Consider the following 57,168-nt stretch of genomic DNA (forward strand, 5'->3'; position numbering starts at 1 on the left):
CTTTTTTGCTGCGCGTGGGCTGGGTTAAAGGTCAATGATAAGCGCAACGTACCGGTATTCAGCAACGCATCCATCCGCGCAGGCGTGGGAGGAAAATCTTTGCCTTCACGCCATAGTGAAGGGTGTAGAGCGTCAAGATAATGCCATAACGGAGCGGTAACGTTGGCGAATGTGGCGGCATCGGGCGCAACTTTCAATGCTTGCGGTTCCGTGGTGAGCATAATCAATAACTGCTCGAGAAAAGCCGTGCCGGTAAAGTCTGGCGGGCGCGGGTAGGTAACTGTGCCAGGGTGTGCCTGCGCAAATTCAAGCAACGCCTGCGGGGATTGCGGCGGCTGGGCGGTGAGATCGCGCCGGGCAATGAAGGTTAGCTGTGCGCCGCCCCATGGCGATTCTGCCCCTTCCGTGGGGATGGCAAAGTCTTCACTGACCGGTTTCCGGGTATCAACATAGCGCCAGTTAGGTAACGCCTGCGCCCACTGGGTTTGCAGCAGACCCGCTTCTTTTAATGTGCGGAAGTTTTCACCGTTTACCCACAATAAGTCGACAGATCCGCCGGTTGTTCGCCCGGACGCCGCCTCGGTCTGGATGCGTTTCACAGCGTCGGCGGCATCCGCCAGCCGCACAATTTTCAGGTTAATGGCATAGTGCGTTTTCATCTCGCCGCTAACCCAGTCGAGATACTGATTAACGGCGTTATCGCCACCCCAGGCGTTGAACCATACCGTCTGACCGCGGGCGTCATTTTTGATTTGCTGCCCGCTGGCGTCCTGGGAAAAAGCCGCCAGCGGGCAGAGCAGCAAACTCAGGCACAATAAGCAGTAACGCATAATATCTCCATTGCTAAAAATGGCGTATGTCTCAGGTTTTCTTCCGTTGACGCTCAAGGTAAAGGCTTCTTGCTCCTGAAATCACCACGCTCAGGGCAAACAGGATGAACAGGCCGGTAACAAACCAAAATGTACCGCCGGTTAACAGGCTACCGGCCCACGAATAGACAATCGTGGCGGGTAACTGACCGAGGCCGGTGGCGAGGAGAAAGTGGCGAAAACGAATCGAGGTCAGGCCCGCGGCATAGCTTACCGGGTCGAAGGGCACAAAAGGCAACAGGCGACAGATGAGAATAGTGTGCTTGCCATAACGTTCGAAAAAAGCGTCCATGTTGTTCAGCGCCGTTTTCCCGGTCAGCTTTTCCACCGCACTGCGACCCAAAACGCGGGCAATAAAAAAACACAGCGCTGCGCCGACCATCGCGCTGCTCCAGGACAGTACACCGCCCCAAAACGCGCCAAACAGCGAGGCATTGGCAAACGTAATCACAAAGGCGGGAAGCGGCGCGACGATGGCCTGTAAGATCATCAGGAAGAACGATACAACCGCCGCCAGAGTTCCGTACGAACGAATGAAGTTCTCGAGCGCGTGTTGATCCAGCGTAGTAAACGCCGCCAGGCTGCCCCGGAGAAAATCACTGACGCCAGGTATCCACGCCCATGCCATCAGCGCGAGCAGCAGCACAGCTATCAATCCTGCCCGGTAATAGTGGGTTAATCGCGCTTTGTTCAGCTTTGTCATTTACCTGCACACTCGGGGCTGGACGACGGATCGATATGTTTATATCTGGCCCAGGCTTTTGCCGCCTGAATAAGAATGAATAACGCCAGGCCCGCAACGCTGAGTTTGCCGATAAATGCCAGAGTCATGCCTTCGCTGGCCAGTTCGTGCGACATCAGCGTATAGATAAAGATGCCGGGCAAGGTGGTTACCGCAGATATCACCGTAAATGACCAGAACGGAATCGCCGTCAGTCCATAGGCGTAATTTTGAATATTATAGGGGAACAATGGTACGAGTCGGGTCAGGATCAGAAAGTCCAATCCGCTATGGGCAATGCCTTTCTCGATTGCCTGAAAAGTCGCCGTGTGCCCAACGTATTTAAGCACTAGTTCCCGACCAAGCCAGCGAGCCAGCAAAAACGACAGCGCAGAGGCGACGGTTGCCGCCACTAACGAGACAAGCGTCCCTGCCACAGGGCCAAACAGCACACCGCCGACGATCACCAGAATACTGCCGGGGATCAGACACAGCGCCGCGATGATGAACAGCAATATATAAAGCGTATAGCCGAACATGCCGCTTTGGCGGATGACGGCTTGTAAATGATGGAAATTGGTTATCAGGTCGGTCAGACCGAAATAATGGAAAACTCCCGCCAGAATGCAGAACAGGACCGCGACGATCAGCAGTCGATATTCTGCGTTATGCGAACTTCTTTTTCATGGGGGTTCTCCTGTAAAACCGAGTGTAACGCAGCGTTTTCGTCAGCGAAAAGTGCGCGCGAAGATATAATAAATTCCCGGACACAACAATGTATTACCGTCGATTTATTGATTTTACACAGAATAAACAGACTCTCCAGGCGAGGCCCGGAGAGTGACAAATCGCAGGAGGTCAGACGCGGAATTTAGCCCATACCGGCGCATGATCGGACGGTTTTTCCATGCTGCGGATCTCATAGTCGATGCCGGTTTCTTCGCAGCGCTCCGCCAGTGGGTTGCTCGCTAACAGCAGATCGATACGCAGGCCACGGTTATCATCAAAGCCTTTGGAGCGGTAATCAAACCACGAGAACTGGTCATTTTTTTCAGGATAAGCATGACGATAGGTGTCCACCAGGCCCCAGCCCAGCAGGCGCTCCATCCACTCACGCTCTTCCGGCAGGAAGGAACATTTACCGGTACGCAGCCAGCGTTTACGGTTTTCTTCGCCAATGCCGATATCGAGATCGGTTGGGCTGATGTTCATATCGCCCATGATCAAGACCGGATTGTCGCGTTTCAGTTCAGTCTCCAGATAGTTTTGTAGATTCTGGTAAAACGCGGCCTTGGCCGGAAATTTGGTTTCGTGGTCACGGCTTTCGCCCTGCGGGAAATAGCCGTTGATCACGGTAATGCTGCCGAGAGGAGAGGGAATTTCCGCCATGATGATACGACGCTGCGCTTCTTCGCCATCGCCCGGGAAGCCACGACGCACTGCGATTGGCGTTTCTTTCGTTAACAGCGCCACGCCGTAATGACCTTTCTGACCGTGATAAAAGACGTTGTAACCCAGCTTTGCAACCTCTTCGAGAGGGAACATGTCATCGTGGACTTTTGTCTCCTGTAAGCCAATCACATCCGGTTGGTGTTTTTCGACAATGGCTGCCAGTTGATGAGGACGGGCACGCAGGCCGTTGATATTAAAAGAGACAAATTTCATAGTCGCTGCCGTTTTGCAAGATGAATAGTGCAAGGATGGTAGCAGAATTTCCGCTGGCTGACTGCTTCTTGTCACCTGATTCCAACAATGATTGCCAATGGTGTTAACGATGGAGCAAAAACTGCACCGTTTTGGCGCGAAGCGCGTCAGAACAGAGCAATAATTTCCGATAAATTTCGTATACGATCACAATTCCAGAATTATATTTGGCAACTGAATAAAACTGCGGTTTTTCCTCTATTTAGTCGCCTGATGCGCAAACATATTCACTTTATATGCACATTAAGTGAATATCGCCACGTTGTAACCTATTGATATTCCGTCACCGACCTTTGTTTATGCACTTTTTTTGCTGGCTGGCACGAACCCTGCAATCTACATTTACACCGCAAACACTATATTTATTAACATATAAATAACCTTTTATTTACCGTTGAGGTCGCTATGTCTCTGTCAATTACGCGTGAAAATTTTGATGAATGGATGATGCCCGTATATGCCCCGGCTCCTTTTATTCCGGTGCGTGGTGAAGGTTCACGTCTGTGGGATCAGCAGGGTAAAGAGTATATCGATTTCGCGGGAGGCATTGCGGTTAACGCGCTGGGGCACTCCCATCCGGCATTGCGCGAGGCATTAAACGACCAGGCGAGCAAATTCTGGCACACGGGAAATGGCTACACCAACGAGCCGGTGCTGCGTCTGGCGAAAAAGCTGATTGATGCCACCTTCGCCGAGCGTGTTTTCTTCTGTAACTCCGGCGCGGAGGCTAACGAAGCGGCATTAAAGCTGGCGCGTAAATATGCTCACGATCGTTTTGGCAGCCAGAAGAGCGGCATCGTGGCGTTTAAAAATGCTTTCCATGGCCGCACACTGTTCACCGTCAGCGCCGGAGGGCAGCCCGCTTATTCACAAGATTTCGCGCCGCTGCCGCCGGATATCCGCCATGCCGTCTATAACGATCTCGACTCCGCCCGCCAACTGATTGATGACACCACCTGTGCGGTCATCGTTGAACCGGTGCAGGGGGAAGGCGGCGTCGTACCGGCAACAAATGATTTCTTACAGGGGCTGCGTGAATTATGCGATCGCCACAATGCGCTGCTGATTTTTGACGAAGTCCAGACCGGTGTGGGTCGTACCGGCGAACTGTATGCCTATATGCACTATGGCGTTACGCCAGACCTGCTGACGACAGCCAAAGCGTTGGGCGGCGGTTTCCCCATCGGCGCGTTATTGGCGACAGCAGACTGTGCCAGCGTGATGACGGTTGGTACGCACGGTACAACATACGGCGGAAACCCGCTGGCCACGGCGGTGGCGGGCAAACTGCTGGAGATTGTTAACACCCCGGATATGCTCAACGGTGTTAAGCAGCGTCACGACTGGTTTGTGGAGCGTATTAACGCTATTAACGAACGTTTTGGACTGTTTAGTGAAATTCGTGGGCTCGGCCTGCTGATCGGCTGCGTACTGAGCGCAGAATTTGCCGGGAAAGCGAAACTCATCTCGCAAGAGGCGGCCAATGCCGGAGTGATGGTGCTGATCGCTGGCGCTAACGTGGTGCGCTTTGCGCCAGCGTTAAACGTCAGCGAAGAAGAGGTTGCTAGCGGACTGGATCGCTTTGCGCTGGCCTGCGAACGCATTAAAGCAGGAGGTTCATCATGATGGTGATTCGTCCTATTGAACGTGCTGATATCACCGCGCTGATGCAACTGGCCGGTAAGACCGGCGGTGGGTTGACTTCGCTACCGGCCAATGAAGCCACGCTGATGGCGCGTATCGAACGCTCGCTACAAACCTGGCGCGGTGAGTTGCCGAAAAGTGAGCAAGGCTATGTTTTTGTGCTTGAAGACAGCGCCAGCGGAACCGTGGCAGGGATTTGCGCCATCGAGGTGGCGGTGGGGCTTAACGATCCCTGGTACAACTATCGGGTTGGCACGCTGGTGCACGCCTCGAAAGAGCTGAACGTATATAACGCGCTGCCGACGCTGTTTCTGAGTAACGATCACACGGGCAGCAGCGAGCTTTGCTCTCTGTTTCTCGATCCCGACTGGCGTAAAGAGGGCAACGGCTATTTGTTGTCTAAATCGCGCTTTATGTTTATGGCGGCATTTCGTGACCGGTTTAATGAAAAGGTCGTGGCCGAGATGCGCGGCGTAATTGATGAGCACGGTTACTCTCCCTTCTGGGAAAGCCTCGGCAAACGCTTTTTCTCCATGGAATTCAGCCGGGCGGATTTTCTCTGCGGCACCGGACAAAAAGCCTTTATTGCTGAACTGATGCCCAAGCATCCTATTTATACCCATTTCCTGTCTGAGGAAGCGCAAAGCGTAATTGGTCAGGTACATCCGCAAACCGCTCCGGCGCGGGCGGTGCTGGAGAAAGAAGGATTTCGCTACCGTAACTATGTCGACATTTTCGATGGCGGGCCGACGCTGGAATGCGATATCGACCGCGTTCGCGCTATCCGTAAAAGCAGACTGGTAGAAGTGGCGGAAGGTCAGCCAGCGATCGGCGATTACCCGGCCTGTCTGGTCGCTAATGAAAACTATCAAAACTTCCGCGTCATGTTGGTTCGCGCTGACCCGGATACCCAACGTCTGGTACTGACGGCGGCGCAACTGGACGCCCTGAAATGCCACGCGGGCGACCATGTACGTTTTGTGCGTCTTTGTGCAGAGGAGAAAACAGCATGACATTATGGATAAACGGCGACTGGGTGACGGGGCTTGGCGAGCGTCGGGTGAAAACGAATCCGGTAAGCGGTGATGTGCTGTGGCAAGGTAATGATGCCGACGCGACTCAGGTGATGCAGGCTTGCCGTGCTGCGCGCACCGCCTTTGCCGGTTGGGCTAAACACCCCTTTAGCGCGCGTCAGGCTATTGTCGAAAAATTTGCTTCATTGCTGGAAAGCAATAAAGCCGAGCTAACGCAGATTATCGCCCGGGAAACCGGCAAGCCGCGCTGGGAAGCCGCCACTGAACTGACGGCGATGATCAATAAAATTGCTATTTCCGTGAAAGCTTACCATGCCCGTACCGGAGAGCAGCACAGCGAACTACCGGATGGCGCGGCGACGTTGCGCCATCGGCCGCACGGCGTGCTGGCGGTATTTGGCCCGTATAACTTCCCTGGCCATTTGCCCAATGGCCATATTGTTCCGGCTCTGCTGGCGGGCAACACGTTGATTTTCAAGCCCAGCGAGCTGACGCCGTGGACCGGTGAAGCCGTGACAAAGCTGTGGGAACAGGCGGGATTGCCGCCGGGCGTGCTGAATCTGGTGCAGGGCGGACGCGAAACGGGGCAGGCGCTGAGCGCGTTGGATGATCTGGATGGTCTGCTGTTTACCGGCAGTGCCAATACCGGTTATCAGCTGCATCGACAGTTATCCGGCCAGCCGGAAAAAATCCTTGCGCTGGAGATGGGCGGCAACAACCCGCTGATCATTGAGAACCCGGAAGATATTGATGCGGCAGTACATCTGACCATTCAATCCGCATTTGTTACCGCCGGGCAGCGTTGTACCTGCGCCCGTCGCCTGTTGGTTAAAAACGGCGCGCAGGGGGATGCGTTCCTCGCGCGTCTGGTGGAAGTCAGCCAACGACTAATGCCAGCTCACTGGGATGCGGAACCGCAGCCGTTTTTAGGTGGGCTGATTTCTGAACAGGCCGCACAGCACGTTTGTGATGCCTGGCAACGTCTGGCGTCGTTGGGGGGGCGCACGCTGCTGGCGCCACGCATGGTGAAAGCCGGAACGTCGCTGCTGACCCCCGGTATTATTGAACTGACCGACGTGGCAAACGTACCCGATGAAGAGGTTTTTGGTCCTCTGCTCGGCGTCTGGCGCTATGACAGCTTTGATGACGCGATTCGTATGGCGAACAACACCCGCTTTGGGTTGTCATGCGGGCTGGTTTCACCCGATCGCAGCCAGTTTGATCAGCTCCTGCTGGAGGCGCGGGCCGGGATTGTTAACTGGAATAAACCGTTAACCGGCGCGGCAAGCACCGCACCGTTTGGTGGTGTGGGCGCGTCCGGTAACCATCGCGCCAGCGCGTGGTATGCCGCAGATTATTGCGCCTGGCCGATGGCGAGCCTGGAATCTCCGGCCTTAACCCTGCCGTCGGCGCTCAGCCCCGGTCTGGATTTCTCTTGCGGGGATAAACGATGAAAGCGCGTGAGGTCAATTTCGATGGTCTGGTGGGACTCACCCACCACTATGCGGGACTGTCATTTGGTAATGAGGCTTCGACCAGCCACCGTTTTCAGGTGTCGAACCCTCGTCTGGCGGCAAAGCAGGGTTTGTTAAAAATGAAAGCGCTGGCGGATGCGGGATTCCCTCAGGCGGTGATCCCGCCTCATGAACGTCCCTATATCCCGGCGCTGCGTCAGTTGGGCTTTTGCGGCAGTGATGAGCAGATTCTGGACAAGGTGGCGCGTCAGGCGCCGCACTGGCTCTCCAGCGCCAGCTCCGCATCTCCTATGTGGGTGGCGAATGCGGCAACGGTCTGTCCTTCGGCAGATTCACTGGACGGGAAAGTGCATTTAACGGTGGCGAATCTGAATAATAAGTTCCACCGTTCGCTGGAAGCGCCGACGACCGAAGCGCTGTTACGCTCGATTTTTCGTGATGAAAATACCTTTGCGATTCATGGCGCATTGCCTCAGGTTGCGTTGTTCGGTGATGAAGGGGCGGCAAACCATAACCGCCTTGGTGGGGATTATGGCGATCCCGGCTTACAACTGTTTATTTACGGTCGTGAAGAGGGGAATGCGTCACAGCCGAGGCGCTATCCGGCGAGACAATCTCGTGAAGCCAGCGTGGCCGTAGCCCGGCTGAATCAGGTCAATCCACATCAGCTTGTTTTTGCTCAGCAAAACCCGGACGTTATCGATCTTGGCGTGTTTCATAACGATGTGATTGCGGTGTCGAATCGTCAGGTGCTGTTTTGTCATCAGCAGGCGTTTGTCAGACAGCAAACGTTGTTAGAGCAACTACGCCGTCAGGTGGACGGTTTTACCGCGCTGGAAGTCCCGGCCGCGGAGGTGTCGGTGCAGGATGCGGTAACAACCTATTTGTTTAACAGCCAATTACTGAGTCGTGACGACGGTTCGATGATGCTGGTTTTACCGCAGGAGTGTCGGGAGCATGCGGGCGTGTGGCGATATCTGAGCCGCTTGCTTGCAGATGACAATCCGATCGATGACCTGCGGGTCTTCGATTTGCGCGAAAGCATGTCCAACGGCGGCGGCCCGGCCTGTTTACGCCTGCGAGTGGTGCTTACCCCACAGGAGCTGCAGGCCGTGAATCCGGCGGTTATCATGAACGACACGCTGTTCAATACGCTGAATAACTGGGTTGACCGCTACTATCGCGATCGCCTTGTCGCAACGGACCTCGCGGATCCGCAGTTGTTGCGCGAAGGGCGTGAAGCGTTGGATACGCTGACGCAATTGCTCAATCTCGGCTCTGTTTATCCCTTCCAGCAGGAGAGAACGAGCCATGGATAATTTTCTGGCCCTGACGCTCGCAGGTAGCGCACCTGCGAAAACGCAGGGCACAATTCACGGTTTTGTCTGGCAATGGCTTGGTCACGGGGTACTGGAACTGACACCAACTGCGCCGGTTGAACAGTCGCTGGTGCTTTCTGCGGGAATTCATGGCAATGAAACCGCGCCGGTAGAAATACTTGATTCATTGCTGACCAGGCTGTTTAACGGTGAGCTGGCGCTAACATGGCGGCTGCTGGTCATTCTCGGTAACCCCCAGGCGCTGGCCGCGGGAAAACGTTATTGTCATAGCGATCTGAACCGGATGTTTGGTGGCCGGTGGCAGAGTTTTGCCGAGAGTGAAGAAATGCACAGAGCCCATGAGCTTGAACTGTGTCTGGCAGATTTTTACTCGCGCGCGAAAGAGCCTGTGCGCTGGCATCTGGATCTTCACACCGCCATTCGCGGCTCACAGCATTTGCGCTTTGGCGTGTTGCCACAACGCAATGTTGCCTGGGACGAAAACTTTCTGGGTTGGCTGGGGGATGCGGGGCTGGAGGCGTTGGTTTTCCATCAGACCCCAGGCGGTACGTTCACCCATTTTAGCGCTGAACATTTTGGCGCGCTGGCCTGTACGCTGGAACTGGGTAAAGCGCTGCCGTTCGGGCAAAACGATCTGACCCAGTTTGCACGCACAGCAGATGCGATGGCGCAGCTGCTGCGGGGCGAGCGAGTGTCTACGGTAGAAACATCTCCGTTGCGCTACCGTGTGGTCTCGCAGATTACGCGGCGTAGCGACGATTTTATTCTCCACATGGATAACCAGACGCTCAATTTTACCCCCTTTACCGAGGGAACGTTACTGGCGCAGGACGGAAATGAACGTTTTATCGTCACCCATGACGTTGAATACGTTCTTTTTCCGAACCCAAATGTGGCCTGTGGTTTACGTGCCGGATTGATGCTCGAAAGATTTTGATAAATATAACCGCCCTCAGATTGATTTCTGAGGGCTTATTTTTACGTGCGCTTTAGATTTATTACAGATTATTCCTGGTAAGTTGCTTTCTTAATAATCACAGTTCAGGTATAGTTCTTCATAATCCTTTCAAAATCATCTTGTTGTAATTTTTCATTTCAACTCTGCGCAATTTATTCTTTTTTTCTCCATAATTGATGAATGTTTGTTTTTTACACTTTCATTGTTTTACCGTTGCTCTGATTAATTGACGCTTAAGCCGGTAAAGTTAATCTCGTCAACACGACATCACATTGCATAAGAATCGCATGAATGTCGTAAAAATAACTGAAAGAAAGGATAGAAATTATGCGTAAACTGACTGCTCTGTTTGTTGCCTCTACCCTGGCGCTGGGCGCTGCAAACCTGGCCCATGCTGCTGACACCACAACAACTGCGCCAGCGGATGCCAAACCAATGATGCATCACAACGGGAAGTTCGCCCCGCATCACGACATGATGTTCAAAGACCTGAACCTGACCGACGCGCAGAAACAGCAGATTCGCGAAATTATGAAAGGCCAGCGCGATCAGATGAAGCGTCCGCCGCTGGAAGAACGCCGCGCCATGCACGATATCATCGCCAGCGATAGCTTCGATAAAGCGAAAGCCGAAGCGCAAATTGCGAAGATGGAAGAACAGCGTAAAGCCAACATGCTGGCGCACATGGAAACGCAGAACAAGATTTACAACATTCTGACGCCGGAACAGAAAAAGCAGTTTAATGCCAATTTTGAGAAGCGTCTGACAGAACGTCCGGCGCAGAAAGGTAAAATGCCAGAAGCTGCCGAGTAATCGCCAGTCGTCTACACTAAATCAGTCATGCTGTGTCGGCGTTCAGCGCCGCACAGTGTGCAACAAACTCAAGACCGCCGCTCTTGTCCACAACACGTTTAACGATGTGGGCAGGATCGGCGGTTTTTTCTTTCCCGCCAGGAGGAGCGTTAATTTTTTTGCAAAATACCCTATTCAGCACTAAGGCAAATCAACCCTGTTGCCGATAACGATACTCTGCAGGGTAAATATCACAATGATGATTTATGGCTGGCTGTTCACGGCAGGTTGCCGTGCTACGCCTTTCTGGAGGGGTGATGGAATATTTCGATATCCGCAAAATGCCGGTCAGTCTGTGGCGCAATGGGGCGGGAGAAACGCGAGAGATTTGCTGTTTTCCGCCAGCAACACGCGATTTTCACTGGCGGGCGAGTATCGCCTCTCTTGCAGCAAACGGAGAGTTTTCTCTTTTCCCGGGCGTAGAACGCGTTATTACCTTGCTGGAAGGAGGTGAAGTGACCCTGGAAGAGGCGAACATCTTCACTCACACCCTGAAGCAGCATCAACCTTTTACTTTTGCTGGTGACAAGGTAGTAAAAGCAAAGCTGACGGAAGGGCAGATGTCGATGGATTTTAATATCATGACCCGACGAGATGTTTGCCAGGCGAAAGTCAGAGTTGCCGAGCGCACTTTTACGACCTTTGGTTCTCGTGGCGGCGTCGTGTTTGTTATCAGTGGCGCCTGGCAATTGGGTGAGAAGCTGCTGACGGCCGATCAGGGCGCGAGCTGGCACGACGGTAAACACACCCTGCGCCTGTTGGAGCGCGAGGGAAAACTGCTGTTCAGCGAGATTAACTGGATGCCGGGATACTCTCCGGATTCAGTTCAATAATGTCGTATTTGCCAGACAAAACAGGCCTACAGAGAATTTTGTAGCCATCATGGTCAAAGCCAGCCGGCATTCTCGCCAGGCTTGTCGCCTCATCCAGCGTTGCAACGGCGCCCAGCCAAAACCAGTTATTGATGATATGGTACTGAGTCATTTCAGCGCGGGTTTCTTGCAGCGCAATGGCATTGTTCCACGGCCAGCAGATGACGCGCACTCTTTCCAGCGCCTCAAGCAGGCGCGAATGATGCGCCTGCGGGCTCTCTTTCCCACAGCACGCTCCGGCGCAGCGCTTTAGCGCTGAGCGAAAGCAGGCGCGCCCGCGACTCAGGGGTTCCAGCCCCAACAGGCCGTAGCACAGTTGCTGTTCATCGGCGATGCTTTGCAATGTTTGTAGCGCGGCACGGCGATTGGCAAACAAACCAAACAGATTGGGGGCATGGGAGAAATCAATATCTCGTGCGTAAACAACCTGAACAGTCTGGTCGGTAAGCTGCAGGGCGCAAAGCTGACGATTGCGTCGCAACCGTTTATTAAACAGAGGCTGCTGCTCTTTGATAAGCCGCGCTTCTAACAGTAGGGCGCCAATTTCTCCAGCCGTACAAATCCAGCTAATGCGTTTGGACTGGCGCAGCATTGCCGCTTCGTCCGTGGTACGCAGGTGTGACAACACGCGGCTGCGAATATTGACGCTTTTGCCTATATAAAGCGGCAGGGTGTCGCTTTCGCTATGAAACAGATAGACGCCGGGCACCGCGGGAAGCGCACTCAAAAATGGGCGCAGATGCTCGGGGTATTCATAAATTGCTGCTGCCTCTAATGTCAGGCGAGGGGCTGATTGACGCCGTACCACTTTTCACTCCGCTGCTGGTTATCCATCCAGTATAACAGCTGAGGGGCGATTAAAAAAGCGGCATGATCAGGCTGCTAAGGCCGGAGAGCAGCAATAGGGGTGCTACCCGGCCTTAGGCAGAAAAAATTATGCTTTTTTCCAGAAATCATCAAACACGGTGATGGGTGGGCGACGTTTGTGCTCAGTCTTCAGATACCAACCTTCGATTTTTTTAGCTATTTCAGCATCCAGCGTTTTTCCTTCCAGATAATCGTCGATGTTGTCATAGCTCACGCCCAATGCGGCTTCATCTGGCAGAGAAGGGCGATCGTCTTCAAGGTCGGCGGTGGGAGCTTTCTTATATAAATGCTCCGGGCAACCCAGCGCAGCAAGCAGCTGTTTACCCTGGCGCTTGTTCAGACGGAATATTGGGTTGATGTCAGTACCGCCATCGCCATATTTAGTGAAGAAACCGGTGATCGCTTCTGCTGCATGATCGGTACCCACGACAACGCCGCTGGTCATGCCCGCGATACTGTATTGCGCCTTCATACGTTCACGGGCTTTTTCGTTGCCGCGCACAAAATCACTCAGCTCAATTCCCGCCTCACGCAAAGCCTGCTCGCTGGCCAGCACTGCGCCTTTAATATTGACGGTGAGTACGCGGTCCGGTTGTATAAAGGCGATGGCATCCTGGCAGTCCTGCTCGTCAGCCTGAACGCCATACGGTAAACGCACCGCAATAAATTGTAGCGCGTCATTCCCCGTTTCCTGGCGGAGCTCGGAAACGGCCATTTGGCAGAGTTTTCCGGCGAGGGTAGAGTCTTGTCCGCCGCTAATGCCCAACACCAGTGATTTCAGAAAGGGGTAGGTTTGCAGGTATGATTTCAGGAAATCTACGCTGCGACGAATTTCCTCTTCTGCATTAATGTGCGGTTTTGCGCCAAGCGCTTTGATTATCTCTTGCTGCAGAGTCATGCAACCCCCTGTGAAAAATAAAATGATATGTTAAAGCTAACGCGTTGAGGCCCAAACGACAAGGGATGCAGGCCTGATATAACATCATTTTGTTTTAATAGAATTTTCCGAAACGGCCTAAGTATCATCTGATTGCTTGAAAAATGCGTTGTTGTGCTCCAGGCTTACATAACACGCTGAAAAAAAAGAGGACGAAAAAATGAACAAGAATCTAACAGGAATTCTGGGTGCAGCGGCTGTTTTGACTATGCTGGCGGGGTGTACGGCCTATGATCGTACCAAAGACCAATTTGTTCAGCCCGTAGTGAAAGATGTGAAGAAAGGGATGAGCAGGGCGCAGGTCGCGCAGATTGCCGGTAAGCCTTCTTCAGAAGTGAGCATGATCCATGCGCGCGGGACCTGTCAGACCTACATCCTGGGTCAACGAGATGGTAAAGCTGAAACCTATTTCGTTGCTTTAGACGATACCGGTCATGTGATTAACTCTGGCTACCAGACCTGCGCAGAGTACGACACCGACCCGCAGGCAGCGAAGTAGTAACAACTGTTTATTGCCTGAGCACTCTGAACAACCGGCCATCGCGCCGGTTTTTTTGTGCCGCACGATCTTATTTATTGCCGCGAATTATTTGCATAAAATGTGAGGGGGGTCATAACGACAGGTCAAGGAGAGACAATTTAGTTGGTCAAGGAAATACCATCCACCGGTACAATCCCGTATACTCGTTTCAGCCACCTAAAAAAGTAATTTAGCTGACGCAGGTTACCCAGAGCATGGATGCAGGTTATGGCTTGCGGAGTGTCTGGTTGACAGATAATCGCACATGAGGATCGTTTTAATGGAAAAGAAACACATTTATCTGTTTTGTTCTGCGGGCATGTCGACTTCATTGTTGGTATCGAAGATGCGTGCTCAGGCCGAAAAATACGAAGTGCCGGTTATTATTGAAGCGTTTCCTGAAACGCTGGCCGGAGAAAAAGGCCCAGCGGCCGATGTTGTGTTATTAGGTCCGCAAATTGCTTATATGTTGCCCGAAATTCAGCGTTTGTTACCCAACAAGCCTGTGGAAGTGATTGACTCGCTGCTGTATGGCAAAGTCGATGGTTTAGGCGTGCTTAAGGCTGCTGTTGCAGCAATTAAAAAAGCCGCAGCAAATTAATTATTTTATTTTAATTTTTCCCGTCAAAGAGTTATTTCATTAACATTCACCGCAATTATTAATTGCGGTATTTAAGGGTATTTTTCTATGAGTAACGCTATTGCTTCACTTGAAAAGGTACTCCTTCCTTTTGCTGTAAAAATTGGAAAGCAGCCGCACGTTAATGCAATCAAAAACGGTTTTATTCGTTTAATGCCGTTAACCCTCGCAGGGGCAATGTTTGTATTAATTAATAACGTTTTCCTGAGCTTTGGGGAGGGGTCGTTTTTTTATTCGATGGGCATTCGACTTGATGCTTCAACTATTGAAACGCTGAATAGCTTGAAAGGCATTGGTGGAAACGTCTATAACGGTACGCTGGGTATCATGTCATTGATGGCGCCGTTCTTTATCGGCATGGCGCTGGCAGAAGAACGCAAGGTCGACTCACTGGCTGCCGGGTTGTTATCTGTCGCCGCATTTATGACCGTCACACCGTACAGCGTGGGTGAAGCCTATGCGGTTGGCGCTAACTGGCTGGGCGGCGCGAATATTATTTCCGGTATTATTATCGGCCTGGTGGTCGCGGAAATGTTCACTTTTGTGGTCCATCGTAATTGGGTGATCAAATTACCTGATAGCGTACCGACATCCGTATCGCGTTCCTTCTCTGCGCTGATTCCTGGCTTTCTTATTCTCTCCATTATGGGGATCATCGCCTGGGCGCTGAACACCTGGGGTACCAACTTCCATCAGATCATTATGGATTCCATTTCAACGCCGCTGGCATCACTGGGTAGCGTAGTGGGTTGGGCCTATGTGATTTTTGTTCCGCTGCTGTGGTTCTTTGGTATTCACGGTTCTTTGGCGCTGACCGCGCTGGACAGCGGAATCATGACGCCATGGGCACTGGAAAATATCTCTATCTACCAACAGTTTGGTTCCGTAGACGCTGCGCTGGAAGCCGGTAAGACGTTCCACGTCTGGGCGAAACCAATGCTCGACTCCTATATTTTCCTTGGGGGGAGCGGGGCAACGCTGGGTCTGATTATCGCTATTTTCCTGGCATCGCGTCGTCCTGACTATCGTCAGGTTGCTAAGCTGGCACTGCCGTCAGGTCTCTTCCAGATTAACGAACCTATCCTGTTCGGTCTGCCGATCATCATGAACCCGGTTATGTTTATTCCGTTCATTCTGGTTCAGCCGATTCTGGCGGCGATTACGCTGGCAGCTTACTACTCAGGCATTATTCCACCGATTACCAACATCGCGCCGTGGACTATGCCAACCGGTTTGGGCGCGTTCTTTAACACCAACGGTAGCGTCGCCGCTCTGCTGGTCGCGCTGTTCAACCTCGGTATTGCAACGCTGGTTTACCTGCCGTTCGTGGTAGTAGCCAACAAAGCTCAGAACGTTATTGATCAAGAAGAAAGTGAAGAAGATATCGCTAACGCATTGAAATTCTAAATTTAATCCGGCGTGGCTTCGCGGTCATGCCGGACTGAACCAGAGGAAAAAAGTATGTTGGATATCGAGAATATCGTCGACACGCAGTCAGAAGCAGAAGAACTTGAAGAAGTGGTGATGGGGCTCATCATTAATTCTGGTCAGGCGCGTAGCCTGGCATACGGCGCACTCAAAATGGCCAAGCAGGGGGATTTTGAAGCAGCGAAGACCATGATGGATCAGTCTCGCCTGGCGCTGAACGAAGCGCACCTCGTGCAAACAAAACTGATTGAAGGCGATCAGGGCGAAGGTAAAATGAAAGTCAGCCTGGTGCTGGTCCACGCACAGGATCATCTGATGACCTCGATGCTGGCGCGTGAGCTGGTCACTGAACTGATTGAACTTCACGAGAAGCTGAAATAGCGAGGAGTGCAAAATGCAGCTACAGATTAACGCACCGGAAATCAAAACCGTCTATGAACAGCAGCTGTTTAATGGCAAAAATTTCCATGTGTTCATCTATAACAAAACTGAGAGCATCAGTGGGCTGCATCAACATGACTACTATGAATTTACGCTGGTTTTAACCGGACGCTATTATCAGGAAATCAACGGTAAACGCGTATTGCTTGAGCGCGGGGACTTTGTTTTTATCCCGTTGGGATCGCATCACCAGAGTTTCTATGATTTCGGTGCGACAAGGATCCTCAACGTCGGTATCAGTAAACGTTTTTTTGAACAGCACTACCACCCGCTGCTGCCGTTTTGTTTCGTTGCATCGCAGGTCTATCGGGCGAATAACTCGTTTCTTACCTACATTGAAACGGTTATTGCATCACTGAACTTTCGTGAGAGCGGACTCGATGAATTTGTAGAAGTGGTCACCTTCTATATTATTAATCGGCTGCGCCATCATCGCGAAGAGCAGGTGCTGGATGATATTCCTCAGTGGCTCAAAACCACCGTCGAGACCATGCATGATAAACGGCAGTTTAGCGAGAATGCGCTGGAAAATATGGTACACCTGTCCGCGAAATCCCAGGAGTATCTGACCCGCGCGACCCAGCGTTATTACAGCAAAACGCCGATGCAGATCATTAATGAAATTCGCATTAATTTTGCTAAAAAACAGCTGGAAATGACTAACTATTCTGTAACGGATATTGCTTATGAGTCTGGTTACAGTAGTCCAAGCCTGTTTATTAAAACATTTAAAAAGCTGACGTCGTTTACGCCAAATAGCTATCGTAAGAAATTAACTGAATTTAATCAGTAGATATTATTTTCCAATAACTCATTTTTTATAGCTTGCCCTAAATAGCGTCGGGACAGCCACGCTATACCTGACAAACGGGTTGAGCATAATACATGTCAGTGTTTTGACACTGAAGGGAGAACGTATGAGCCAGAAATTAAAAGTCGTCACTATCGGTGGCGGGAGCAGCTACACCCCTGAGTTACTTGAAGGCTTTATTAAGCGCTATCATGAATTACCGGTTTCTGAATTGTGGCTGGTTGATGTAGAGGGTGGTAAAGAGAAGCTGGACATTATTTTTGACCTTTGCCAGCGGATGATCGACAAAGCTGGCGTTCCGATGAAGTTGTATAAAACGCTGGATCGCCGCGAAGCGTTGAAAGATGCTGATTTCGTTACCACCCAACTGCGTGTAGGACAACTTAAAGCCCGTGAGAAGGATGAGCGTATCCCGCTGAGCCACGGTTATCTGGGACAGGAAACAAACGGTGCGGGCGGTCTGTTCAAAGGTTTGCGTACCATTCCGGTTATTTTTGACATTGTAAAAGATGTGGAAGAACTGTGCCCGAATGCGTGGGTGATTAACTTTACTAACCCGGCAGGGATGGTGACTGAAGCGGTCTATCGCCATACGAATTTTAAGAAATTCATCGGCGTGTGTAATATTCCCGTCGGCATGAAAATGTTCATTAGCGATGTGCTGGCGCTGAAAGAGAGCGATGATTTATCTATCGATCTGTTCGGTCTGAACCATATGGTCTTTATCAAAGATGTGCTGGTGAATGGCGTGTCACGTTTTGATGAACTGCTGGACGGCGTCGCATCGGGCGAGTTGAAAGCGTCTACCGTGAAGAACATCTTTGACCTGCCGTTTAGTGAAGGACTGATTCGTTCGCTGAAACTACTGCCGTGCTCTTACTTGCTCTACTACTTCAAGCCAAAAGAGATGCTGGCGATTGAGATGGGCGAATACTATAAGGGCGGGGCACGCGCTCAGGTGGTACAGAAAGTTGAGAAACAACTTTTTGATCTCTATAAAAATCCTGAGCTGAACGTTAAGCCGAAGGAGCTGGAGCAGCGCGGTGGCGCTTATTACTCCGACGCGGCCTGTGAAGTGATCAACGCTATCTACAACGATAAGCAGACCGAACATTATGTCAACATTCCGCACCATGGGCATGTCGATAACATTCCTGCGGACTGGGCGGTAGAAATGACCTGTACGTTGGGACGCAACGGCGCCACGCCACACCCACGTATTACTCATTTTGATGAGAAAGTCCTCGGTCTTATCTATACCATTAAAGGCTTTGAAGTGGCGGCGAGCAATGCGGCATTGAGCGGAGAGCTAAATGATGTGCTGCTGGCGCTGAACCTTAGCCCGCTGGTGCATTCTGACCGCGACGCTGAAGTCCTGGCGCGTGAATTGATTCTGGCGCATGAACAATGGCTGCCAAATTTCGCCGGGTGCATCGAGAAACTGAAAAGCGAACAACACTAACTGAGGTCGGCTATGGAACGCGTACTGATTGTGAATGCGGATGATTTTGGCCTGAGTAAAGGCCAAAACTACGGCATTGTTGAAGCCTGCCGCAATGGCGTGGTCACCTCGACGACGGCGTTGGTAAATGGCGCGGCGATTGACCATGCGGTACAACTGAGTCGTGACATACCTGCACTTGCCGTCGGGATGCACTTTGTTCTGACGCTGGGCAGACCGTTGACACCAATGCCAGGCCTTACGCGTGACGGATTGCTGGGGAAATGGATCTGGCAAATGGCAGAAGAAGATGCTTTGCCGCTGGATGAAATTTCGCAAGAGCTGGCCGCGCAGTATCAGCGTTTTATAGACCTGTTTGGGCGGGAACCGACGCATCTGGATAGCCATCACCATGTGCATATGTTCCCGCAGATTTTCCCCATTGTCGCGAGCTTTGCAGCCGAACGAGGGATTGCGTTACGTATCGATCGTCAGGCGGTGTGCCAGTCGTCTGATTTACCCGACACGTTGCGTTCTTCCCAGGGATTCAGCAGCGAGTTTTATGGCGAAGCGATTTCTGAGGCGCTGTTTTTACAAACGCTGGATGCCTCAGCAGACCGGGGAGAGTCCTCACTGGAAGTCATGTGCCATCCAGCCTTTATCGATGACACTATTCGTCAAAGTGCCTACTGTTACCCCCGCTTAACTGAGCTTGACGTACTGACGTCTTCGTCACTGAAATATGCTATTGCGGAGCGCGGTTATCGTCTTGGCAGTTTTCTGAACGTGTAATTCCTGAGTTTGCGGCGCAATTATGCGCCGCATTTTTTTAGGCAGGGATCGCGTCGATTTTTCCGGCTCGCGACCAGACACGATGCGCAGTCATCAGTGTCAGTAAGGTATCCATAAACTGTGCGTCTGCACTGTCCGCTTCTACCACGCCTTCCTCACTCTGATTTGTGATATTCAATGCAGCTTTAAGCTGGCGAGCATCTCCTGCCAGGGCGATAGGTTTCAGGTGCTTATACGCTTCCAGTAAGTAATATTTCGCATCGCCATTCATGGCGATATCCGCGATATTCCCACCCGGAACGATAACCGCATCGACCGTCAGCGACGGCGAGCCGGCAAAGGTACCCGCGATCGTCAGGACGGAGCCATCGTCGGCAACCACATTACCCATTCTGGAATAGAGCAACCTGGCATGAACGCCTTTCGACTGCAGGGCCTGCATAATGGTGAGCAGATCGTCTGCCTTTACCTGATCATTGAGCAGAATGGCGACCACGCGGCCTTTGATATCACCTTTTGATCCCGCATATAAACTAAGCGAAGGCGCATTGGTTAACCCGTTGACGTCCGGTGGAGGGGAGATCTGGGTTTGCTCTTCGGTCAGTTCAAAACCGAGGTTGCTGGCCACGGACTGCGCCAGAGTGGTATCAATATGCGCCAAATGATCGACCACTCTTTCGCGAATATAAGGCCGGGTCACTTTGCTGAGTTCGAAACTGAATCCGCCAATAATATGCTGTTGCTCTATTGGTGTCTGGCTTAGCCAGAACAGGCGAGGGTGGGCATAGTATTCGCCGAAAGAGGGGCTACGCTCACGAATTTTATTCCCGTCAATGCGCTCCTGATACGACTCAAATCCACCACGTTTTGGCCCCGGCGGCGTCTCTCGTGGCCAGTTGTCATTGATGGAATTAGGCTCATAGTTGGCGGGATTGGTATCAATATCCATGCGATGCATACCGTCGCGCTGGAAGTTATGGTACGGGCAGGTAGGGCGATTGATCGGGATTTCATGGAAGTTGGGCCCACCCAGGCGACTGATCTGTGTGTCCGTATAGGAGAACAGTCTGCCCTGTAACAGAGGGTCATTGGTAAAATCGATGCCCGGAACGATGTGACCGGGATGAAATGCCGCCTGTTCGTTTTCCGCGAAGAAATTGTCCGGGTTGCGGTTTAGTACCATTTTACCGACGCGCTGAACTGGAACCAGCTCTTCCGGGATGAGTTTTGTCGGGTCGAGCAGGTCAAAATCGAATTTAAACTCATCTTCCTCCGGAATTAACTGCAGGCCAAGTTCGTATTCCGGGTAATCGCCGGCTTCAATTGCCTCCCACAGATCGCGGCGATGGAAATCAGGATCGCGACCCGTCAGTTTCTGTGCTTCATCCCATACCAAAGAAGCTTTGCCAGCCAGCGGTTTCCAGTGGAAGCGGACGAAAGTGGCTTTCCCCTGCGCATTAATCAGCCGAAAAGTATGGATGCCAAAACCTTCCATCGTGCGATAACTGCGCGGGATCCCCCGGTCAGACATCGCCCACATCACGTTGTGCAGGGTTTCAGGCTGCAATGAGACATAATCCCAGAAGGTATCATGCGCGCTTTGGCCCTGTGGGATGGCCCAATGTGGCTCCGGTTTTACGGCGTGGACGAAATCCGGGAATTTATGTGCATCCTGAATAAAAAAGATCGGCGTGTTATTTCCTACCAGATCAAAGATGCCCTCTTCAGTATAAAATTTTGTCGCAAATCCCCGAATATCCCTGACCGTATCCGCTGAGCCTGCGCCGCCCTGGACTGTTGAGAAACGGACAAAAACGGGTGTTATCTTGTTTTCTTCGGACAAGAAATCGGCTTTTGTCGTTGCGCTTAAATCGGTATAGGACTGAAAGTAACCGTGCGCGGCTGACCCTCGAGCGTGAACGATACGTTCTGGTATACGTTCGTGATCAAAATGGGTGATTTTTTCTCGCAGGATAAAATCTTCCAGTAATGTTGGCCCGCGATTTCCGGCGCGCAGCGAGTTTTGATCGTCTGCAATGCGTACGCCCTGATTGGTGGTCAGGGCAAATTCTTCGCTTCCTTTGCGAAAACTGTCCAGCGCGTTGAGTTTGTCACTTCTGATGTCAGGCGCTTTTAAGCTGCCGGACGTGGTGGGTTGCATGCCCGGAGGCGTGGGTTCAGGCGTTGGACGATGTGAACCGTCTGCTGGCGCCAGGGAATCAAGACCGGGTTTGGACTCGCTGGCATCATGAACCGGCGCAGTGTGATGGAGCGGATGCTTATCTTTCTGTGACATTAAACTCGTCTCCTGTATTCATCGCTGAAAGGGTCGTTGTTGCTGTCAAAAGCTTTAACTATAGACCACTCACTCAGCCCTGCAGGAATATACCGGGGAAGTAAAGCGCGATGAGACAGGCAAACCGCGCACGCAAGGCAGGACGCGGGAGGGGAAAATCGGCTAAGATAGCGGTTTTCTGATTTTTAGAATTTGTCTTTAGTGAAACAACTGATTATGAAACCTCTTCGCCAACAAAATCGTCCGGTTATTAGCTACGTGCCCCGTGTGGAGCCTGCTCCGCCAGAGCATGCGGTTAAAATGGATGCGTTTCGTGACGTATGGATACTGCGCGGTAAATATGTCGCTTTTGTCTTAATGGGGGAGTCGTTTCAGCGTTCGCCTGCATTTACGGTTCCGGAATCAGCGCAACGCTGGGCTAATCAGATTCGCCAGGAAAATGAACTGAGCGATTAACTGGATATAAAAAAACCGCCGGAGCATGACACGCCGGCGGTTTTTTGTTTATCAGCAAACAGGCTTAGCGATGCGCCAGTTCGGCGTTATCGTCGCTGTCCAGAATCGTTTTGTCGGTCTGCTTCAGCCACTGGCTGGTCAGCGTACCGGCAGTCATGGAGCCGCTGACATTCAGCGCCGTACGACCCATATCAATCAGCGGTTCAACGGAGATCAGCAGCGCGACCAGCGTTACCGGCAGACCCATGGCAGGCAGAACGATCAGCGCGGCAAAGGTCGCGCCGCCGCCCACACCCGCAACGCCTGCGGAACTCACGGTCACGATACCTACCAGCGTGGCAATCCACATGGGATCCAGCGGGTTAATACCGACAGTTGGGGCGACCATCACCGCCAGCATAGCCGGGTACAGGCCGGCACAGCCGTTCTGACCAATCGTGGCGCCAAAAGAGGCGGCAAAACTGGCAATGGATTCAGGTACGCCCAGACGACGGGTTTGTGCTTCAACGTTCAGCGGGATGGACGCGGCGCTGGAACGGCTGGTGAAAGCGAAAGTCAGGACAGGCCAGACTTTGCGGAAGTATTTCAGCGGGCTAACGCCGTTAACTCCCAGCAGGATCCCGTGTACCACAAACATAATGCCCAGACCGAGATACGAAGCGACGACGAAGCTGCCAAGCTTGATGATGTCCTGCAGGTTGGAGCCTGCAACCACTTTAGTCATCAGCGCCAGAACACCGTACGGCGTTAACTGCATAACCAGACGAACCAGCTTCATCACCCAGCTTTGCAGGGTATCGATAGCGACCAGAACACGCTCGCCTTTTGGGGCGTCATCTTTCAGCAGTTTCAGTGCGGCTACACCGAGGAATGCTGCGAAGATAACCACGCTGATAATTGACGTCGGGTTCGCTCCGGTCAGATCGGCAAACGGGTTTTTCGGGATGAACGACAGCACCAGTTGCGGAACGCTGAGGTCGGCTACTTTGCCAACATAATTGGTTTCAATGGCATTCAGGCGCGCGGTTTCAGCCCCGCCTTGTACCAGACCTTCGGCGGTCAGGCCGAACAGGTTGGTCACCAGAACACCTACCAGCGCGGCAATCAGCGTGGTAAACAGCAGCGTGCCGATGGTCAGGAAGCTAATTTTACCTAACTGAGAGGCGTTGTGCAGACGCGCAACGGCACTGAGAATAGAGGCAAAGACCAGCGGCATAACAATCATTTGCAGCAACTGGACGTAACCGTTGCCGACAATGTTGAACCACTGTACGGAATCTTTAAGAACCTGGCTGTCGGAGCCATAAATGGTGTGCAGCGCGAGGCCGAACACCACACCCATGACCAGACCGACCAGTACTTTTTTTGCCAGACTCCACTGTTTGTGACGGGCTTGCGCCAGCACGAACAGCAGCACTACGAACACGATAATGTTCGCGATTAATGGAAAGTTCATCCCCGTTCTCCTGATCTTATTATGCGGATCACCGTACGATGGTGATTCAGTTGGCGCAAGATTAGCAGAACTGTGACATGCCTCTTATATTCAAATGGAATTGTTTATGCCAAAAATGACATTTCGGCTGATTTATTAGTCAACCTGGTGCGTTATGAATCGATTAAACTGCATTTGTAGCGTATTTATCATTTGCGATGACCAGCGTACTGCGCTGTTTTCTTGTACGGTCTGTGGCATCCAGATGGCCCAGGCAAACAGCGCCATACACAGGAATCGCTCCAGTTGATTCCCTTTTTGCGGCACAAGGATCGGCAGGCGAAAACGCCAGCGACAGGGCCAAAGCAGGGGGACGCCTGCCGGGGTCAGCATGTCGGCCAGAATGTGGCTGAGATAACCGAGAACCATGCCCTGTAAGGCATCAGCTGGAATTATCCAGGTATCAGGGACTTTCAGGTAAAACGTGGCCAGCAGGGCAAAGACTGCCAGCAGGCTATGCGTAAACCCGCGATGGCCAAATGCGCGGGCAATGGGTTTCGATATCCACTTCAGACGCTGTCCGAGCAGAGATTTTGGATGATCGATATCCGGTAGCAGACATGTCAAAATGGCTGAAGGAACAATATGCCACCAGTCACCCTGCGCAAGAACGGGCGTTAGCTCGGCATTTTTGGCAAATACCGCACAGGCAATAGAAAAAAGAAGGTGGCCTTCCGCCGTCATGATAAAACCCAATAAACTGTCGATTCATACAGTATAGGGGTTTTATACAGTAGGCGGAAGAGGTGACGTTGTAACCCTTTGTCACAAGTGCGACATTACCGCGCCAGCCAACCACCATCCACGGCCAGCGTATAACCATGAATATAGTCAGAGGCTGAACTTGCGAGGAAAACGACCGGGCCTTTCAGATCGTCTGGCTTTCCCCAGCGTCCGGCTGGAATACGATCGATAATCTCCTGATTGCGCTCGCTGTCTTCACGTAGTTGCTGCGTGTTATTGGTCGCCATATAGCCGGGCGCAATAGCGTTGACATTAATACCTTGTGCAGCCCATTCATTAGCCAGCAGGCGGGTGATACCCAGTACACCGCTTTTCGATGCGGTATAGGAAGGAACGCGGATCCCGCCCTGAAATGAGAGCATTGAGGCAATATTAATTATTTTCCCACCGTTACCCTGCGCCACAAACTGGCGCGCCACGGCCTGCGACAGAAAGAACACGGATTTGAGATTCAGGTTCATCACGTCATCCCAGTCTTTTTCGCTGAAGTCCAGCGCATCCTGGCGACGTATGGTGCCCGCATTATTGACCAGAATATCGATCCGACCAAATGCCTCCACCGTTTGTGTCACAATGCTGGCGAGTACGTCCTGTTGGCTGAGATCGGCCTGAATCGCCATAAAGCGTCGACCGAGCGCGTTAATTTTCTCTGCGGTATCATGCGGGGTTTTACGATTCACTCCGACTACATCACAGCCAGCTTCAGCCAGCGCCAGTGCCATACCTTGTCCAAGGCCGGTATCACATCCGGTGACGATGGCAACTTTACCTGCGAGACGAAAAGCATCCTGAATCATATTCACCTCAATTATTCATTCCATTCACACTTTACCATGCGGAAAGAATAGGAGAGGCTGAGCAGAAATACAATAAAAATGAAACGCTGTTTTAAAAACAATCTCACGGGCAATGCGAATCATTGCCCGTGAGAGGATTAGCCGCGCAGATGAACGGCTGTAAGTTCGGTGAGCGAGGACAGTTTTACGTCGGCCAGTACATAGCGAGGATCGTCCTGATTTTCATGTGCAGGCACCACGATAGAGCGCATGCGAGCCGCTTTCGAGGCGATCATGCCGTTGACTGAATCTTCCAGGGCAACGCAACTCAAAGGATCAATGCCCAGTTTCGCTGCGCAATCGAGATACACCTGCGGGTGCGGTTTGCTGTAGGGAAGTTTCTCTGCGGAGGCCAGTGCATCGAAGCTGTCGCGTAAACCAAACATGGTCAGCACTTTTTCCAGCATATGCAACGGTGATGCGGATGCCAGCCCGACCAAAAGTCCCTGCGATTTGCACAACGCCACGGCTTCACGTACGCCAGGCAGCAGCGGTCTTGTTTCTTCAACTAACGCAATAGCCCGCGTGATGATACGTTCAGTCACTTCCTGACGTGTGGGGCCATTCCACGGTTGCTGCGCAAACCACAAATCAACCACCATGTCGATGCGTAAGCCAAGGGTATCGGGAAGCTCATGGCGGCGAGTGATATCAACGCCTAAACTTGCCATCACATCCAGTTCGGCCTGATCCCAGAGCGGTTCTGAATCGACCAGTAATCCATCCATATCGAAAATTGCAGCAAGAATTTGACGCGGGGTTGACATCACAACCTCTCCTTTAGGGTGATAAAAGGGATTTCGAGCCAGTCATAACAGGCTCTGAGCGTTCATTATGGCTAATTCTCTATTATACCGCCTTTAAAGATCAGGCGAAAACGGTTATCAACGGGTAAACTTAGGCCAAAATGACACGTCTTTATCAAGGGGAACTCATGACGTATCAACAAGCTGGACGCATTGCCGTCTTGAAAAGGCTGGTGGGATGGGTGATTTTCATTCCCGCGCTGATTTCAACACTGGTTTCTGTACTGAAGTTTATGTATGCGCACAGCGAAAAGCAGGAGGGGATTAATGCGGTGATGCTCGATTTTGCCCATGTAATGATCGACATGATGCGGGTGAACACCCCCTTTCTTAACGTATTTTGGTATAACTCGCCGACACCCGATTTTCAAAGTGGACTCAATCTCGTTTTTTGGCTGATTTTCATCCTGATTTTTGTCGGCTTAGCGTTGCAGGATTCAGGTGCAAGAATGAGCCGTCAGGCGCGTTTTTTACGCGAAGGTGTTGAGGATCAACTGATTCTGGAACAGGCCAAAGGCAGTGAAGGGTTATCACGCGCACAAATTGAATCACGTATCGTGGTACCGCACCATACGATCTTTTTACAAATTTTTCCGCTGTATATATTGCCGGTGATCGTTATCGTCATCGGCTACTTCTTCTTCTCATTACTGGGCTTTTTGTAAGCGTTGAAATATCAGGCCTGCCGCATTGTGTAACGTCAGGCCTGATAAGCGCGTTGTTAAGCCGCCAGTAACCTATCCATCGCTTTCTGCGCCACAACCAGATGCTGCCCTCCGAACAGAATAGCCCGATTCAGCAGCGTATAGAGCTGGTAGACAGGCTGTCTGTCAAGAAAATCCAGGGGGAGCGGCGAGACGGACTGATAACCATCATAAATTTGCGGCGGCTGCTCGGTATGTAACGGCAGCATTGCCAGATCGCACTCTCTGTCTCCCCAGTAGCAGGCAGGGTCGAAGATGTAAGGACCGTTCGGGCCGAGGGCGCAGTTTCCCGACCACAAATCCCCATGCAGGAGAGACGGCTGCGGCTGATGGGACGAGAGGCGTTGCTGAACATGCTCGACAATGGCGTCAATATTGCCAAACGCAATACCTTTTTCAGCGGCGAGTTCCAGTTGCCAGCCAATGCGCTGCTCGGCAAAAAAAGTTGACCAGCGACGTTGCCAGGCATTGGGTTGCGGCGTGGTCGAGAGCGCATTGTCGAAGTCGAGTCCGAACTGCGGCTGATCGCTCCATTCATGCAAATGCGCAAGCTGTTGGCCGAGGATAAACGCATTGTGCGCGTCAAGCGGACGGGGAGGGAGGAAGTCCATCACCAGGAAACTGTAATCTCTGTCTGCGCCTACCGCCCAAACTTTCGGTACAGATACGGTTTGACTGCGGGAAAGTAGCTCCAGTTGATCGGCTTCCGCCGTAAAGCCGGTCAACAGCTCTCTTTCATCGCATTTGACGAAAAAATCGCGCCCCGCATAGCGTAAATGCCATGCGGCGTGGATCTCTCCGCCGGGCAGTTCATTACGCAGTTCGATTTCGCCTTCACCTAATTGCTCGCTTAAAAGACGACTGATAGCCTGCCACATGATGTCTCTCCCCATGTTGTCTGCCAGATCATAAGGTTAGCGCAAGAATGCGGTTAAAAAACACGAACTGACGCACACCACGGACGCGTCATCGCTGGAAAGGCACTTAATGTTTGTCGTTCTTCTTCATCTCGCACAGTTGTGGAGACGTCTGTTTGCACATGATTCACTTCTTTGTAATCACGTGATTTTTTATCATAGACGTATAACAACCATGCCGACAGTTTTACCGGAAAATCCCCCTTCCTGGTAAGAAGGGGGACGGTGCCATTACTGCGCAAGGTATGCATATATTTTTTGCGTATCGTCCAAAGCGCACAGACGCGTCCCCTGATTCAGGGTTGCTGCGCTACCGGCGGCAACCCCGAAACGAACAATATCGTCAAAAGGTGCGTTCTCAGCCAGTTTAAGCGTCATGGCGCCGACCATGCTGTCGCCTGCGCCTACGGTACTTTGACTTTTCACCGGTGGTGGAACCACCTGGACGCAGGTGTCGCGATCAACGCCCAGCGCCCCTTGTGGCCCAAGAGAGACCACGACGCGATGTGCTTTACCCGATTGCACAATCTCCTGCGCGGCTTTACGCACGTCATCAGGTTGGGTGAGTTCGCGGTTCACCAGCGCGCTCAGTTCTTTAAGGTTGGGTTTGACCAGTTCGATATTGCCGATGGCTAACGCCGCCGTTAGCGCCTCGCCTGAGCTATCGACGATGCAGCGAATACCCTGTTTTTGTGCTGAGGTAACGAGTCGGGTCAGCTTCTCAAGTTGTACGCCAGGCGGCAAACTGCCGCTAATCACCAGCAGCGCGCCGGACTCAATTTCCAGCACCTGATCCTGAAGTTGATAGAACTCATCATCGGTCAGCGCAGCCCCGGGCATAACGAAGCGATACTGCTCACCGCTGGACTCAACGTGGACGTGCAGATTTTGGCGGGTCCAGTCTTTGGCTTCGACTGTAGAGACGGGAACATTTTCGTCGGCGAGCAATGCAACAAGATGCTCACCCGTGGCCCCGCCCGCGGGGAAGATAGCCGTCGCAGTACCGCCAAGATGCGCTATTGCACGAGCGACGTTAATGCCGCCGCCACCGGGTTCAAAAACCGGCGAGGTACAGCGAAGTTTACCCTCAGGGTAGATTTGCGGAGTAATTGTTGCGCTATCGAGAGAGGGCGCAAGTGTTAACGTATAGATACGTACCATCTTTACCTCCTGTTAGGCTGCCTTCAGTCTGGCACTTAACATCCCGAAAGTGAAGTAATTAACAACATGATTTTTCATATCTTTATTTAAAATTATCGGGTCAAAGTTATATAAATAAAATATCGATTTAAGAACGCTCTTATTCAAAAAATGAAATAAGAATTTATTGCTATGTTATTCGAGTCTTTTTATAATTTGTTACCTTTCAAGGGTCTTTTGTCATTGATCCATATGAAAGTTTCCGAGACCGTTATGGTCTCTTTTTTTGTTGTACGGACTCTTAATAAATGAAGCTTTTGAAGACAGTGCCCACAGCATTCATGCTGATGGGAGGCCTGCTTGCGTCAATGCATGCTGCCGCCGATGATTCCGTTTTTACTGTCATGGATGATCCTTCCAGCGCGAAAAAACCCTTTGAAGGTAACCTGAACGCGGGATATCTCGCCCAGTCAGGCAACACAAAAAGTTCTTCTTTAACTGCAGACACCAACATGACCTGGTATGGTCAAACTACGGCGTGGTCTCTGTGGGGAAATGCCAGCAACACCTCCTCAAATGATGAGCGTTCATCAGAGAAATATGCCGTAGGGGGCCGTAGTCGTTACAACATGACCGACTATGACTATCTCTTTGGGCAGGCAAGCTGGTTGACCGACCGCTACAACGGTTATCGCGAGCGTGACGTACTGACCGCAGGTTACGGTCGTCAGTTTCTTAATGGGCCGGTGCACAGCTTCCGTTTTGAATTCGGTCCTGGTGTTCGTTATGACGAGCACACTGATGGCACCACCGAAACGCAGCCGTTGGGCTATGCGTCCGGGGCGTATGCGTGGCAGATGACGGATAACACCAAATTTACTCAGGGTGTATCGGTATTCGGTGCTGACGATACGACACTCAACTCTGAAACGGCTTTGAACGTTGCCATCAATGAACACTTCGGGTTAAAGGTGGCTTACAACGTGACCTGGAACTCTGAACCGCCGGCAACGGCGCCGGAGCATACCGATCGTCGAACGACTGTTTCGCTCGGTTATCGTATGTAATGACAAGCCGGGTCAAATAATTGGCCCGGTTTTCCCAATTAAAGTTAAGTTTATTTAATATTTACTCTACGTTTTATTTTTACCACGTACCAATAACGCGCTATTTTTCAGGTAAATTCTATTTAATAGATAAATAAACGGAACCGTACTGCCGGTGCCAATAATTTAACCCCAGATCATTGCGGCCCAACGCAGCATCAGCATGGCCGCACAAATAACAAGCAGAATCACAACTATTTTCCCGTGTTTTTTCGCAAAGCGATTTGTTGGCATAGTTCTTTCCCGCTCATATTCGATGACTTTCGGCAAGTGTAACAAAGACGTCAGGGTGTCAGTGAATTGATTTACATCATACAGTGCGCGTTGATTGCTGCTTTGATCGGCTCGTAACACCGTGTACACTGTCAACGGTGTTATCAAAAAAAGGGCGTAGGTCCAGCGTCGCCACCAAGGCGACCCGTGACATATTTCGCAGAGTGAAGCGGGAATCAGCCCACACCTTTTTGATAATTTTAAATATTGAATCTTTGTATGTGCTCTTACGTGTGGGGCACCACTGCAAATAAGGATATAACATGCCTGTTATTACTCTTCCTGATGGCAGCCAACGCCATTACGACCACGCTGTAAGCCCCATGGATGTTGCGCTGGACATCGGTCCAGGTCTGGCGAAAGCCACGATTGCTGGCCGTGTTAACGGTGAGCTGGTAGATGCTTCCGATCTGATTGAACATGATGCGAAGCTCTCCATCATCACCGCGAAGGATGAAGAAGGTCTGGAGATCATTCGTCACTCCTGTGCGCACCTGTTAGGGCACGCGATCAAACAACTCTGGCCGCACACCAAAATGGCGATCGGACCGGTTGTTGACAACGGTTTTTACTACGATATCGATCTTGACCGTACGTTAACCCAGGAAGACGTCGACGCGCTCGAGAAGCGGATGCACGAGCTCGCTGAGAAAAACTACGATGTCATTAAGAAGAAAGTCAGCTGGTACGAAGCGCGTGAAACCTTCGTGAAGCGTGGCGAGACCTATAAAGTCTCTATTCTTGATGAAAACATTGCCCATGATGACAAGCCTGGCTTGTACCATCATGAAGAATATGTCGATATGTGCCGTGGCCCGCACGTGCCGAACATGCGTTTCTGCCATCACTTCAAACTGATGAAGACCGCAGGGGCATACTGGCGTGGCGACAGCAATAATAAGATGCTGCAGCGTATTTATGGTACTGCATGGGCAGATAAAAAAGCCCTCAACGCCTACCTGCAACGTCTGGAAGAAGCCGCCAAACGCGATCACCGTAAAATCGGTAAACAGCTTGACCTGTACCATATGCAGGAAGAAGCGCCGGGTATGGTGTTCTGGCACAATGATGGCTGGACTATCTTCCGTGAACTGGAAGTCTTCGTTCGTTCGAAACTGAAAGAATATCAGTATCAGGAAGTTAAAGGTCCGTTCATGATGGACCGCGTGCTGTGGGAAAAAACAGGTCACTGGGATAACTACAAAGATGCGATGTTCACGACGTCTTCAGAGAACCGTGAATACTGCATTAAGCCCATGAACTGCCCGGGCCACGTACAGATCTTTAATCAGGGTCTGAAATCTTATCGCGATCTGCCGCTGCGTATGGCTGAGTTTGGTAGCTGCCACCGTAACGAGCCGTCAGGCGCGCTGCACGGTCTGATGCGCGTTCGTGGCTTCACTCAGGATGATGCGCATATCTTCTGTACTGAAGAACAGATCCGTGATGAAGTTAACGCTTGTATTCGTATGGTCTACGATATGTACAGCACCTTTGGCTTCGAGAAGATCGTCGTCAAACTGTCCACTCGCCCCGAAAAACGTATCGGTAGCGATGAAATGTGGGACCGTGCTGAAGCTGACCTGGCCGTTGCGTTGGAAGAAAACAACATCCCGTTTGAGTTCCAACTGGGTGAGGGCGCATTCTACGGTCCGAAAATTGAATTTACCCTGTATGACTGCCTCGATCGTGCATGGCAGTGCGGTACTGTACAGCTGGACTTCTCCCTGCCGTCCCGTTTAAGCGCCTCTTATGTTGGCGAAAACAACGAGCGTCAGGTGCCGGTTATGATTCACCGCGCAATTCTTGGGTCAATGGAACGTTTCATCGGTATTCTGACCGAAGAGTTTGCTGGCTTCTTCCCGACCTGGCTTGCGCCGGTTCAGGTTGTGGTCATGAACATTACCGATTCTCAGTCTGAATACGTTAACGAATTAACGCAGAAACTACAAAATGCGGGCATTCGTGTAAAAGCAGACTTGAGAAATGAGAAGATTGGCTTTAAAATCCGCGAGCACACTTTACGTCGTGTCCCTTACATGTTGGTCTGTGGCGACAAAGAGGTTGAAGCAGGCAAAGTTGCCGTGCGCACCCGTCGTGGCAAAGACTTGGGCAGCCTGGACGTAAATGAAGTGATTGAGAAGCTGCAACAAGAGATTCGCAGCCGCAGTCTTCAACAACTGGAGGAATAAGGTATTAAAGGCGGAAAACGAGTTCAAACGGCACGTCCGAATCGTATTAATGGCGAGATTCGCGCCCTGGAAGTTCGCTTAACAGGTCTGGAAGGCGAAGCTTTGGGTATTGTGAGTCTGAGAGAAGCAATCGAAAAAGCTGAAGAAGCTGGAGTAGATTTAGTTGAAATCAGCCCTAACGCCGAACCGCCAGTTTGTCGTATTATGGACTACGGCAAGTTCCTTTATGAAAAGAGTAAGTCTTCTAAGGAACAGAAGAAAAAGCAAAAAGTTATCCAGGTTAAGGAAATTAAATTCCGTCCTGGCACCGACGATGGCGATTACCAGGTAAAACTCCGCAGCCTGGTACGCTTTCTGGAAGATGGCGATAAGGCTAAGATCACGCTGCGTTTTCGCGGCCGTGAGATGGCCCACCAACAGATCGGTATGGAAGTGCTCAACCGCGTCCGTGACGATCTGAGTGAACTGGCAGTAGTCGAATCCTTCCCTACGAAGATCGAAGGCCGTCAGATGATCATGGTGCTCGCTCCTAAGAAGAAACAGTAAGGCCTTCAAGTAGCAATGTCTGTGGAGCCTGCGGGTTCCACAGCCGTTGTTCGCCTACGTTTCGTTTATTAACAATGCGAAGTGGAAGTTATTAAAATGCCAAAAATTAAGACCGTACGCGGTGCTGCTAAGCGCTTCAAAAAAACCGGTGGTGGTGGATTTAAGCGTAAGCACGCAAACCTGCGTCATATTCTGACCAAAAAATCTACTAAGCGTAAACGTCACCTGCGTCCAAAAGGCCTGGTTTCTAAAGGCGATCTGGGTCTGGTTATCGCGTGCCTGCCGTACGCATAAGCCGTTAACGTTTAATTAATTTTTTACTAAGAATATAGATACAGGAGAGCACATATGGCTCGCGTAAAACGTGGTGTAGTTGCCCGTGCACGTCACAAGAAAATTTTGAAACAAGCTAAAGGCTACTACGGTGCGCGTTCTCGCGTATACCGCGTTGCCTTCCAGGCTGTTATCAAAGCTGGTCAGTACGCTTATCGTGACCGTCGTCAGAAAAAGCGTCAGTTCCGTCAACTGTGGATTGCGCGTATCAACGCAGCAGCACGTCAGAACGGTATTTCTTACAGCAAATTCATCAACGGCCTGAAAAAAGCCTCTGTTGAAATCGACCGTAAGATCCTGGCTGACATCGCAGTATTCGACAAAGTAGCGTTCACCGCTCTGGTCGAAAAAGCGAAAGCAGCTCTGGCATAAGCCGGTGAAAAGAGGGAGCCTGGCTCCCTCTCTTTTATTGTAGCGCAATCAATTAGTTGACATTTTACCCGTAAGCCTTTTCAATAAAGGTTGTCCGGTTTTTACCACATAAGGTAATGCAAGCATGAATGCTGCTATTTTCCGCTTCTTCTTTTACTTTAGCACCTGAATCCAGGAGGCTTGCGCGTGAAAGAAGAAACGGAAAACAGCGCCTAAAAGCCTCCCTGGTGGAGGCTTTTTTTATACRCGTCATCMTTCAAGYTGYCTCTGYGTTGGCTGCAKTCGYTCACCYCAGTCACGTACTGATGTACGCTCCTGAGGATTYGCTCYYTTGCCGCCTTGATRCAWCYTGAATGATTTTGCGTATAGACGAGCGACTAGTGAATATCGCCACATAACGAGGAAAACCATGTCACATCTCGCAGAGCTGGTTGCCAGTGCAACGGCCGCCATTAACCAGGCTTCAGATGTTGCCGCGTTAGACAATGTCCGCGTCGAATATTTGGGCAAGAAAGGGCACTTGACCCTTCAAATGACAACCCTGCGCGAGCTGCCGCCAGAAGAGCGTCCGGCAGCAGGTGCGGTGATAAACGAAGCCAAAGAGCAGGTACAGCAAGCGCTGAACGCACGTAAAGCCGAATTAGAAAGTGCTGCGCTGAATGCCCGTCTGGCTGAAGAAACGATCGATATCTCTCTGCCGGGACGTCGTATCGAAAATGGCGGTCTGCATCCGGTAACACGTACTATCGATCGTATTGAAAGCTTCTTCGGTGAGCTGGGCTTTACCGTGGCGACCGGTCCGGAAATCGAAGATGACTATCATAACTTCGACGCACTGAATATTCCTGGCCATCACCCGGCGCGTGCTGATCACGACACTTTCTGGTTTGACGCGACCCGTCTGCTGCGTACGCAGACTTCCGGCGTGCAGATCCGCACCATGAAAGAAAAACAGCCGCCGATCCGTATCATCGCCCCTGGGCGCGTATACCGTAACGATTACGATCAGACGCACACCCCAATGTTCCATCAGATGGAAGGGCTGATTGTTGATACCAACATCAACTTCACCAACCTGAAAGGTACGCTGCACGATTTCCTGCGCAACTTCTTTGAAGAAGACCTGCAGGTTCGCTTCCGTCCTTCTTACTTCCCATTCACCGAACCTTCTGCGGAAGTTGATGTGATGGGCAAAAACGGCAAATGGCTGGAAGTGCTGGGCTGCGGGATGGTTCACCCGAACGTGCTGCGCAACGTGGGTATCGATCCGGAAATCTACTCCGGCTTTGCATTCGGTATGGGTATGGAACGTCTGACCATGCTGCGTTATGGCGTGACCGATCTGCGTTCTTTCTTCGAAAACGATCTGCGTTTCCTCAAACAGTTTAAATAAAGGCAGGATAAAACAATGAAATTCAGTGAACTGTGGTTACGCGAATGGGTAAACCCGGCGATTGATAGCGATGCGCTGTCAAACCAAATCACGATGGCGGGTCTGGAAGTTGACGGTGTGGAACCTGTTTCGGGCGCGTTCAACGGCGTTGTGGTGGGTGAAGTGGTTGAGTGCGCTCAGCACCCGAACGCTGACAAACTGCGCGTCACCAAAGTGAATGTAGGCGGTGACCGCCTGTTGGATATCGTCTGTGGCGCGCCGAACTGCCGTCAGGGCCTGAAAGTGGCGGTGGCAACCGTGGGCGCCGTACTGCCAGGCGACTTTAAAATTAAAGCAGCGAAACTGCGCGGTGAACCGTCTGAAGGCATGCTGTGCTCGTTCTCCGAGCTGGGTATTTCCGACGACCATAGCGGCATTATCGAACTGCCCGCCGATGCGCCAATTGGCACCGATATCCGCGAATACCTGAAGCTTGACGACAACACTATCGAAATCAGCGTTACGCCGAACCGCGCCGACTGCCTGGGTATCATCGGCGTGGCACGTGATGTTGCCGTACTGAACCAGGCTCCGCTGGTTGAACCGGAAATGGCGCCAGTAGCCGCAACCATTAGCGATGTCCTGCCGATTCAGGTCGACGCGGTGGAAGCCTGCCCACGCTATCTGGGGCGCGTGGTGAAAGGCATCAACGTTAAAGCGCCAACCCCGCTGTGGATGAAAGAAAAACTGCGTCGCTGCGGCATCCGCTCTATCGATGCCGTGGTTGACGTAACGAACTATGTGCTGCTCGAACTGGGTCAGCCGATGCACGCGTTCGACAAAGACCGCATTGAAGGCGGGATTGTTGTCCGGATGGCAAAAGAGGGGGAAACCCTGGTTCTGCTGGACGGCAGCGAAGCTAAACTGCATGCGGATACGCTGGTGATTGCCGACCATAACAAAGCGCTGGCCATGGGCGGCATCTTTGGTGGCGAACATTCCGGCGTGAATGATGAAACGCAAAACGTCCTGCTGGAATGCGCGTTCTTCAGTCCGCTGTCTATTACCGGTCGCGCACGTCGTCATGGCCTGCACACCGATGCTTCTCACCGCTATGAGCGTGGTGTCGATCCTGCGCTGCAGTACAAAGCGATGGAGCGTGCTACCCGTTTGCTGATTGATATCTGCGGCGGTGAAGCCGGTCCAATTATTGATGTAACCAACGAAGCGACGCTGCCAAAACGCGCGACCATTACGCTGCGCCGCAGCAAACTGGATCGTCTGATCGGACACCATATTGCTGATGACCAGGTGAGTGATATTCTGCGTCGTCTGGGTTGTGACGTCACGGAAGGTCAGGATGAGTGGAAAGCGGTAGCGCCGAGCTGGCGTTTCGATATGGAAATCGAAGAAGACCTGGTCGAAGAAGTTGCCCGCGTTTACGGTTATGACAATATCCCGAATACGCCAATTCAGGCAGGTCTGATCATGGGTACGCATCGTGAAGCGGATTTATCGCTGAAACGTGTAAAAACCATGCTGAATGACAAAGGCTACCAGGAAGTTATCACCTACAGCTTTGTCGACCCGAAAATTCAGGCATTGCTGCATCCGGGTGAAGAATCGCTGCTGCTGCCAAGCCCAATTTCTGTTGATATGTCGGCAATGCGCTTGTCGCTGTGGACCGGTTTGCTGTCAACGGTGGTGTATAACCAGAACCGTCAGCAGAACCGTGTGCGTATTTTTGAAACGGGTTTACGTTTCGTACCGGATACGCAGGCCAACCTCGGGATCCGTCAGGATCTGATGCTGGCAGGCGTGATCTGCGGTAATCGTCATGATGAACACTGGAATCTGGCAAAAGAGACCGTTGATTTCTATGATTTGAAAGGCGATCTGGAAGCGGTTCTCGACTTGACCGGCAAACTGGCGGACATTCAGTTCAAAGCTGAAGCGAATCCAGCACTGCATCCGGGTCAGTCTGCGGCGATTTATCTGAAAGGTGAACGTATTGGTTTCATTGGGGTTGTTCATCCTGAGCTGGAACGTAAACTGGATCTGAACGGTCGCACTCTGGTGTTTGAACTGGAGTGGAACAAGCTCGCAGACCGCGTGGTGCCTCAGGCGCGTGAAGTTTCTCGCTTCCCAGCGAACCGTCGCGACATCGCAGTCGTTGTGGCAGAAAACGTTCCCGCTGCGGATATTTTATCCGAGTGTAAGAAAGTTGGCGTAAATCAGGTAGTTGGCGTAAACTTATTTGACGTGTACCGCGGTAAGGGTGTTGCGGAGGGTTATAAGAGCCTCGCTATCAGCCTGATCCTTCAGGATACCAGCCGTACACTTGAAGAAGAGGAGATTGCCGCTACCGTCGCCAAATGTGTAGAGGCATTAAAAGAGCGATTCCAGGCATCATTGAGGGATTGAACCTATGGCGCTTACAAAAGCTGAAATGTCAGAATATCTGTTTGATAAGCTTGGGCTTAGCAAGCGGGATGCCAAAGAACTGGTCGAGCTGTTTTTCGAAGAGATTCGTCGTGCTCTGGAAAATGGTGAGCAGGTAAAACTCTCTGGTTTTGGTAACTTCGATCTGCGTGATAAGAATCAACGTCCGGGACGTAACCCGAAAACGGGCGAAGATATTCCCATTACAGCACGGCGCGTGGTGACCTTCAGACCCGGACAGAAGTTAAAAAGTCGGGTTGAAAACGCAACGCCCAAAGAAGAGTGATTTAACGATTCGTTAAACCACTTGCGTTGCCATCAAAGCGGCAGCGTAAAGCATGACGTATATATACCCTAAATAATTCGAGTTGCGGGAAGGCGGTAACGCAGAGAGTCCCCGGGAGCTTACATAAGTAAGTGACTGGGGCGAGCGAGTAAAGCCAACGCACATGCAACTTGAAGTATGACGTATATAACTAAAAAGGCCGCTCTGCGGCCTTTTTCCTTTTCACTACCGAAACAGCACCGTAGAATCACCCCCATCTCTTTTCAGCAGAATGGAAAACATGCTGACTTTCGCCCATCAACAGCAGCGACGAAACGTGCGCTGGATACTGTCACTGTCAGTGCTGATGTTACTGGCAACGATTTTAAGCCTGTGCGCAGGAGAACAGTGGATCGCTCCCGGCGACTGGTTCAGCGCCCGCGGCGATCTGTTCGTCTGGCAAATCCGCTTTCCTCGTACCCTCGCCGTTTTGCTGGTAGGCGCTGCGTTGGCTTTATCCGGTGCGGTAATGCAGGCCCTCTTTGAAAATCCACTCGCGGAACCGGGTCTACTGGGCGTGTCTAACGGCGCAGGTGTAGGACTCATTGCTGCTGTGCTGCTCGGGCAGGGGCAGCTTCCCGGCTGGGCGTTGGGCTTATGTGCCATCGCCGGGGCGCTGATTATTACTCTCATTCTGTTACGCTTTGCCCGTCGTCATTTGTCTACCAGTCGCTTGCTGCTGGCGGGAGTGGCGCTGGGCATTATCTGTAGCGCATTGATGACGTGGGCCATCTATTTTTCCACCTCTTTTGACTTACGACAGTTGATGTACTGGATGATGGGGGGCTTTGGCGGCGTCGACTGGCATCAGGCCTGGCTGATGGTGGCGTTGATCCCCGTACTGATATGGATCTGCTGTCAGTCTCAGCCGATGAATATGCTGGCGCTGGGGGAAACTTCTGCGCGCCAACTGGGGTTACCATTATGGTTCTGGCGCAATCTGCTGGTGGTCGCCACAGGATGGATGGTCGGCGTAAGCGTGGCTCTGGCGGGTGCGATTGGTTTTATTGGATTGGTTATCCCCCACATTTTGCGGTTGTGTGGTTTAACCGATCACCGTGTTCTCCTGCCTGGCTGCGCGTTGGCTGGCGCAATCGCATTATTGTTTGCTGATGTTGTCGCGCGTTTGGTGTTGGCTTCGGCTGAACTGCCCATCGGCGTGGTGACGGCTACCATGGGAGCACCGGTATTTATCTGGCTATTGTTGAAAGCCGCGCGCTAGAAAGCGTTGGTTCGGTCTATGATTAAAAAACTGAAAATCAACCTGTTGTTCTGGAGATGCTATGCAAGACACTATCCTCAATACCGAAGTGACGACCATTGACGGCGAGGCGACTACGCTGCAACCGTATTCTGGCAATGTACTGTTAATCGTCAACGTTGCTTCAAAATGTGGACTGACGCCGCAATACGAACAACTGGAGAACCTGCAGAAAGCCTGGCATCAACAGGGCTTCAATGTGCTTGGTTTTCCCTGCAATCAGTTTCTGGGCCAGGAACCGGGCAGCGAAGACGAAATCAAAACGTACTGCAGTATGACCTGGGGTGTTACTTTCCCGATGTTCAGCAAGATTGACGTCAACGGCGAGGGGCGTCATCCGCTGTATCAGAAGCTGATTGATGCCGCGCCAACGGCTGTGGCGCCAGCAGACAGTGGATTCTATGAACGTATGGCCAGTAAAGGCCGGGCGCCGCTCTACCCGGACGATATCCTGTGGAACTTTGAGAAGTTTTTAGTGGGACGGGATGGGCAAGTACTGCAACGATTCTCTCCGGATATGACGCCTGAGGATCCGATGCTGGTGCAAAGCATCAAGAAGGCGCTGGCAAACTAATGTCTCGATTGATGCAGCTACAGGATGTAGCGGAATCGACCCGGCTCGGCCCGCTTTCTGGTGAAATAAAAGCAGGGGAAATCCTGCATTTGGTGGGTCCTAACGGTGCGGGGAAAAGTACGCTGTTGGCGCGTATGGCGGGTTTGACGACCGGGGAGGGCAGCATCACCTTCGGCGACATGCCGCTTGAAGAGTGGCCGGCAGCAAAGCTGGCGCAATATCGTGCTTATCTTGCGCAACAGCAAAACCCGCCTTTTGCCATGCCGGTCTGGCATTTTCTGACGCTGCATCAACCCGACAAAGCGCGTGCCGATCTGTTACAGGAGCTCGCCGATGCGCTTGGTCTGGGGGATAAGCTGGGGCGTGGCGTCAATCAACTCTCCGGCGGTGAGTGGCAGCGTGTGCGCCTGGCGGCCGTTATTTTGCAAATTTGCCCGCAAGCTAATCCATTCGGTCAGCTTTTACTGTTGGATGAGCCGATGAACAGCCTGGACGTCGCGCAACAAAACGCCCTGGACAGGTTGTTGGGCCAGCTGTGTTTGCAGGGAATAGCGATTGTGATGAGCAGCCATGACCTCAATCATACCTTGCGCCATGCGCATAAGGCCTGGTTGCTCAAACGTGGGAAGCTGCTTGCCAGTGGCTCACGTGATACGGTCCTGACACCAGCTAATCTGTCTGCGGCTTACGGCGTGAACTTCCGTCGTTTGGATATCGAAGGCCACAGAATGCTCATATCAACCACTTAAGTTAAATGGGTTCTTGAAAATCCTGTAATTTCCACGCTAAATTGGCATAAAAATAAAATCCAGAGGATTCGTCCTGAATGCGCTTTTGGCTCCTTTTCATCACAGCATTGTTTTTGGCGGGCTGCAGCAGCCATCGTGCTCCTGCGCCAAATGCCCATTTGTCGGATTCTATCGCCGTTATCGCCGGTCTTAATGACCAGCTACAAACCTGGCATGGTACACCTTATCGTTATGGTGGTATGAGCCGTAGCGGGGTGGATTGCTCAGGGTTTGTTTTGATGACGATGCGGGATAAATTCGATCTACAGCTCCCGCGCGACACGCGCATGCAATCAAAGATTGGTACCGAAATCGATAAAGATGATTTGCTGCCAGGCGATCTGGTTTTCTTTAAAACCGGATCCGGAGAAAGTGGTCTGCATGTCGGCATTTACGACACCAATAATCAATTTATTCATGCCTCAACCAGCCGCGGAGTGATGCGCTCGTCACTGGATAATGTCTACTGGCGTAAAAACTTCTGGCAGGCTCGACGTATTTAATCCTCACAACTGACGAGGCTGCTAACGACTGTGCAGCCTCGACATTTTCATTTGAATGCTAACTGTTATTACTGCTTCCAGCCGATCAATAACCCTGTGTGTTAAGAGTGTATCTTGCTAAAAATATGATTTATGCCGGGATATTAAAAAGTGCAAAGCTGGATATTCGCTTATAATCACGATAAGCTAAAAAAAAGGATTCGATTTACTGGCTATAAAGGGACAAATGAAAGAGCCTCTACTTGCATCAGCAGTAACGTATTTCTCCATCCTTTGCTACAGGATGCCGGATAACACCTATGCAGAGGGGCTGGTACGATGATTGTTTCACTGGATAATCTTTATCAATCGGAGTTGTCTTTTCTTCCTGCGAGAAGTGAAAAAGGCGATCTTGAATTCGTGGATATCATCACCAGTTTTGCCAGCCTACAGGGGGATGTGCGTATACCAACCGAGCTGGTCTTACCTCGGATGTCGGACGATGAACAATGTCGTTTATTTGCAGAGAAACTAGAATTAATCGAAACGTGCCAACATTTTTTTATTCAGCGAAAAGTCTCAGTCTGGATTAATTTAACCCCGGCAATTGCTCATACTTTATTATCAGACGCTGAATATGCTTCACAAATTGAACGATTTTCATTTCTGGAACTGGCTATTAATGAAAGCTATCCAGAGTTAAACAAGGGTAAAGACAATCCAACGCTGGCTGCACTTGCGGCAAGATTTCCATTAATTCTGCAAAATTATGGCGCTGGCGGCATATCAACGCGGGCAATTTTTGATGGCCTGTTCAAACGTGTGGTGTTGGATAAAAACTTTGTTCAACAAAGGATTGCACATATTTCATTTGAACCATTTATGCGCGCTATCCAGGCGCAAATATCACCCTGCTGTGAGTCAATCATCATTAGCGGTATTGATACGCAAGAAATGTTGGCACGAGTACTTCCCCTCGGTTTCAGCGCCATGCAGGGAGGACTCTGGCCTGCGGTACCGCCCGCGCAGATAATTTCGTTATCGAGGATATAACCCTTTTATTTGCTGGTGTTTAACAGGCTATTAACAGTCTACACTAGAGACAGGAGGCCCTATGACCCTGTCTTTTACCACCCGCTGGCGTGATGAATTACCAGCAACCTATACAGCGCTCTCGCCTACGCCCCTGAAAAACGCGCATCTTATCTGGCATAACGATGCTCTGGCTGAGCAATTGGCTATTCCTGCGGCGCTGTTTACTATTCCAGAGGGTTCAGGCGTTTGGGGAGGTGAATCCTTGCTTCCCGGGATGTCGCCTTTAGCGCAAGTTTATAGCGGACATCAGTTCGGCGTTTGGGCCGGGCAGCTTGGTGACGGACGTGGGATCCTGCTGGGCGAACAACAGCTTGCTGATGGCTCGACGCTTGACTGGCACCTGAAGGGTGCCGGACTGACGCCTTATTCCCGCATGGGGGATGGGCGCGCCGTGCTGCGTTCAACCATTCGCGAAAGCCTGGCCAGCGAGGCGATGCACTATCTGGGAATACCCACCACGCGGGCATTGTCGATTGTCACCAGCGACACGCCGGTATATCGCGAAACGGTAGAGCATGGGGCGATGCTCATTCGCGTGGCGCAAAGCCATATGCGCTTTGGCCATTTTGAACACTTTTACTATCGTCGCGAGCCGGAGAAAGTCCGTCAACTTGCAGACTTCGCGATTCGTCATTACTGGCCGCATTGGCAGGAAGAAGCCGATAAATATCAGCTGTGGTTTAGCGATATTGTCACGCGTACCGCAAGCTTAATCGCCGACTGGCAGGCGGTAGGGTTTGCGCATGGCGTTATGAATACGGACAACATGTCTATTCTGGGGCTGACGATGGATTACGGTCCGTATGGTTTTCTTGATGACTACGTGCCGGATTTTATCTGTAACCACTCCGATCATCAGGGACGATACAGTTTCGATAATCAACCTGCAGCCGCGCTGTGGAACCTGCAACGTCTGGCACAAACCCTGTCGCCATTTATCCCGGTCGAGGCGCTCAATGATGCGCTGGACAATTACCAACTGGCACTGTTAACGCGTTACGGTCAACGGATGCGGCAAAAGCTCGGCTTCTTTAGCGAGCAGAAAAACGATAACGAGCTGCTGAGTGAACTATTTAGCCTGATGGCGCGAGAAAGAAGCGACTATACGCGAACGTTTCGCATGCTCAGTCTGACGGAACAACACAGTGCGCTATCTCCGCTACGCGATGAGTTTGTGGATCGTGCGGCGTTTGACGACTGGTTCACACGGTATCGCTCGCGCCTGGAACAGGACAGCGTTGCTGACGATGTCAGACAAACGCAGATGAAGGCGGCAAACCCGGCGATGGTTTTACGCAACTGGCTGGCGCAACGGGCGATTAGTCAGGCGGAGCAGGGAGATTACGCCGAGCTACATCGGCTGCACCAGGCGTTGCGTACTCCGTTTGTCGATCGCGATGATGACTATGTCAGTCGGCCGCCTGACTGGGGCAAACGGCTGGAAGTGAGCTGTTCAAGCTAAGGCGCCAGAAACACCTGGGGGGACACGTTGGCCGGATGATGGCCAACGTGAACCTCAGCACCGTACCAGCGCATCAGATCATCGGCCCGTAACACGGTCTCCGGCGTCCCTTGCGACGCCAGCCTGCCATTATGCAGTAACACTATTCTGTCAGCCCATAAAGCTGCCAGATTCAAATCGTGAAGCACAATACACACATGCAGCTCTCCTGAAGCGACAAGCGTTTTCAGTAACCGCAGCAGATGTTGCTGGTGGTAAAGATCCAGCGCCGAGGTGGGTTCATCAAGAAATAACCAGCCGCGAGGCGCTCCGTCGCACCAGAGTTGCGCCAGGGCGCGGGCTAACTGCACGCGCTGTTGCTCGCCGCCGGAAAGCGTGGCGTATTGCCGACCTGCCAACGGCGCGCATCCGGTCATCTCCATCACCTGCGCGATAAGGCGAGGTTCCGAACGCTGGGTCCAGGGCGCACGGCCCATCGCGATAACGGCCTCTACCGGCCAGTCAAATCCCAGTTGCGTTTGCTGACGCATCACCGCCCGATGGCGCGACAGCGTCTGCATATGCCACTCATCCAGCGCTTTGCCCGCCAGCATGCAGCGCCCGGCAACCGGTTTGAGAAAACCGGTCAACAGGCGCAGCAGGGTAGATTTCCCCGCACCATTTGGACCGATGAGCGCCACCAGTTCACCTTTTGCGAGGGCAAGCGATACATCAGCAATCACCGACCTGCCCGCCACGCGATAGTGAAGTCCTTCAGCAACGAAATGTTCAGCCATGCGATCCTCGCTGACGAAAAATAAGCCATAAAAACCACGGGGCGCCGAGCAGACTGGTTAACAGACCGACCGGCATTTCCGCTGGCGCAACTGAAGTGCGGGCCAGCGTGTCGGCAATCAGTAATAAAAACGCGCCCGCCAGCACGGAACCGGGGATAACGGCCCGATGGTCTGCGCCGAGCCACATACGCATTAAATGCGGGATAACCAGCCCGATAAAGCCAATTACGCCGCTTACTGCCACCGCTGCGGCTACCAGCAAGGCGCTGCAAAGCAGTAAAATACGCTGGATTGTACGCACATTCACGCCAAGATAATGCGCCTCTTCCTCGCCCAGTTGCAGCAGGTTCAGGGCCGAAGCCAGACGCCAGACGATCAGCACCGTCGGGATAGCCAGCGAGGTAACTGCCAGTAGTGTGGACCATTGCGCAGCGCCCAGACTTCCCATCCCCCACAGCGACAGCTGGCGCAGTTGCGCATCATTACTGACCCACGACAGAACGCCAACAGCCGCCCCGCAGAGCGCGTTGATCGCAATACCGACCAGCAGTAGCCGCGAGAGTGAACCGTCGCGCTGTTGGCTGAGGATAAAAATCACCACGGTTGCCGCCAGTGCACCGACAAATGCAGCCAACATTGGCGCATACAGCATCAGTAGCGCGGGCAAAGAGACAGGCAGTACCACCCACAGGGCGACGGCGCAGGCCGCACCGCTGCTAATTCCGAGTAATCCCGGGTCGGCAAGTGGGTTGCGAAACAGTCCCTGCATCACACAACCGGATAGCGCCAGAGAACCGCCAATCACCAGCGCCAGCAGAACACGGGGCAGGCGAATAGTGAGCCAGATTTGACGCAGAGTTTCATTGTCATCACGCCAGAGCAGACTTACCGGCAGGCGCAACGCGCCAAAACCGGTAGCCAAAATTGTCATTACGACCAGCATTAGCGCCATGACCCACAAAGAACAAGTGATTCGTCGGGACATCAGGGCAATTGCTCTGCTTTCGCGCGTAGTTGCAAAATGGCCTGCGGCGTGCGGATACTGAAGCCAAGCAGTGCCATATCATCAACCTGCAATACCTGTTTATTCCGTCCCGCAGGTGTTTGCGCCAGCCCCGGCAGCGCCCACAGGCTCGCCTCGCCACCCATTGCCTTAACACCTTCCCGTGAAATCACCACCAGGTCCGGCTGGCTGGCAATCACACCTTCTTGTGAAAGAGGTTGATAACGGTTAACCCCCTGCATCGCGTTGCGCAAACCGGCGGCGCGAATAGCGGCATCGGCTCCGGTTTGCTGGCCTGCGGCCATGGCGGTCATCCCACCATGATTAAGAATAAACAGGACGCGTTTGTTAAGTTCAGATGACGGGAGCGCCGCCAGCTCCTGACGTAAGGTTGCACGCAACGTTTCGCCGTCGGCCTCCCGGTGAGTCGCCTCGGCAATGACGCGAATTTTTCCATCAATCGCGTTAAGGTCGTTGTTTGCCGGGATCGTAACAACCCTGACGTTGCTCTGCTCGACCTGTTTTAGCGCCAGAGAAGGCTGCGCCTGCGCACTGGCAAGGACCAGCGTCGGACGGGTGGCAAGGATCCCTTCGGCGTTAAGCTGGCGTAAATAGCCGACGTCAGCCAGGGCGTTTGCGGCTTCAGGCCACTGGCTGGTACTGTCTCGCGCCACAAGCGTTGACTGGGCCCCCAGCGCGTACACAATTTCGGTGACGTCGCCCCCCAGAGTAACGACTCTGTCCTCGGGGACCGCCAGCGCAGTAACGGGCAGCAACGCAATCAGGAGCAGCAGTTTGTTCATGCGGCCAGCCCTTTCGGCGTCAGTGCGTCAATTTGCGCGCGCCATTGCGTTTGCTCCGGTTCGCCTTCCGTACGTTGACCATACAGTTGGGCAATCTGTGTGCCATCGGCCGCAAACAGTTCCAGACTGGTAACGTGTCCATCGGCGGTTGGTTTGCGCGTTACCCACGTTTCAGCCACGCTTTCTTCCAGCAGATGTAATGTAAATGCTGGATTGAATATATTCAGCCAGCCTTTCATCGGTACCAGTTTTTCTATCACGCCGGTAAAAATTTGTACGCAGCCGCGATTACCCACAAACACCATAATTTCATTGCCATCCTGACGCGCGGTATTGAGTAACTGCGCCAGTGCGCCATTGGTTACTTTACAGGCCAGGTCATCGCCTACCAGATTAAACGCCTGTTGGCGAGTGAGATCGTGGCGTTTCAGCAGACCGAAGAACTGGTGGACATCGGTCATGGCTCGCCACTCTTGATCCACGGCCTGTGCATCAACGGTGACGGTAGCAGGAGCAGGGTTTTTAGCGGATTGCAGCGCCAGTGACGGGTTTTCAGTGAAGATGAAACGGCTCAGTAACGCTGCCCATTCTTCAACGAGGGTATTTTGTGTGGCATAGACCTTCAGCAATGCATCACCCTGATGGTCGAAAAACTGAATGCTCTGACGCTCGCCGTGAGCGGTTGTTTCTCTGATATGAAAGGCGCTTGCCCACTGATTCAGGAACAGACGCAGATCGAGGGCGCGTGGATTGAGTACCAGCCCGGCATGCCCGCTCAGGTGCTGGTTGGTAAAGGTGCCGACCTGCTCATGCACCGCATATTCGTTGCGGCAAATACATTTGGTTTCGCCTACGGCTTCCAGCGCGCCGAGGATTTCGCGGACTTCGCCACGTAAACGCCAGGCGTCATGACCGACGCGCGCGAAGGTCAGTTCTGCCTCGCTGATGTGCATCATAGCCGCGATGTCACGTGCGTATTTGCCAGGGTTTTCTTTTTTCAGTTCCAGCCAGCGTGTGTGGTGATTCATTGTCTCTTCCTTCCAGATTGCTGCCCCGGCGAACCGGGGAAAAGTGATTACCACTGATAACTCACGAAAATTTTGCCATTGCGGCCATCCTGCGGAATGCCCTGCGGCGACCAGTACTCTTTGTCGAAGGCGTTGCCCAGGACCAGTGTGGTGGTCATGCCTTTTAGCGCCTGTTGCCCCTGATAGCTCACGTAGAAGTCGTTTACCGCATAGCCGGGTTGTTTGGCGTAGCTGCTGCTGATGTGCGTTGAGCGGTCAGCAAATGTACCTATCCAGCCAACGGAGAAACCGCTGTGCGCAACCGGCACGTTCAGTTTGCTGGTGACGGTGTCCGGGTTAATGCTGGAAATGTACTCGCCCGTGTCAGTATCTTTACCCCGCGTGCGGTTATAGGCCATATCGAGGCTGAACAGATCGGCGGTGTATTTCGCCATCACGTCCCAGCCCCAGATTTTGGCGTTGGGTACGTTATAGGACATGGTCGTCGCAGCGGCAAAATCGACGCTGGTGGAGATGTAATCTTTGGCTTTGGTGTCGAAATAGCTGGCTTTAAATTCGAGCGCATCACTCGCCATCAACAGATCGTCAAAGCGCAGGCCAAATCCGTATTCCTGTGTTTCGTTGGTTTCCGGACGCAGGTTCGGGTTTGGCACCCAGTAGTTGGTGTAAAAACGGCCAATCGAGAAGTGCTTCGCGTCGTTATACATCTCGCCCATGGTTGGAGCACGGAAGGCCTGAGCGTATGAACCGAAAAGCATCAGCCAGTCGGCAGGCGCAACGGTGAGTCCAGCGCGGGACGACCATTTGTCGGCATCGACATCTTCATAACCGTCGCTGCTACCGCGATAAGAATCATAACGGGTACCCCCCAGCAGCGTAACCGGCAGGTCGCGCAGGGTGATTTCATCCTGTAGCCAGCCGGAGCTAAAATCGATTTTTGCCTCCGGGAAACCGGTGGTTACGCCACCCGGTTGTTGTTCCTGACGATAGTATTCACCGCCGTAGGTCAGTAAGTGAGAAGCAAATGAATCGGTAAACAGGCGGCTACGGTTGTCGACTTTCCCGCCTTTGGTGGTCTGCTTGCGAAATTCGCCGGTGCTGTCCGTGTTTTGTGCATTAATGCGCGCTTCGAACCAGTAGATGCGGGCATCCGCGTTTAGCCAGTCATTATCCGCCGGGGCGAGGGAGTAGGTCAGTTGCGCATCGCGCTGGATGGTTGAGCGATCGGTCATCGGGTTGCTGGTGGTATCCGCCGCGCTGGTTTGTGGGTTTTTAGGTTCCCGGGCATCATTGTTGTAATAACGCAGCGAGCCGGCCAGCGTCTGGGCGCTGTCAATTTTCCAACTGCCTTTCGCCAGCATATTGTTAGTTGCTTCATCGTTCGGGGCGGTAGTGCTGTCGCTCTGGCGCAAATTACCGCGATCGCGACTGGACCAGGCCAGCAGCCCGTCGAGGGTATCGGTGCGGCCAAATGCGCTGGCGCCCATACCGAGGCTGTGATCGCCGGTAGCCGCGGTACCGAACACGCGATAACCGCTATTCTGACCCGCCTCCAGTAAGTCTTTAGCATCCGCAGTGTCATAGGCGATTACGCCGCCCAGCGCGCCGCTGCCATACAACAGTGCGGAAGGGCCGCGCACCACTTCAATCCGCTTGATTAGCGCCGGATCGAGGAAGGTACTGTTCAGGTGCCCGGTATCGGTTCCCTGGCGAACGCCATCCACCAGCACCAGAACGCCGCGACGGTCATAGCCGCGCAGATTGACGTCCTGACCATTTGTCCGCCCCGTACCGTCAAGGGTCAGGCCCGGAACCTTTCGTAACAGGTCGGCTGCCGAGCTGGCTGTCTGGTTTTCAGGTGCAGTAGCGTCGATAACGCTGACCATCATCGGCGCTTCAAAGGCGCTACGGGGATTACCGGTGGCGGTGACGGTCATATCCTCTACTGCCGCCCAGGCAACGACGGGAAGATTACTGACAATCGCCAACGCCAGGAGCGACGGGCGCAAGGATGCGGTGTGCAGGTGGGGCATAGCAACTCTCCATTAGAAAATCGAAAAGCGCTGGCTGCCTGGGTATCACCTGGGTGGCTGGCGAAAAGTGTCGTTTATTTAGTCAGAATGAGTTTTCCAGCATGGGTCTGGCGCAGCAGGTAGTGCTGGCCATCGTGCTCTATAATCACGCGTCCTTCTTTGCCCAGCAAACTTTTACTGTCAATGCGACGCTCGGTTGCGGCGACGGCAGGCGGTGTTTTTTCTTTTGCAGGCGTAGCTGTTGTGTTATCCATACGTGACATAGAGTTTAAAAATAGCAATCAATGTAACAATGATAATCATTATCATCAAACTGCAAATGTGCGGCAAGCGTTTTTGTGAAATAATTGTGACGGGAACTGTTTTTGCACAACAATGAAGGGAAAAACAAAGAATTACCACCGGGCAACGTGGTGTTACCCGGTATACAGCGTTAAAAACGGCTATCAACCGCCGAGGCGAGTTTGTCCACCAGTAGTTCAGTATCTTCCCAGTTCAGGCACGGGTCGGTAATCGACTGACCGTAAACCAGCGGCTGACCGCTGACGATTTTTTGCGTGCCTTCACGCAGGAAACTTTCCGCCATGATCCCGGCAATCGCCGTCGAACCGTTGCGAATTTGCTGGCATACGTCATCACACACTTCCAACTGACGGCGATGCTGCTTCTGGCAATTACCATGGCTGAAATCGACGACCAGATGCTCAGGCAGGGAAAATTCGTGCAAGGTATCGCAGGCGGCGGCAATATCTTCAGCAAAATAATTCGGCTTTTTACCGCCGCGCATAATGATATGCCCGTATGGATTACCGCTGGTCTGATAAATGGTCATCTGGCCGGTTTTATCCGGGGAGAGGAACATATGGCTGGCGCGGGAGGCGCGAATCGCATCGACGGCGATACGGGTATTACCATCCGTCCCGTTCTTAAACCCAACCGGGCAGGAAAGAGCAGACGCCATTTCGCGGTGGATCTGGCTTTCGGTGGTGCGCGCGCCAATGGCGCCCCAACTGATTAAATCAGCAATAAACTGGCCGGTCACCATATCGAGAAATTCAGTGGCCGTGGGGACGCCCAGTTCGTTGACCTGCAGCAGCAGTTTACGCGCCAGCTCAATGCCGTGGTTCACACGGTAGCTGCCGTTCAGGTCCGGGTCGGAAATTAAGCCTTTCCAGCCCACGACGGTGCGTGGCTTTTCAAAATAGGTACGCATCACGATTTCCAGACGCGTCTGGTGCTTTTCGCGCAGCGCCTGCAGGCGCGTCGCGTATTCCACGGCGGCATCGAGATCGTGAATTGAGCAAGGGCCTACGATCACCAGCAAACGGGGATCTTCGCCATTCAATATTTTTTCTATCCGGCGTCGGGAGTCCGTAACATGACGGGCGACGGCGGACGAAACAGGATGCCGCTGTGCAAGCTCTGCTGGAGTGACCAGGTTGTCAATACGCGCAGTACGGAGTTCATCGGTTCTGTTCATTACTTGTCTCAGAAATTTGTTGCTTCAACGGCAGGACTACCGGGAAGTGATGTGCATCACAATATCACACTCATCCGGCCTGGTGGCGAGCATAATAACAAAAAATTGAACCAATGCACTAGCATTCTAGTACATGCGGCGATTCAGCCCCATAATGTCGAGGATCTTGGTAGCAATCTCTTCTACCGAATAGTTGGTACTGTTTAACCATGGGATCTGATTTTTCCGGTACAGCGCTTCCACTTCGGCAACTTCCATCCGACACTGGCGTAGCGAGGCGTAACGGCTGTTCTCTCGTCGCTCTTCGCGGATCGCCGCCAGGCGTTCGGGGTCGATGGTCAGACCGAACAGTTTATGCTGCAGCGGCTTCAGGGATGTGGGCAGCACCAGATTATCCATATCATCGGCAATAAAGGGGTAGTTGGCCGCGCGGATACCAAACTGCATGGCCAGATACAAACTGGTCGGGGTTTTGCCGCAACGGGAAACACCGAGCAGGATCACCTGCGCCTGATCGAGGTTGCGCAACGAAATACCATCGTCATGGGCAAGGGTGTAATCAATAGCGGCAATACGCGCATCGTACTTGTTGAGGTTGCCGGGATTCAGGCCGTGGGTACGATGGGCAATCGGCGTTGGGTCGAGCTTCATCTCTTGCTGCAATGGAGCGACCAGCGCCTGTACGATATCCTGACAAAACCCCTCGCTTTGCAGAATGATTGAGCGGATTTCCGGCAAGACGATAGAGTAAAACACCAGAGGACGCACGCCGGTTTGTTGGTAAATGGCGTCAATCTGGTCTTTAACCGCGCGCGCGCGACTCTCGTTTTCAACAAACGGCAGCGTAATGCTGTTGATAGTGACCGGAAATTGCGACATTACCGCGTGGCCCAATACCTCGGCGGTGATGGCCGTACCATCAGAAATATAAAAAACGTGACGATCAACAGCATTATCCATTTTGCGCATCCTGGGGCAGACATAATTCTCTGAAAGCATAAATTAAAATTCGCCAGAAGCGAATATTGCGCCATCACTTTTATAAAGTGAAACGCTATTTTTATATTTAATGAAAAGTGCATTTCATTTTTCGGAACAAATGTTTATACCGGTAGTTTTTGTGGTGATCCCGTGTCGCTCGCGGGTTTGCGCAAATGCGGAAACAATCTTAAAAAATAAAAAATAAAGTTGCTTGAACGATTCACCGTTTTTTTCGCCGCGGTAAATATGCAAAGATAAATACGCAAAATTGAGTTTCCTAACCTCGTTCATATATAAGGATTGTTCGATGTCCAACAATGGCTCGTCACCGCTGGTGCTTTGGTATAACCAACTCGGCATGAATGATGTAGACAGAGTTGGGGGCAAAAATGCCTCCCTGGGTGAAATGATTACTAACCTTTCCGGTATGGGAGTTTCCGTACCGAATGGTTTTGCAACAACCGCCGATGCGTTTAACCAGTTTCTGGACCAAAGCGGTGTAAACCAGCGCATTTATGAGCTGCTGGATAAAACGGATATTGATGATGTTACCGAGCTTGCGAAAGCCGGGGCACAAATCCGCCAGTGGATTATCGACACTCCTTTCCAGCCGGAGCTGGAAAATGCCGTCCGCGATGCCTACGCGCAGCTGTCAGCAGACGATGCCCATGCTTCTTTTGCCGTGCGTTCTTCCGCCACCGCAGAAGATATGCCAGATGCGTCATTTGCTGGTCAGCAGGAAACCTTCCTTAACGTCCAGGGCTTCGATGCTGTCCTGGTCGCTATCAAACACGTATTTGCTTCGCTGTTTAACGACCGCGCGATTTCTTATCGTGTTCACCAGGGCTATGACCACCGCGGCGTGGCGCTTTCTGCTGGTGTCCAGCGAATGGTGCGCTCTGACCTTGCGTCCTCAGGCGTTATGTTCTCCATCGACACCGAATCCGGTTTCGACCAGGTGGTGTTTATCACTTCCGCATGGGGTCTGGGCGAGATGGTGGTGCAGGGTGCCGTTAACCCGGATGAGTTCTACGTGCACAAACCGACTCTGGCGGCTAACCGTCCGGCGATCGTTCGCCGCACCATGGGATCGAAAAAAATCCGTATGGTCTACGCGCCAACCCAGGAACACGGTAAGCAGGTGACCATTGAGGATGTGCCGCAGGAACAACGCGATATTTTCTCTCTGACCAATGATGAAGTGCAGGAACTGGCGAAGCAGGCGGTACAGATCGAGAAGCACTACGGTCGTCCGATGGACATCGAATGGGCGAAAGACGGTCATACCGGCAAGCTGTTCATTGTTCAGGCTCGCCCGGAAACCGTGCGTTCTCGCGGGCAGGTGATGGAGCGGTATACGCTGCACGCCCAGGGTAAAATTATTGCTGAAGGTCGCGCCATCGGTCACCGCATTGGCGCCGGCCCGGTCAAAGTTATTCACGACATCAGCGAAATGAACCGTATTGAACCCGGCGACGTACTGGTGACTGATATGACCGACCCGGACTGGGAACCGATCATGAAGAAAGCGGCGGCGATTGTGACCAACCGTGGCGGCCGTACCTGTCACGCGGCGATCATTGCCCGTGAACTGGGGATCCCTGCCGTGGTTGGCTGCGGCGATGCCACCGAGCGCATGAAGGATGGTGAGAAGGTCACTGTCTCCTGTGCCGAAGGCGACACCGGTTATGTTTACGCTGAAATGCTTGATTTCAGCGTGAAGAGCTCCAGCGTGGAGACCATGCCGGATCTGCCGTTGAAGGTGATGATGAATGTCGGCAACCCGGACCGGGCTTTTGACTTTGCCTGCCTGCCAAACGAAGGTGTCGGCCTTGCGCGTCTGGAATTCATTATCAACCGCATGATCGGCGTGCACCCTCGTGCGCTGCTGGAGTTTGATGACCAGACGCCTGAGCTACAAAATGAAATCCGCGGCATGATGAAAGGTTTCGACTCTCCGCGTGAATTCTACGTTGGTCGTCTGACGGAAGGGATCGCGACGCTGGGTGCGGCGTTTTATCCGAAACGCGTCATCGTGCGTATGTCGGACTTTAAGTCCAACGAATATGCTAACCTGGTCGGCGGTGAGCGTTATGAGCCGCACGAAGAGAACCCGATGCTGGGCTTCCGCGGGGCGGGCCGTTACGTTTCAGACAGCTTCCGCGACTGTTTCGCACTGGAATGTGACGCGGTGAAACGTGTCCGTAACGACATGGGTCTGACTAACGTTGAAGTGATGGTACCGTTTGTACGTACCGTTGCCCAGGCGAAAGCGGTGGTTGAAGAGCTGGCGCGCCAGGGGCTGAAACGCGGCGAGAATGGCCTGAAGATCATCATGATGTGCGAGATCCCGTCTAACGCCCTGTTGGCAGAACAGTTCCTTGAGTACTTCGATGGCTTCTCCATCGGCTCAAACGACATGACGCAGCTGGCGCTGGGCCTGGACCGTGACTCGGGTGTGGTTTCTGAACTGTTTGATGAGCGTAACGACGCGGTGAAAGCGCTGCTGTCGATGGCGATTCGCGCTGCTAAGAAACAGGGCAAATACGTGGGTATTTGCGGTCAGGGACCTTCTGACCACGAAGACTTCGCGGCCTGGCTGATGGAAGAGGGGATCGACAGTCTGTCGCTGAACCCGGACACCGTCGTACAGACCTGGCTGAGCCTGGCTGAACTGAACAAGTAACATTATGCCTTATCCGGCCTATTCAACGTAGGCCGGATAAGATGCGTTAGCATCGCCATCCGGCACTTTATCCTGCAATACTCTCCATGCTCAAACGTTTAATAATATCCTGACGCAACTGGTATTTTTGTACCTTACCGGACGCTGTGCGAGGTAACTTCTCGACAACCACGATATGCTCCGGGTATTTATACTTTGCCACCCGTTTGCGGCTAAAAAAGGCGACGACAGATTCCAGCGACAGCGAATGATGCGGGGCTTTTAGTACCACATAAGCGCACGACCGTTCACCTAACCGTTCGTCCGGCATCGCGACAACGCAGGCATCATGAATGCGTGGATGTTGCAATAAAATATCCTCTACCTCGCGGCTGCTGATATTTTCCCCTCCCCGCACAATAATATCTTTTTTACGCCCGGTTATTTTGATGTATCCCGCGTCGTCCATCCGGCATAAGTCGCCACTGTAATACCACCCCTCTTTATCCAGCGCGCGGGCGGTCAGTTCGGGTTCATCGAGGTAGCCCATAAAAACATTGGGGCCACGCGAGGCTTCTTCACCTTCTACTCCTGCGGGCAGGGCATTGCGCGCTTCATCGACGACTTTAATTTCGACGCCTGCGGCAGCATAGCCGTCGGTGGTCATCATGCGGGAAGGTGAATCATCGAGATTGACCAGCGCATGCGGCGAGCTCTCCGTTGAACCATAAATGCTTAACAATTTAATGCCGAGCCGTTGGCAGTCACGGGCAATCTTTTGCGGAATGGTGGTGCCTCCGCATAAAAAAAAGCGTAGCGATGAGAGATCGCAGGCGCGTTTTTCCATGCGACACAACATGTCATAGACAAACGGCGTTGCGCCGAGTACGCAGGTGCAGTGCTGTTGCTCCAGCAGATCGAGACAGGCGTCTGGGGTAAAAATATCCAACAACACGCTGCGGGCGCCGATTAAAAACGGTGCGGTAACGCCATGCAGAAAACCGGTAGCATGTCCAAGCGGCGCGGGCATTAAAAACACATCTTGCCAGGTGAGATTGAGACGGGCGCAGTAGGCGCGTTCGCTGGCAAGGATATTGTTGTGGGTTAACATTACGCCTTTCGGCATTCCCTCGGTTCCGGAGGTAAACAGTACCGCTGCCAGTTCATCCGCGTGAACGTTAATCGTTTGATTTAACGGCGGTGCTAAAAGCAGTTGGCTGAGTGCCTGCGAGGTGGTTGCCGGCGCCAGTTTATCCACGGCGACAATCTGTTGCAGATGCGGTAACTGGTTTTGTAAGGGGAGGATCAAATCAACCGGCCGGGTTTGTTTAAACAGGGTAGGTGCGAAAAAAATCTTCGCTTTACATTTATTTAATACCCATACTAACTCCGCTTCGCGCCAGGCGGGTAGTAACGGGACGGAAACGGCTCCGGTTTTCAGGCAGGCCAGATAAATAATGGTAAATTCGCACCAGCCCGGCAACTGGAAAGCGACGCGATCGCCGGGTTGAATACCGCAGGCTAAAAACCAGCTCGCCAGACTGCTGGCGGCACCGTCGAGTGCGGCGTAGGTATATGAAGCGCCATGATTATCAACCACGGCGATTTTATCCGGCATGGCTCTGGCTGTTTGGTTCCAGTAATCGCCAAGCGAAGCATCTCCCCATAAACCTTGTTGTCGCCAGGCATCGCGACGTTCGGCGTTAAACGTTAGTGTGATACTCATTCGTTATTCCCTGGATAATATCGGCATACGTCTGACCGGATTGGCCGTGGAAGCCGATCCGGGGTACAACGGCTCAATCCGTTAGCCGTAGCGAAAATCAATGCCAAATGTTCCTGCCGGATACTCCCATTGTTCGAGGATCGTATCGCCGCACAGCACCCGACAGGTGCCACACTCCAGGCAGCCAGCAGAATCAAAATGAATATTCCCACTCTCGTCCTGCTTATACAGTCCGGCGGGACAGGCCTTCAGCAGTTTGCGAAATTCATTCAGATCGGGATGTTCGGCCAGAATAATGTGCGGGTGACCTTCATCGACATTGAATTTATTGACGCCCAGCTTGACGTCGACGTTAACGGTATTGTCCTGACTCATAGCGCAGTTGCCCCCTTGATGCCGTCTTTCAGTAAGTTCATCAACCCAATTTTCTTCGCATGGGACATCATCATCTTACGAATCGGTTGGTTCGGGCGTCCGTCAACGGTGAACATATCGTTCATGATATCTGCGACCATGCGAGGGTATTGGGTGAACAGGCGCGGGTTTTCCATCAGCGCCGGGATCTTGCGAAAATGCTGTAAATCACGCATCACACAGCCCTGTTCGAGGGCGCGTTTGTAGTCCATCAGGCTGCTGGCGGAGAAGTCCTGGCGTTCTTTGGCTGCAATGGCGGTTTGGGCAGCGGCTTCTGCGGAGGCTATTGCTAAATCCATACCACGCACCGTGTAACCCAGATTCAGACAGAAACCCGCGGCATCGCCGACGATCATTACGCCGTCATCAACCAGTTTGGGTACCATTGCCAGCCCGCCTTCCGGCACCATATGTGCGGAATACTCCAGCAGTTCTCCTCCCGCAATCAGTGGACGAATAGTCGGGTGTTGCTTAAAGTCTTCCAGCATTTGTGGAATACTTTTCGTTGCGTGAGCAATATCCCCCAGCCCGCATACCAGCCCCAGAGAGACCGAGTCCTGGTTGGTATACAGAAAGCCTCCCCCCATCAGTCCATCCGACGGTGAACCGGCAAACAGCCAGGCTGCGCCTTCATCGCCTGAGAGGTTGAATCGATCCGCAATCACAGCCGGAGGTAAGCCGATCAACTCCTTTACGCCAACGGCATAGTGGTGAGCAGAAGAGGGAGGGACCATCCCCAGCGACCGCCCTAATATTGAGTTGACGCCATCGGCCAGGATGACAATATTGGCTTCCAGGATATCGTCACCAGCTTGCACGCCGGTGACCTTATTACCTTCGCGGATCAGCGCATCAACGCGGACGCCGGGGATGAACTGCGCGCCGGCCTGTTCTGC

General features: G+C 52.4%; 57 protein-coding genes and 1 other annotated feature (1 of these 58 cut by a window edge). Of the genes, 32 read left to right on the forward strand and 25 right to left on the reverse strand.

Annotated elements, in window-relative coordinates:
* From JSN25_RS14605 to xthA, 4 genes are all read right to left on the reverse strand, one after another.
* The coding region (locus JSN25_RS14605; RefSeq protein ID WP_204525057.1) for an ABC transporter substrate-binding protein at positions 1 to 830 on the reverse strand (830 nt) is incomplete at its 3' end.
* A gap of 31 nt (positions 831 to 861) precedes the next feature.
* A complete protein-coding gene (locus JSN25_RS14610) occupies positions 862 to 1,572 on the reverse strand; it encodes a TVP38/TMEM64 family protein (protein ID WP_204525058.1) in 711 nt (236 codons plus the stop codon).
* Positions 1,569 to 2,225, reverse strand: coding sequence for a TVP38/TMEM64 family protein (locus tag JSN25_RS14615; RefSeq protein ID WP_204525730.1), 657 nt, complete (start codon positions 2,223 to 2,225; stop codon positions 1,569 to 1,571). The genes JSN25_RS14610 and JSN25_RS14615 overlap by 4 nt, the downstream gene beginning before the upstream one ends.
* A gap of 223 nt (positions 2,226 to 2,448) precedes the next feature.
* On the reverse strand, positions 2,449 to 3,255 hold the full coding sequence (xthA, locus tag JSN25_RS14620) for an exodeoxyribonuclease III (RefSeq protein WP_043016615.1): 807 nt from the start codon (positions 3,253 to 3,255) through the stop codon (positions 2,449 to 2,451).
* A 444-nt stretch (positions 3,256 to 3,699) separates the two neighbouring features.
* Between xthA and astC the strand changes: the two genes are divergently transcribed.
* From astC to ves, 7 genes are all read left to right on the forward strand, one after another.
* Positions 3,700 to 4,920 (forward strand): succinylornithine/acetylornithine transaminase, encoded by a 1,221-nt coding sequence (astC, locus tag JSN25_RS14625; protein ID WP_204525059.1) that lies wholly within the window; start codon positions 3,700 to 3,702, stop codon positions 4,918 to 4,920.
* Entirely contained in the window at positions 4,917 to 5,951 is a 1,035-nt protein-coding gene (gene astA / locus JSN25_RS14630; protein ID WP_038640139.1) for an arginine N-succinyltransferase, read from the forward strand. The genes astC and astA overlap by 4 nt, the downstream gene beginning before the upstream one ends.
* Complete coding sequence (astD, locus tag JSN25_RS14635; protein ID WP_137347192.1) at positions 5,948 to 7,426, forward strand: succinylglutamate-semialdehyde dehydrogenase; 1,479 nt, start codon at positions 5,948 to 5,950, stop codon at positions 7,424 to 7,426. Before astA ends, astD begins: the two co-directional genes overlap by 4 nt.
* The gene (gene astB, locus JSN25_RS14640) at positions 7,423 to 8,766 is read left to right on the forward strand and encodes an N-succinylarginine dihydrolase (protein ID WP_204525060.1); all 1,344 of its coding nucleotides are present in this window, start codon (positions 7,423 to 7,425) and stop codon (positions 8,764 to 8,766) included. The genes astD and astB overlap by 4 nt, the downstream gene beginning before the upstream one ends.
* Complete coding sequence (astE, locus tag JSN25_RS14645) at positions 8,759 to 9,724, forward strand: succinylglutamate desuccinylase (RefSeq protein WP_204525061.1); 966 nt, start codon at positions 8,759 to 8,761, stop codon at positions 9,722 to 9,724. The genes astB and astE overlap by 8 nt, the downstream gene beginning before the upstream one ends.
* 348 nt (positions 9,725 to 10,072) lie before the next feature.
* Positions 10,073 to 10,558, forward strand: a complete 486-nt coding sequence (spy, locus tag JSN25_RS14650; protein WP_085049500.1) for an ATP-independent periplasmic protein-refolding chaperone Spy — start codon at positions 10,073 to 10,075, stop codon at positions 10,556 to 10,558.
* A 296-nt stretch (positions 10,559 to 10,854) separates the two neighbouring features.
* Entirely contained in the window at positions 10,855 to 11,430 is a 576-nt protein-coding gene (ves, locus tag JSN25_RS14655) for an environmental stress-induced protein Ves (protein ID WP_204525062.1), read from the forward strand.
* On the opposite strand, the gene cho is transcribed toward ves, so the two are convergent.
* Together cho and nadE are read right to left on the reverse strand one after the other, a co-directional pair.
* Entirely contained in the window at positions 11,390 to 12,277 is an 888-nt protein-coding gene (cho, locus tag JSN25_RS14660) for an excinuclease Cho (protein ID WP_110498222.1), read from the reverse strand. The two genes, ves and cho, sit on opposite strands and share 41 nt — an antisense overlap.
* Before the next feature lie 126 nt (positions 12,278 to 12,403).
* Complete coding sequence (gene nadE / locus JSN25_RS14665) at positions 12,404 to 13,234, reverse strand: ammonia-dependent NAD(+) synthetase (RefSeq protein ID WP_038640152.1); 831 nt, start codon at positions 13,232 to 13,234, stop codon at positions 12,404 to 12,406.
* A gap of 199 nt (positions 13,235 to 13,433) precedes the next feature.
* On the opposite strand from nadE, the gene osmE reads away from it, so the two are divergent.
* From osmE to chbG, 7 genes are all read left to right on the forward strand, one after another.
* Positions 13,434 to 13,772 (forward strand): osmotically-inducible lipoprotein OsmE, encoded by a 339-nt coding sequence (osmE, locus tag JSN25_RS14670; protein WP_006684842.1) that lies wholly within the window; start codon positions 13,434 to 13,436, stop codon positions 13,770 to 13,772.
* A gap of 301 nt (positions 13,773 to 14,073) precedes the next feature.
* A complete protein-coding gene (chbB, locus tag JSN25_RS14675) occupies positions 14,074 to 14,394 on the forward strand; it encodes a PTS N,N'-diacetylchitobiose transporter subunit IIB (protein WP_003030620.1) in 321 nt (106 codons plus the stop codon).
* 87 nt (positions 14,395 to 14,481) lie between these two features.
* A complete protein-coding gene (chbC, locus tag JSN25_RS14680) occupies positions 14,482 to 15,840 on the forward strand; it encodes a PTS N,N'-diacetylchitobiose transporter subunit IIC (RefSeq protein ID WP_006684840.1) in 1,359 nt (452 codons plus the stop codon).
* Positions 15,841 to 15,894: 54 nt separating this feature from the next.
* Positions 15,895 to 16,242: a PTS N,N'-diacetylchitobiose transporter subunit IIA gene (gene chbA, locus JSN25_RS14685; protein ID WP_038640158.1), complete on the forward strand. Its 348-nt coding sequence runs from the start codon at positions 15,895 to 15,897 to the stop codon at positions 16,240 to 16,242.
* 13 nt (positions 16,243 to 16,255) lie between these two features.
* Complete coding sequence (chbR, locus tag JSN25_RS14690; RefSeq protein ID WP_003030617.1) at positions 16,256 to 17,095, forward strand: transcriptional regulator ChbR; 840 nt, start codon at positions 16,256 to 16,258, stop codon at positions 17,093 to 17,095.
* 124 nt (positions 17,096 to 17,219) lie between these two features.
* A complete protein-coding gene (locus JSN25_RS14695) occupies positions 17,220 to 18,575 on the forward strand; it encodes a 6-phospho-beta-glucosidase (protein WP_038640160.1) in 1,356 nt (451 codons plus the stop codon).
* 12 nt (positions 18,576 to 18,587) lie between these two features.
* Positions 18,588 to 19,346 carry a chitin disaccharide deacetylase gene (gene chbG / locus JSN25_RS14700; protein ID WP_038640162.1) on the forward strand — a complete coding sequence of 253 codons (759 nt, stop codon included), beginning with the start codon at positions 18,588 to 18,590 and terminating at the stop codon, positions 19,344 to 19,346.
* 37 nt (positions 19,347 to 19,383) lie between these two features.
* Here chbG and katE read toward each other — a convergent pair whose 3' ends face one another.
* Positions 19,384 to 21,642: a catalase HPII gene (gene katE / locus JSN25_RS14705; RefSeq protein WP_085049498.1), complete on the reverse strand. Its 2,259-nt coding sequence runs from the start codon at positions 21,640 to 21,642 to the stop codon at positions 19,384 to 19,386.
* Positions 21,643 to 21,834: 192 nt separating this feature from the next.
* Here katE and cedA point away from each other — a divergent pair, with 192 nt between their 5' ends.
* Complete coding sequence (gene cedA, locus JSN25_RS14710; RefSeq protein ID WP_071600734.1) at positions 21,835 to 22,098, forward strand: cell division activator CedA; 264 nt, start codon at positions 21,835 to 21,837, stop codon at positions 22,096 to 22,098.
* Between the two features lie 64 nt (positions 22,099 to 22,162).
* Here the strand turns inward: cedA and tcyP are convergent, their stop codons facing one another.
* The 4 genes from tcyP to hxpB all read right to left on the reverse strand — a co-directional run bounded on the left by tcyP (position 22,163) and on the right by hxpB (position 25,940).
* Positions 22,163 to 23,554 carry a cystine/sulfocysteine:cation symporter gene (gene tcyP, locus JSN25_RS14715; protein ID WP_006684833.1) on the reverse strand — a complete coding sequence of 464 codons (1,392 nt, stop codon included), beginning with the start codon at positions 23,552 to 23,554 and terminating at the stop codon, positions 22,163 to 22,165.
* Positions 23,555 to 23,689: 135 nt separating this feature from the next.
* The gene (locus JSN25_RS14720) at positions 23,690 to 24,289 is read right to left on the reverse strand and encodes a metal-dependent hydrolase (protein WP_087050648.1); all 600 of its coding nucleotides are present in this window, start codon (positions 24,287 to 24,289) and stop codon (positions 23,690 to 23,692) included.
* Between the two features lie 83 nt (positions 24,290 to 24,372).
* Complete coding sequence (kduD, locus tag JSN25_RS14725) at positions 24,373 to 25,134, reverse strand: 2-dehydro-3-deoxy-D-gluconate 5-dehydrogenase KduD (protein WP_069324270.1); 762 nt, start codon at positions 25,132 to 25,134, stop codon at positions 24,373 to 24,375.
* A 137-nt stretch (positions 25,135 to 25,271) separates the two neighbouring features.
* The gene (hxpB, locus tag JSN25_RS14730) at positions 25,272 to 25,940 is read right to left on the reverse strand and encodes a hexitol phosphatase HxpB (RefSeq protein WP_069324269.1); all 669 of its coding nucleotides are present in this window, start codon (positions 25,938 to 25,940) and stop codon (positions 25,272 to 25,274) included.
* A 167-nt stretch (positions 25,941 to 26,107) separates the two neighbouring features.
* On the opposite strand from hxpB, the gene JSN25_RS14735 reads away from it, so the two are divergent.
* The gene (locus tag JSN25_RS14735; protein ID WP_069324268.1) at positions 26,108 to 26,644 is read left to right on the forward strand and encodes a YniB family protein; all 537 of its coding nucleotides are present in this window, start codon (positions 26,108 to 26,110) and stop codon (positions 26,642 to 26,644) included.
* 56 nt (positions 26,645 to 26,700) lie between these two features.
* Here the strand turns inward: JSN25_RS14735 and JSN25_RS14740 are convergent, their stop codons facing one another.
* Positions 26,701 to 27,561, reverse strand: coding sequence for a fructosamine kinase family protein (locus JSN25_RS14740; protein WP_069324267.1), 861 nt, complete (start codon positions 27,559 to 27,561; stop codon positions 26,701 to 26,703).
* A 270-nt stretch (positions 27,562 to 27,831) separates the two neighbouring features.
* The gene (gene pfkB, locus JSN25_RS14745) at positions 27,832 to 28,761 is read right to left on the reverse strand and encodes a 6-phosphofructokinase II (RefSeq protein WP_061381454.1); all 930 of its coding nucleotides are present in this window, start codon (positions 28,759 to 28,761) and stop codon (positions 27,832 to 27,834) included.
* 287 nt (positions 28,762 to 29,048) lie between these two features.
* Between pfkB and JSN25_RS14750 the strand changes: the two genes are divergently transcribed.
* Positions 29,049 to 29,807, forward strand: coding sequence for a DUF481 domain-containing protein (locus JSN25_RS14750; RefSeq protein WP_038640176.1), 759 nt, complete (start codon positions 29,049 to 29,051; stop codon positions 29,805 to 29,807).
* 165 nt (positions 29,808 to 29,972) lie between these two features.
* Here the strand turns inward: JSN25_RS14750 and yniD are convergent, their stop codons facing one another.
* On the reverse strand, positions 29,973 to 30,080 hold the full coding sequence (yniD, locus tag JSN25_RS14755) for a small membrane protein YniD (protein WP_204525063.1): 108 nt from the start codon (positions 30,078 to 30,080) through the stop codon (positions 29,973 to 29,975).
* Positions 30,081 to 30,382: 302 nt separating this feature from the next.
* Here yniD and thrS point away from each other — a divergent pair, with 302 nt between their 5' ends.
* The 14 genes from thrS to selO all read left to right on the forward strand — a co-directional run bounded on the left by thrS (position 30,383) and on the right by selO (position 43,363).
* Entirely contained in the window at positions 30,383 to 32,311 is a 1,929-nt protein-coding gene (gene thrS, locus JSN25_RS14760; RefSeq protein ID WP_032939806.1) for a threonine--tRNA ligase, read from the forward strand.
* A gap of 3 nt (positions 32,312 to 32,314) precedes the next feature.
* The gene (infC, locus tag JSN25_RS14765; protein WP_048997935.1) at positions 32,315 to 32,857 is read left to right on the forward strand and encodes a translation initiation factor IF-3; all 543 of its coding nucleotides are present in this window, start codon (positions 32,315 to 32,317) and stop codon (positions 32,855 to 32,857) included.
* Between the two features lie 96 nt (positions 32,858 to 32,953).
* Positions 32,954 to 33,151 (forward strand): 50S ribosomal protein L35, encoded by a 198-nt coding sequence (gene rpmI, locus JSN25_RS14770; RefSeq protein ID WP_003030583.1) that lies wholly within the window; start codon positions 32,954 to 32,956, stop codon positions 33,149 to 33,151.
* A 54-nt stretch (positions 33,152 to 33,205) separates the two neighbouring features.
* On the forward strand, positions 33,206 to 33,562 hold the full coding sequence (gene rplT / locus JSN25_RS14775) for a 50S ribosomal protein L20 (protein WP_003030578.1): 357 nt from the start codon (positions 33,206 to 33,208) through the stop codon (positions 33,560 to 33,562).
* A gap of 119 nt (positions 33,563 to 33,681) precedes the next feature.
* Positions 33,682 to 33,806: a sequence feature (Phe leader region), on the forward strand.
* The gene (gene pheM / locus JSN25_RS14780) at positions 33,687 to 33,731 is read left to right on the forward strand and encodes a pheST operon leader peptide PheM (RefSeq protein WP_001386830.1); all 45 of its coding nucleotides are present in this window, start codon (positions 33,687 to 33,689) and stop codon (positions 33,729 to 33,731) included. (Overlaps the previous feature by 45 nt.)
* 165 nt (positions 33,807 to 33,971) lie before the next feature.
* Positions 33,972 to 34,955 (forward strand): phenylalanine--tRNA ligase subunit alpha, encoded by a 984-nt coding sequence (gene pheS, locus JSN25_RS14785; RefSeq protein WP_003832580.1) that lies wholly within the window; start codon positions 33,972 to 33,974, stop codon positions 34,953 to 34,955.
* A 15-nt stretch (positions 34,956 to 34,970) separates the two neighbouring features.
* Complete coding sequence (gene pheT / locus JSN25_RS14790; RefSeq protein WP_087856701.1) at positions 34,971 to 37,358, forward strand: phenylalanine--tRNA ligase subunit beta; 2,388 nt, start codon at positions 34,971 to 34,973, stop codon at positions 37,356 to 37,358.
* Positions 37,359 to 37,362: 4 nt separating this feature from the next.
* The gene (gene ihfA / locus JSN25_RS14795) at positions 37,363 to 37,662 is read left to right on the forward strand and encodes an integration host factor subunit alpha (RefSeq protein WP_003030571.1); all 300 of its coding nucleotides are present in this window, start codon (positions 37,363 to 37,365) and stop codon (positions 37,660 to 37,662) included.
* 280 nt (positions 37,663 to 37,942) lie between these two features.
* Positions 37,943 to 38,923 (forward strand): vitamin B12 ABC transporter permease BtuC, encoded by a 981-nt coding sequence (btuC, locus tag JSN25_RS14800; RefSeq protein WP_042308812.1) that lies wholly within the window; start codon positions 37,943 to 37,945, stop codon positions 38,921 to 38,923.
* A gap of 61 nt (positions 38,924 to 38,984) precedes the next feature.
* Complete coding sequence (locus JSN25_RS14805) at positions 38,985 to 39,536, forward strand: glutathione peroxidase (RefSeq protein ID WP_038640185.1); 552 nt, start codon at positions 38,985 to 38,987, stop codon at positions 39,534 to 39,536.
* Positions 39,536 to 40,285, forward strand: a complete 750-nt coding sequence (gene btuD, locus JSN25_RS14810; RefSeq protein WP_204525064.1) for a vitamin B12 ABC transporter ATP-binding protein BtuD — start codon at positions 39,536 to 39,538, stop codon at positions 40,283 to 40,285. Before JSN25_RS14805 ends, btuD begins: the two co-directional genes overlap by 1 nt.
* A gap of 77 nt (positions 40,286 to 40,362) precedes the next feature.
* Complete coding sequence (locus tag JSN25_RS14815) at positions 40,363 to 40,827, forward strand: NlpC/P60 family protein (protein WP_038640189.1); 465 nt, start codon at positions 40,363 to 40,365, stop codon at positions 40,825 to 40,827.
* A 318-nt stretch (positions 40,828 to 41,145) separates the two neighbouring features.
* Positions 41,146 to 41,859, forward strand: coding sequence for an EAL domain-containing protein (locus tag JSN25_RS14820; RefSeq protein ID WP_038640192.1), 714 nt, complete (start codon positions 41,146 to 41,148; stop codon positions 41,857 to 41,859).
* Positions 41,860 to 41,920: 61 nt separating this feature from the next.
* A complete protein-coding gene (gene selO / locus JSN25_RS14825; protein WP_038640194.1) occupies positions 41,921 to 43,363 on the forward strand; it encodes a protein adenylyltransferase SelO in 1,443 nt (480 codons plus the stop codon).
* Here the strand turns inward: selO and JSN25_RS14830 are convergent.
* From JSN25_RS14830 to ppsR, 8 genes are all read right to left on the reverse strand, one after another.
* Entirely contained in the window at positions 43,360 to 44,139 is a 780-nt protein-coding gene (locus JSN25_RS14830) for a heme ABC transporter ATP-binding protein (RefSeq protein WP_204525065.1), read from the reverse strand. The two genes, selO and JSN25_RS14830, sit on opposite strands and share 4 nt — an antisense overlap.
* Positions 44,132 to 45,124, reverse strand: coding sequence for a FecCD family ABC transporter permease (locus JSN25_RS14835; RefSeq protein ID WP_085049456.1), 993 nt, complete (start codon positions 45,122 to 45,124; stop codon positions 44,132 to 44,134). Before JSN25_RS14835 ends, JSN25_RS14830 begins: the two co-directional genes overlap by 8 nt.
* Positions 45,124 to 45,945, reverse strand: coding sequence for a heme/hemin ABC transporter substrate-binding protein (locus JSN25_RS14840; RefSeq protein WP_204525066.1), 822 nt, complete (start codon positions 45,943 to 45,945; stop codon positions 45,124 to 45,126). Before JSN25_RS14840 ends, JSN25_RS14835 begins: the two co-directional genes overlap by 1 nt.
* Positions 45,942 to 46,973, reverse strand: a complete 1,032-nt coding sequence (locus JSN25_RS14845; protein WP_160956358.1) for a hemin-degrading factor — start codon at positions 46,971 to 46,973, stop codon at positions 45,942 to 45,944. Before JSN25_RS14845 ends, JSN25_RS14840 begins: the two co-directional genes overlap by 4 nt.
* Positions 46,974 to 47,020: 47 nt before the next feature.
* Positions 47,021 to 49,006: a TonB-dependent hemoglobin/transferrin/lactoferrin family receptor gene (locus JSN25_RS14850; protein WP_204525068.1), complete on the reverse strand. Its 1,986-nt coding sequence runs from the start codon at positions 49,004 to 49,006 to the stop codon at positions 47,021 to 47,023.
* A 74-nt stretch (positions 49,007 to 49,080) separates the two neighbouring features.
* Positions 49,081 to 49,269 (reverse strand): hemin uptake protein HemP, encoded by a 189-nt coding sequence (gene hemP / locus JSN25_RS14855; RefSeq protein WP_038640207.1) that lies wholly within the window; start codon positions 49,267 to 49,269, stop codon positions 49,081 to 49,083.
* A gap of 170 nt (positions 49,270 to 49,439) precedes the next feature.
* Positions 49,440 to 50,486, reverse strand: coding sequence for a 3-deoxy-7-phosphoheptulonate synthase AroH (aroH, locus tag JSN25_RS14860; protein ID WP_038640209.1), 1,047 nt, complete (start codon positions 50,484 to 50,486; stop codon positions 49,440 to 49,442).
* Positions 50,487 to 50,612: 126 nt separating this feature from the next.
* Positions 50,613 to 51,446 (reverse strand): posphoenolpyruvate synthetase regulatory kinase/phosphorylase PpsR, encoded by an 834-nt coding sequence (gene ppsR / locus JSN25_RS14865; protein WP_038640212.1) that lies wholly within the window; start codon positions 51,444 to 51,446, stop codon positions 50,613 to 50,615.
* A 328-nt stretch (positions 51,447 to 51,774) separates the two neighbouring features.
* Here ppsR and ppsA point away from each other — a divergent pair, with 328 nt between their 5' ends.
* Positions 51,775 to 54,153, forward strand: coding sequence for a phosphoenolpyruvate synthase (gene ppsA / locus JSN25_RS14870; RefSeq protein ID WP_042308787.1), 2,379 nt, complete (start codon positions 51,775 to 51,777; stop codon positions 54,151 to 54,153).
* A gap of 67 nt (positions 54,154 to 54,220) precedes the next feature.
* On the opposite strand, the gene fadK is transcribed toward ppsA, so the two are convergent.
* The 3 genes from fadK to JSN25_RS14885 all read right to left on the reverse strand — a co-directional run.
* Positions 54,221 to 55,858: a medium-chain fatty-acid--CoA ligase gene (fadK, locus tag JSN25_RS14875; RefSeq protein WP_069324257.1), complete on the reverse strand. Its 1,638-nt coding sequence runs from the start codon at positions 55,856 to 55,858 to the stop codon at positions 54,221 to 54,223.
* Between the two features lie 81 nt (positions 55,859 to 55,939).
* A complete protein-coding gene (locus tag JSN25_RS14880) occupies positions 55,940 to 56,233 on the reverse strand; it encodes a ferredoxin family protein (RefSeq protein ID WP_038640220.1) in 294 nt (97 codons plus the stop codon).
* Positions 56,230 to 57,168, reverse strand: partial view of an FAD-dependent oxidoreductase gene (locus tag JSN25_RS14885; protein ID WP_204525070.1) — the 3' portion only. It continues 351 nt past the right edge of the window; only the last 939 of its 1,290 coding nucleotides appear in the window; its start codon lies off the right edge, out of view; its stop codon occupies positions 56,230 to 56,232. Before JSN25_RS14885 ends, JSN25_RS14880 begins: the two co-directional genes overlap by 4 nt.

It is taken from the genome of Citrobacter cronae (assembly GCF_016893685.1).
In the GTDB taxonomy this organism is placed as follows: domain Bacteria; phylum Pseudomonadota; class Gammaproteobacteria; order Enterobacterales; family Enterobacteriaceae; genus Citrobacter; species Citrobacter werkmanii.

Excerpts from the sequence above, each read along its gene's own strand:
- JSN25_RS14610 (WP_204525058.1), bottom strand. The coding sequence starts at position 1,572 with ATGACAAAGCTGAACAAAGCGCGATTAACCCACTATTACCGGGCAGGA.
- xthA (WP_043016615.1), bottom strand. The coding sequence starts at position 3,255 with ATGAAATTTGTCTCTTTTAATATCAACGGCCTGCGTGCCCGTCCTCAT.
- astC (WP_204525059.1), top strand. The coding sequence starts at position 3,700 with ATGTCTCTGTCAATTACGCGTGAAAATTTTGATGAATGGATGATGCCC.
- astA (WP_038640139.1), top strand. The coding sequence starts at position 4,917 with ATGATGGTGATTCGTCCTATTGAACGTGCTGATATCACCGCGCTGATG.
- astD (WP_137347192.1), top strand. The coding sequence starts at position 5,948 with ATGACATTATGGATAAACGGCGACTGGGTGACGGGGCTTGGCGAGCGT.
- astB (WP_204525060.1), top strand. The coding sequence starts at position 7,423 with ATGAAAGCGCGTGAGGTCAATTTCGATGGTCTGGTGGGACTCACCCAC.
- astE (WP_204525061.1), top strand. The coding sequence starts at position 8,759 with ATGGATAATTTTCTGGCCCTGACGCTCGCAGGTAGCGCACCTGCGAAA.
- spy (WP_085049500.1), top strand. The coding sequence starts at position 10,073 with ATGCGTAAACTGACTGCTCTGTTTGTTGCCTCTACCCTGGCGCTGGGC.
- ves (WP_204525062.1), top strand. The coding sequence starts at position 10,855 with ATGGAATATTTCGATATCCGCAAAATGCCGGTCAGTCTGTGGCGCAAT.
- nadE (WP_038640152.1), bottom strand. The coding sequence starts at position 13,234 with ATGACTCTGCAGCAAGAGATAATCAAAGCGCTTGGCGCAAAACCGCAC.
- osmE (WP_006684842.1), top strand. The coding sequence starts at position 13,434 with ATGAACAAGAATCTAACAGGAATTCTGGGTGCAGCGGCTGTTTTGACT.
- chbB (WP_003030620.1), top strand. The coding sequence starts at position 14,074 with ATGGAAAAGAAACACATTTATCTGTTTTGTTCTGCGGGCATGTCGACT.
- chbC (WP_006684840.1), top strand. The coding sequence starts at position 14,482 with ATGAGTAACGCTATTGCTTCACTTGAAAAGGTACTCCTTCCTTTTGCT.
- chbA (WP_038640158.1), top strand. The coding sequence starts at position 15,895 with ATGTTGGATATCGAGAATATCGTCGACACGCAGTCAGAAGCAGAAGAA.
- chbR (WP_003030617.1), top strand. The coding sequence starts at position 16,256 with ATGCAGCTACAGATTAACGCACCGGAAATCAAAACCGTCTATGAACAG.
- JSN25_RS14695 (WP_038640160.1), top strand. The coding sequence starts at position 17,220 with ATGAGCCAGAAATTAAAAGTCGTCACTATCGGTGGCGGGAGCAGCTAC.
- chbG (WP_038640162.1), top strand. The coding sequence starts at position 18,588 with ATGGAACGCGTACTGATTGTGAATGCGGATGATTTTGGCCTGAGTAAA.
- katE (WP_085049498.1), bottom strand. The coding sequence starts at position 21,642 with ATGTCACAGAAAGATAAGCATCCGCTCCATCACACTGCGCCGGTTCAT.
- tcyP (WP_006684833.1), bottom strand. The coding sequence starts at position 23,554 with ATGAACTTTCCATTAATCGCGAACATTATCGTGTTCGTAGTGCTGCTG.
- kduD (WP_069324270.1), bottom strand. The coding sequence starts at position 25,134 with ATGATTCAGGATGCTTTTCGTCTCGCAGGTAAAGTTGCCATCGTCACC.
- hxpB (WP_069324269.1), bottom strand. The coding sequence starts at position 25,940 with ATGTCAACCCCGCGTCAAATTCTTGCTGCAATTTTCGATATGGATGGA.
- JSN25_RS14735 (WP_069324268.1), top strand. The coding sequence starts at position 26,108 with ATGACGTATCAACAAGCTGGACGCATTGCCGTCTTGAAAAGGCTGGTG.
- JSN25_RS14740 (WP_069324267.1), bottom strand. The coding sequence starts at position 27,561 with ATGTGGCAGGCTATCAGTCGTCTTTTAAGCGAGCAATTAGGTGAAGGC.
- pfkB (WP_061381454.1), bottom strand. The coding sequence starts at position 28,761 with ATGGTACGTATCTATACGTTAACACTTGCGCCCTCTCTCGATAGCGCA.
- JSN25_RS14750 (WP_038640176.1), top strand. The coding sequence starts at position 29,049 with ATGAAGCTTTTGAAGACAGTGCCCACAGCATTCATGCTGATGGGAGGC.
- yniD (WP_204525063.1), bottom strand. The coding sequence starts at position 30,080 with ATGCCAACAAATCGCTTTGCGAAAAAACACGGGAAAATAGTTGTGATT.
- thrS (WP_032939806.1), top strand. The coding sequence starts at position 30,383 with ATGCCTGTTATTACTCTTCCTGATGGCAGCCAACGCCATTACGACCAC.
- rpmI (WP_003030583.1), top strand. The coding sequence starts at position 32,954 with ATGCCAAAAATTAAGACCGTACGCGGTGCTGCTAAGCGCTTCAAAAAA.
- rplT (WP_003030578.1), top strand. The coding sequence starts at position 33,206 with ATGGCTCGCGTAAAACGTGGTGTAGTTGCCCGTGCACGTCACAAGAAA.
- pheS (WP_003832580.1), top strand. The coding sequence starts at position 33,972 with ATGTCACATCTCGCAGAGCTGGTTGCCAGTGCAACGGCCGCCATTAAC.
- pheT (WP_087856701.1), top strand. The coding sequence starts at position 34,971 with ATGAAATTCAGTGAACTGTGGTTACGCGAATGGGTAAACCCGGCGATT.
- ihfA (WP_003030571.1), top strand. The coding sequence starts at position 37,363 with ATGGCGCTTACAAAAGCTGAAATGTCAGAATATCTGTTTGATAAGCTT.
- btuC (WP_042308812.1), top strand. The coding sequence starts at position 37,943 with ATGCTGACTTTCGCCCATCAACAGCAGCGACGAAACGTGCGCTGGATA.
- JSN25_RS14805 (WP_038640185.1), top strand. The coding sequence starts at position 38,985 with ATGCAAGACACTATCCTCAATACCGAAGTGACGACCATTGACGGCGAG.
- btuD (WP_204525064.1), top strand. The coding sequence starts at position 39,536 with ATGTCTCGATTGATGCAGCTACAGGATGTAGCGGAATCGACCCGGCTC.
- JSN25_RS14815 (WP_038640189.1), top strand. The coding sequence starts at position 40,363 with ATGCGCTTTTGGCTCCTTTTCATCACAGCATTGTTTTTGGCGGGCTGC.
- JSN25_RS14820 (WP_038640192.1), top strand. The coding sequence starts at position 41,146 with ATGATTGTTTCACTGGATAATCTTTATCAATCGGAGTTGTCTTTTCTT.
- selO (WP_038640194.1), top strand. The coding sequence starts at position 41,921 with ATGACCCTGTCTTTTACCACCCGCTGGCGTGATGAATTACCAGCAACC.
- JSN25_RS14830 (WP_204525065.1), bottom strand. The coding sequence starts at position 44,139 with ATGGCTGAACATTTCGTTGCTGAAGGACTTCACTATCGCGTGGCGGGC.
- JSN25_RS14835 (WP_085049456.1), bottom strand. The coding sequence starts at position 45,124 with ATGTCCCGACGAATCACTTGTTCTTTGTGGGTCATGGCGCTAATGCTG.
- JSN25_RS14840 (WP_204525066.1), bottom strand. The coding sequence starts at position 45,945 with ATGAACAAACTGCTGCTCCTGATTGCGTTGCTGCCCGTTACTGCGCTG.
- JSN25_RS14845 (WP_160956358.1), bottom strand. The coding sequence starts at position 46,973 with ATGAATCACCACACACGCTGGCTGGAACTGAAAAAAGAAAACCCTGGC.
- JSN25_RS14850 (WP_204525068.1), bottom strand. The coding sequence starts at position 49,006 with ATGCCCCACCTGCACACCGCATCCTTGCGCCCGTCGCTCCTGGCGTTG.
- hemP (WP_038640207.1), bottom strand. The coding sequence starts at position 49,269 with ATGTCACGTATGGATAACACAACAGCTACGCCTGCAAAAGAAAAAACA.
- aroH (WP_038640209.1), bottom strand. The coding sequence starts at position 50,486 with ATGAACAGAACCGATGAACTCCGTACTGCGCGTATTGACAACCTGGTC.
- ppsR (WP_038640212.1), bottom strand. The coding sequence starts at position 51,446 with ATGGATAATGCTGTTGATCGTCACGTTTTTTATATTTCTGATGGTACG.
- ppsA (WP_042308787.1), top strand. The coding sequence starts at position 51,775 with ATGTCCAACAATGGCTCGTCACCGCTGGTGCTTTGGTATAACCAACTC.
- fadK (WP_069324257.1), bottom strand. The coding sequence starts at position 55,858 with ATGAGTATCACACTAACGTTTAACGCCGAACGTCGCGATGCCTGGCGA.
- JSN25_RS14880 (WP_038640220.1), bottom strand. The coding sequence starts at position 56,233 with ATGAGTCAGGACAATACCGTTAACGTCGACGTCAAGCTGGGCGTCAAT.